The following is a 56,308-nucleotide window of genomic DNA, read 5'->3' as shown; positions in this document are numbered from 1 at the left end:
TACGACCCCCGCCAAGGGTACGACCAATGATGGCAGGTCTTCGTTGCCAAACATGGTGATGTTGACATAGGGACGGATGCCAAAGTAAAGCAGCAGTGACAGCGCGGAGAGTCTGCCCAGCCCCTGGCTGTGCTCCAGAGAACTCAGCTTTCGTCCACTCTCAGGCACGGGCAGCGACATGTCCGCAGCTCAATAGACACAGATTGCGCCTGCGGTCACCACCGCAAAGTCTGCGAAACTCCAGTCGGCAATGCCGCGCAACCCCCAGCCAACCCACCAGAGTTGCAGGGGGTAGCTTAGTACACATCCCGCCTACACCGCGGTGGCCCAATGGAGCGTCACCTCTCTGTGCGCGCGAAACAGCATGCCCATGGTATGCAGCAGACGGGTAATGACCAGGCCGAGAATAATGGATATGGCGACGAACACATATTCGTGTTGGGTCATGCCAGGCGTACCTCGGTCTTGAAGGGACTGACAGGCTCGTTGCACTCTGAGCAGTGCAGTGTGGCGTATAGGGGGCCATTAGCACCGGCGGCGTTTTTGCCAACGAACTGACGAATCCGCGCAACCGCGATCGGTTCGCGGGGACAGCCTTTCACAAATTTGTGCCGGCGCGTATTTGTCCGGCCTAGCGCTGGGGTGGCTGACTAGTGCTGCGGGTCGGCCTTGGTTTCCCTGATCTGGTAGATGGCCTTCTCAGAGTCCATGGCATGAAGGAAAATCAAGTATTCACCCCGGAAGGTGCCGATACTCATTTTGTCGGTATCAAACGCTACCCGCAGGCGCAGTTAGGCGACTTCTCCAGGCTCCAGATTCAAGGTATAACCCCGGCCCCTGGGCTCCCAATTGGCGGCTTCAGTCAGCCCGGTCGCAACAAATTCGTGCTGCCCCGCTGGTAGCTCCAATCTGATATGGCGATTGTAGCGGAGCAATCCCGCCCCTTCGCCATCGACCAGAATTTCTGGATAATTGGTGCGCAGCGGCTTTTTTCCGAGGTTGGAAGCGGCCGCTCGATAGATGTAGACCACAGAGGTGTCCTGCGCCTTGGGCGGTTCGGGGCTGAAGTAGTCGCCCCGGGCTGGTGTGGCCAGCAGACTCAGTGAGAGGGCGAGGCCAAGCAGTACTCTGATCACGAATGACTTCCTGTTTATTTTTCTGTGCATATCCTACACGATACGCACCCTGGGGCGGTCCAATAGCGCCCTGAATCGGAGAGTGCAACGTGAAAGTATCCTGGAAATCATCTATCGCCGTCTGCCTGTTGGCCGCTGCGGCTGCCATGCCCGCTGTGGCGGAGCTCAACCAGCTGACGGATGAAGAGCAGCAGCAAGGTTGGGAGCTGCTGTTTAACGGCAGTGATATGAGCCAGTGGCGCAACTTCAAGCGCGATGACCTCAACCCTAAGTGGGTGGCAGAAGATGGTGTGATGAAGCTGACCGAGAAGGGCGGCGGCGACATCATGACCCGCAAGTCCTACCGCAATTTTGATTTGCGCCTTGAGTGGAAGATATCCGAGGGCGGCAATAGCGGCATTTTCATTCTGGTGGATGAAGCGGGCCGGAATATTTATTCCCGCGCGCCGGAAATTCAGATTCTCGACAACGAGCGTCACTCCGACAACAAAATCGATTCCCATCGCTCAGGTTCGCTGTACGACATGATTCCCTCTCACCCGTCCTCGCATAAGCCGGCCGGTGAGTGGAACCAGGTGCGCATCCTGTTCGTCGATGGGTTCCTTCAGGTCTGGCAGAACGACGTGCAGACAGTCACCATCACCCTCGGTGACAGCGCCTGGAACACGCTGTTGGCGGCGAGCAAGTTTAGCAGTAGCCTGATGAGCTTTGTCAGCGATTTCGAAGGTTTTGGTGAGGGGCGGGAGGGCCATATCGGCCTGCAGGATCACAGTGATCCGGTAGCGTTCCGCAATCTCAAGATTCTCGCGCTCGATTGAGCGTAGTCAGGTAGCGACCAGGAGGTAAAGCATGGCCGGTTCACTACAGGATCAACTGCTCAAGGCAGGACTCACAGACGCCAAGAAAGCCAAACAAATGGCCAAGGAAAAGCGCAAGCAGACCCGGGTTGCCAAGAGCAGTGGTATCGACATTGTCGACGAAAACAAAGAGGCCGCGCGTCAGGCGCTGGCGGAGAAGGCCCAGCGTGATCGGGAGCTCAATGCGGCGCTGAATGAAAAGGCCCAGCGCAAGGCCATCAACGCCCAGATCAAGCAGCTGATCGAAACCAGCAAGCTGGAAAAGGGCAAGGGCGACATCGGCTATAACTTCACCGATGGTAAGAAGGTTAAAAAGCTCTACGTCTCCGCCCTGGAGCAGAAGCAGCTGTCAGGCGGTGTGCTCGCCATTGCCAAGCAGGGCGACCAGTACGAAATCGTACCGCGCCCGGTGGCCGACAAAATCGCCGAACGCGATGCCGGCCGGGTGATTTTCAGTACCGAAGAGGCAGCGGCAGATCTCACCGAGGAAGAGAAGGACTGGTACAAGGACTACGAAGTCCCCGACGATCTTATGTGGTAGTCGCCTGTTCCTCGCTGAGCTTTTCACGCACATTCATCAACACTTTCCCGTACATATTCTCACCGCGCCGGTCGCGGCCGCAGCCCCAGAAATAGTCGTAGTTGCTGCTTTCGATCAGGGTTTTGTCCCCGGTGGCCAACAGTGCCTCGGCGATATGGGGGTAAGTGCGACACTTGGTGTAAACGGCCCGGGTCATATACGTCACTTTGAGGTTGCGCCAGTCGCTGCGTCTTTTCTGCCAGCGGCTACGGCCTAATTTCCGCGCTCGTTTCGGATGGGCAGCCTGGCGAATTTTGTCCTGATAGTCCGGGTCGGCAAACTTCATGGCCTGGTAGTAGTGCTCTACCGAAGGCCACTCGCATTCTTCCAGCGTAAAGCTGTGGTGGGAAAACGTGCCGAAATCGTTGGTCACATCGACGCGCGACAGGTAGGTGGCATCGACGATGTCGGGTGGAAAAAGCGCGGCCATGGGGCTCTCACATATTCTGCTGGGCTTGTGTGAAGGTATGCCACGCGAGGCGCAGCATATCAACGTCACCCTAGTGTATCAGAGCGCGGTCGCCCGCTGGCTTACTCGGCAGTTGCCGCGCCGGCTTCTGCCGCCTGGCGCAATGCCTGCAATGTGGCGATCTCTGCTTCGCTGAGCGCCGGGTTATCTTCACAGCGAGGGTCTGTCTTCTGCAGCAGTACAATCATGTCACGGGTCAGGGGTATGGGATCACAGCCGTGGCCCTGCTCGCAGATCATGTCCCACTCGGGCTTGGCCTGGGCGTGGCAGGCCAGGCAGTTGCCACCAAAACGATTGACCACGTCGGCGTAGCCTCGCTTGCGAATCGATGTGCCTTCACTGGAGGTATCCAGTTCAAAGAATTCCCAGTCCTTGGTGGCGGGGCTGGTCCCTGGGCTGTGCTTGACCATGGCTTCGCCAGGCACCAGCTGCACCACTGAGCCCGGAGGGTATGCGGCGCCTTCGGGGGCATTGGCCGCGGCGAGGGTGGCATCGAGGTCGCCGCCCAGATTAGCCACGTAAAAGCCCCGCACCGGTGTCATCTCGCGAATGCAGTCGAAGCTGGCCTCGCTGACATCCAGTGCGGCTGCGTCGTCGGCGTGGCTATGAATGGCCCCGAATAATGGCAGAAACAGTAGCAGTGAGAGCAGGCGTGTGGTGATGTTCATAGCGATCTCCAGGGATGTCACGGTTTGCCGCTGATGGGTCTGGCCGTGATTGTGCAGTTTTTATTAAAAATAAAATTTTACGCGTGCTAAAATTGCGATGTCAAGCTGAGCATTGGAAGCACTATGGAAAACAGCCAAACCGCCCCCGGTCACGCCACGCGTCAGGCCAATAAGGCGCTTCGACGCGAGCGCATTCTAGCTAACGCCCGGGAGTTGATCGCAGGCAAGGGGTTTGATGCGTTTACGATTAACGAGCTGGCCAGTATCTCCGGCGTTTCGATCCCCACTGTGCACAACCTGTTTGGCAAAAAGAATGACATTGTTCTGGAGTTGTTTCGGGAGCTCGTCAATCGGATTGACGAGGCCCTGGCCCAGCCGGACCTGGTGGATCCGATTGAATCTCTGGAAGCGTTTATCGATAAACTGCTGGCCCTTTATCGCGAGGACGAAACGTTTTATCGCGCCGCCTTTCTGGGTGGCGAAAGGTTGGGCTTGTTTGAGCACGAGATGACCGATGGCATCTTCAACAAGTCATTGCGGGTCGCAGAGCGCCTGTGTGAGCGTGCGCGCGATCGTGGCCACTTGCTGGGGAGTATCGATAGTCACTGGCTGGCGCAGCAGGTGTTCGGTGCCCAGCGTCTGGCCCGTCAGGACTGGGTTAACGGCTACATTAACCTGGTCCAGTATCGCCGCCAGGCGCTGGTGGGCATGTTGCTGGCCTTTGCAGCAGACGCTTCACCGCAGCTGCACGGGCAGATCTGCGCGCGCTTGCAGCACCTGACCGGTTAACCTAGCGTTTGCAGCCAACAATTCTGGCTTCAGGGGACAGTGAATCACGGGCCCCGTTTGCTTATAGTGCAGTTTCCATCTCGCAAACAGGACGCTGTTATGAGTACCAATAAGTGGATTGCGCTGGCGGTGTACGCTGGCCTGGCTATTTATGGCATTGGCTTCGCCTCGCCTGAGGCGGCGAAAATCGTCATGTATATTTTCATTGCCCTACCGATTATTCATGTTCTGGAGTTTCTGTTAGTACTCAAGGTCCTGAAATCAGCGGGCGGGTCTATGGGTGGGCACTTTCTGCAGACACTGATTTTTGGCTACGTGCATTGGCTGCCCATCTGGAAGACAACTCGCCAGTGAGTCAGGGCACCAGTTCAGCATTCACGGCGTAGCAGGTACCGTCGCTGGCGGGTAAACCGCGGTGGTTACCGGTGCCAATACGGGCCTTGGTTTTGAAGCAGCAAAAGTTCCGGCGCAGCGGTGCATGTGGCCTCGCTAAACGGCGCGGATCAGATGTGTCAGGAGATGGCTTCCGCGCAGTTGCAAAGCCTCGCTCTTCCACAGCACCGAGTCAGCCAAGCCATTGAGTTGCTTCACACGCAGCGACGCTCCTAACCTTAGCCCGGACGGTGCGCGTCGCCTAAGCGACCTTGCGTTAACCAATGAGGATCTTCTGTTAGCGATCCAATGGCTGAATTCGAGAGGCTGTTCACTTTCTGAACCGTGTTTTTCATCGAATGTGGACCGGGACCCGACTTGCCGGGCGTACGGCTTCTGAGCCTCTCTTTCAGCAATAACGGTTCGGGCTGGCCTCCCGCCCGACCCACCACCTCAGGCGAGCGGTGAGTTTTGCATGCTTCGCCTGGTCGCATGTGTCATCGCTTGTGTGGCAAAGCGGGGGTGTTCTGCCCCTTGCTCTCAAGATGAGCCAGGATCCGGTTGATGAAGTCCTGATCCTCGACACAACGGTTCGACGCCTCGACGATGACTTTGACGGATCCACCGCAGCGACTGCAGGCTTCGATGTCGATATTGAATACGCGCTTGAATCGCTGGGCCCAGGTCATAGCCGCATGATGCTCGACCGGTGTCCTTACTTCCGCATTTGCGCCCGTCTTAAGTGCCTTGCCACGTCCGGCCGGAGTGACTTCTCCGCGCCATCGGTGGTTCGGTGCGAGGACGCCGTGATAGCGGGTGAGATTGATTCTTGGTTTAGGCGCAAGAGCAGCCAAACGCGTGATGAATGCTACCTGCGTGGCGCCATCTCGTTAGAACGTCTGCATTGACCATCGCCCTGCCCGGGAGCTGCCGCGTTATCGCGCCAATCCTCGCAGCCTATACGACCTGATCCTCTACTTGACGGCCTGACTGGCGACTCAACTACTGCGCTGGCAGCAGGGCCTCAATCGCACTGAGGAGTTCGTCCCCGTCGGGTGAGGTGTTGCTGCCAAACTTCTGCACCACATTGCCATCGGCATCGACCAGGTACTTGTTAAAATTCCAGCTCGGCTCGTCCGATTGGCTGGCCAGGGCCTTGAATACCGGGTTGGCCTCATCGCCCTTAACATGGCTGGGCGCAATCATCGTGAAGGTGACGCCGTAGTTGACGTAGCAGACTTCCGCCGCCTTTTCTTCATCCTTGGCTTCCTGCCGGAAATCGTTGCTGGCAAAACCCACCACCGCAAGGCCGCGGTCCCTGTATTTCTGGTTCAGTGCCTCCAGCCCCTTGAACTGCTTCGTATAGCCACAGTGGCTGGCGGTATTGATCACCAACATGGGACCACCGGCCTGCACCTCACAGAGGTTCACGGTGTCCTGGGAATGGAGCTTGCGCAAATCCTGGTCCAGGTAGTCAGGGCAGGTGGCGAAAGTCACGGAAGGCAACATACTGAAAGCCATGGCGGCGAGAACAGGTTTCATAAGCACTCCATCAGCTGGGTTTGAGGTCGTTAGCGCATGATACAGAAGTACGCCCCGGCCGGAGTTTTGGTTTACCCTGTTTGCCGACTCAGCATGTAGACATGGATAAAGATGCAAGCTCGGGAAGTTTCCGTTGAACAGGCTATCGATGATGCCCCGGACGCCAGCAAGCGGCTGTGCTCGCTGGCGGCGCAGCACCGCCAGAACCACCGTGAGGTGAATTGCCACGATACCCGGCGGCACTGGCAGGCCTCGGCCGGCACGTACTGCTACCAGACTCACATAGCCATCGAAGGGCAGCCGCACACACGCCTGGATTGGCTCGCCGGGGTTTTCTACAACCATGCGTCACTGCCGGCACACGCCTGGTATCCCCAGTTTCTCGGCGGCAAGGTACAAGCGCTTGCGGCGCCACCGGCAACCGGTATCGAGCAGCATCAACTGGCCTGGGGACGCTTTGATCTCGGGCTGCCGACGCCGCGCTACTACCGGCAACTTCTGTCACTGGCCCAACCGCAGGACAATACCTGGGTCATTGTGGCCCGCTCGGTTACGACGGGCCCTGAACTGCCACAGGCTGCAAAGCTGGCCTACACGCCAGATCCGAATGGCGAAGTACTGCACTTTGAAAACGGCAGGCTGCACTGGCACCACATTTGCTGTGCGCCCGGCGCGGGAATGCTGCCGGGTCGTCTGGATCGCTGGTTGATTAATGCTATGCGCCGCACCGGGCTCGATGGCGCCGAACGCAAGACCTACCGCGACGAAGCGCTTAAGTTACGCGATTGGCTGGACACCCAGCCGGTGGAACTACCGGGCTGATCAGGCCGGGGGCGTTGCGGCGGGACCGGCGATGGACATGGCCTTCTTGTAGGCCGGCCGCGCGCAGATTCGCTCTACGTAGGCTTTGGTATTGGGCAGTGACTCGTCGACTGGCCTGGCCCCCAGCATCTCCAGCGAGGTGAGATTGAACATGGCCATGATATCCGCACAGCTGAAACGCGCAGCCCCCAAGTACTCGGACTCGCCAAGACGCTGCTCCAGGTAGTCGTACAGGCCCTGTTCGCGACGCAGCATCACATCCACCATCTGCCCTCCGGCCACCAGGTCGCCACCGCCGGCCTGGTAGGCCATCTTCATGAACAAGACAGACTGGAAATTGTTGTTGAAGTTCATCCAGTACAGGTAATTGGGATAGTCCTGATCTTCTATAGCAACCGATAGCTTGCCCTCACCGTAACGCTGTGAAATGTACTCAACAATCGCCGTGGACTCTGCCATCACCAGGTCGCCGTCAGTAATAATCGGGGCGGTTCCCAGGGGATGCAGGGCGCGAAATTCTGCCGGTGCCAGAAAATCCTCGCCACGGTTATACCACTTCAGCTCGTAGTGCAGGCCCAGTTCTTCCATGAGCCAGACCACACGGTCCGATTGGGATACCCCTAGGTGATGAATGGTTAGCATGCTGTTCTCCCTATGGTTATTGCTGTAAGCCAGTCAGACATGATGCCTTTACGCAGGGTTCGTCCGTTCAGCCCACACTCAGGCGCCAAGCCACACCCACGGTGCAGTGGCCATGAGCCCAAGGCCTATCATCTTACCCAGTAAAGGACCGGCAGCAAGCACCGAACTACCCGCGATGAGGCATGGCATCCGTGACGTCTGCAGGCTCCAGTCCCAGCCAGGCGCTCTCGGTGTCCTGTTCCAGCAAGCCCTGACGCTCCAGACAGCGACTTATCCGTTGGCTGATAAGCTGAACCAGGTCCTCGAGTTCGCTTTTATCCGGCGCTTTGAGTGATTGAAATCGGGGTGATCGATCGCCGCGATACACATAGACGCCATCGATTGGCATGTGCAGTGGCGCTCGATGCGAGGAGTGCAAAGTCTCGGTGAGGCGCTGGGCTATTGTTTTGGTCCGCCGGACTGGCAGCCTGCGCGGCTGCGCGAGGCGCCACCTGCGACGCCCGAGAGAGCCTAGTCTTCGTCTGGCTCGGCAGGGTACTGAAAGAGCGAGTCGTTGATCGAGTGCCAGGGCGCCTTCGAATCAACGAAGATATGGTAGCCCTCCGGAAGCGCGGGATCTCCCTCAATTGTGCCCATGGCGAGATACAGTTCGTCTGGCTCTGCCTGTAATTCCACCAGAATGTTTGAGCCACAATGGCCGCAAAACACTCTGCCGTGGGTGGGTGAAGAGGCATAACATTTCAGGTCCGACTCGCCGCTGTCGTAAGAGAAGTCAGCACGGCGGACACCAGCAAAACTGGCGAACGCGGCGCCGTGCAGACGGCGACACTGGCTGCAATGACAGTGACTGAAATCGCGGATATCGCCATCGATTCGGTATTGCACCCGCTTGCATTCACACCTACCTTTAATCATGGCTAGTGGCTCTCTGTTCAGGTTCAGGTTCAGGTTCAGGTTCAGGTTCAGGTTCAGGTTCAGGTTCAGGTTCAGGTTCAGGTTCAGGTTGCTGCCGCTGCAGTTCTCGGCTGTGCTGCTTTGTGAGTGAGGATGGCTGTGCCAAGGCCCATAAGCAGCAGCGACAGGTAAGGTTCCAGGGGCCAGAACGGCAGCCACAATTCGAGCTGTGCTGACCACGCGGGTGTTGTGAACGCGGTGGTGACAGCGTCCTGCCACGCCCGCCCGGTAGCTGCCATCACGAGGCCACCCAGTATGAGCAACCAGCCCGCGGTTCTGGCGAGGGCTGAGCTGGCCGCGTCACTTGTCTTGAGGCGTTTCTTGCCCCACGCGGCAATGCGCAGAGCGAATGCGCTAAAGCCCGCCCAGTAGTAAACGGCATCCAGTGTTTGTGGGTCCGGGTAGTAGTACATGTTCCACCAGTACACACTGAAGGCATAACCCCAGAGCACGTAGGTGCCACCGGTATGAATGAACTTCCACTGACCGCGGCTGAGTCGTTTACGGGTGATCTGGAACGAAGTGGCGATCATGCCTGCGAGGAACAAGTAACCGAAGGTGCCCTCCAGTTCATCGCGGAAGTAATAGACTTCGCTGACATAGTAGTCGCGAAATACCGTCGACAGAATGAAGATAAACAGCCCTTGCCAAGCCATACCGACAGCAAAGCACAGGCCGATATAGCGACGATTACGCAACCACCAGCGGCCAAAGGGCCCTGGAAATAATACCTGGAACGCCGAGGCAGCCATTGCCAGAAAGATAAAGGGTACTGCGAGCCGCACCGAGAAGCCGATCATCTCTGAGACACCAGCGCCGCCGGATACGTCCGTCTGGGTCAGCTCCAGGATCACCACGGCAGACAATGGAAAGGCGATCAATGCAAACAGGCGCCAGCCGTTTATCCACTTGCTCTCTAGTATTCCTGTCATGCGGTGCTCCAGAAATGACGGCTGCGGTAGCCCAGTTCCATGAACCTCGATTCTGGCATTGCCCTCGGTACTGGGCTTCCGTGCCGATAGGGGACGAAAAGACGCCACAGGAAACGTGCTACGGTTCTTTCACAAGACGAGCAAAAACGGAGAAGTGTGAGGCTATGTCGGGCCTTGTGACGCGAATTCTAAAGCGGGTAATTGCCATGGCGCCAACAGTGGTCGCGATGTGGGCGCTGTTCACGATGGAGCAGAATGGCACCTGGCCACCCGAAATGCCCTATCGGGATGTGCTGACTATCGCGGTGCTAGGGGCAGCACTCGCCTTGTCATTTGTACTGTATTCCTGGTTGCGGCCCTGGGAGTCTTGATCAAAGTGCGCTTATAGCACTGTCAACCTGATGTTTACCCCGTCAATCCAGAGGCCGGTCAACGGCCGGGAGGACATGACGGTCTGCGACAATACCGTGTCATTGGTTTTTGATGCTAGACCCGCCAATTATTTTTCTGCTACCGTGCAAGTGTTCAGTTTTCCCATAACTAAATAATCAAGGGTAAACCATATGCAACGTACGCCGTTTGATCGCAAGTTGGTGGTAGCCGCACTTCTTGGCACTGTCGCAACCACTCAAGCACTCGCCCAGTCCGTGGGCACTCTGGAAGAAATTATTGTTACCGCTGAAAAGCGCGCCACCACGGTGCAGGATACGCCGCTGGCAGTGACAGCGTTTAGTGGTGAAGAGCTTGACCGCGCGCTGATCAGCAAGCCGCTGGATCTTCAGTTCAGTGTGCCTAACATGTTGATGAGTAAAGATAATTTCACTACCGCTGCCATTTCCATCCGGGGTATTGGTAACCTTGCGATTGGCGCAGCCTCCGACAGTGGTACCGGTGTTCACTTCAACGGTGTCTACCTGAACGGCGGGCGAATATTCGAAACCGAGTTTTATGATGCGGAGCGGGTGGAAGTACTGCGTGGCCCCCAGGGTACGCTCTACGGCCGCAACACCACCGCGGGCGTGGTCAACATGATTACCAACAAACCCACGGACGAATTTGGCGGCAATATCAATCTGGAGGTGGGCAACTACAACCACGCCAAAGTGAAGGGCGCGCTGAATATTCCCCTGGGCGATAGCTGGGGCCAGCGCTTCGCCATGTTCTACAGCAAGCGCGATGGCTTTGTAGACAACGAGTTTGATGGCGGGGATGTGGATGATCGCGATATGTGGTCGCTGCGCTCATCGACTAGATGGGCAGGCGACAACGCTGATGCCACGTTGGTGATTAATTACTTCGAAGAAGATTCCAGCCGCATGCGCGGCAGCAACCAGCGATGCCTGAAAGACCAGGAGGCTATTCTGGGTTGTTTGCCCACGGGTCTTGCGGACCAGCCCACCAACAGTGGCGCCACCGTGACCGGCTTTCTGACCCAGATCGCCGCGGGCATTATTGGCCAGCCGTTCCCTGCGGATGACTTTGCCAATTCCCCCAAAGACGCTGATCCGCGCAAACAGTACCTGGACTTTACGCCGAAGTACGAAGTGGAAGATCTGATGGTTTCGTTCGAAGCCAACATGGACTTCTCGGACTACACCCTGACCACCGTCCTGGGTTACCACACCTCGGATTTCAACGCACGCAACGATTACGACTTCACGGTGGCGTCAGAGCCCTGGCCAGTGCCGGTTGATGTGAATCGCGGCCCCGACGGTGTGATTACCGTGGACCGCGCCTATTCAACCGACCGCTCCACCACCGAGCCTGAACAGTACAGCGCTGAACTGCGACTCGCTTCAGACTACGACGGCGACTGGAACTTTATGCTGGGCGGATTCTACCTGGATTATGAATCGGACGTTCACTACTACGTGTACTCGGCTGCTCTTGAATTGTTCGGCCAGACCACCGGGGTACCCCCTGAGCAGCGTCTGTTTGACAATGACACAACCGATTACCAGCTGGAGACATGGGCGGCATTCGGTGAGTTGTACTGGCAGGCGACGGACTCCATACTGATGACCGCCGGTTTGCGCTACAGCGAAGAGGAAAAGAGCTCGCAGCAGCGCACGATTTATCTGGGTTTCCTGACTGACCCCACCGTTCCCGGCGGCGGCTATGAGGATTTCGGCGGCTCCTGGGAAGAACCCACGGGTAGGTTCAATGTTACCTGGGATATGAGCGACGACATGATGTCCTATGTCACACTGTCGCGTAGCTATAAGTCGGGTGGCTTCAACCCGATCTCCGCGGACTCGCCGGTGCTTGCGGAAGACCCTTCGCTGGCCGAGTTTGATCCCGAATACATTAACGCCTTTGAAGTCGGCCTGAAGTCGCGCCTGTTTGACCAGACGCTGCAGGCCAATCTGACTTATTTCTACTACGACTACGAAGGGCTGCAGATCTCCACCATTAACAACCAGACATCGCTGAACCTGAACTATGACGCCGTGGTGCAGGGCTTTGAAGGTGAATTTGTCTGGGTTCCCACCGACAGTTTGCGCTTCAGTGCCGACATCGCCTGGCTGGACACCAAGATGGATGGCGGCTCCAGCCTGGATACCGCGGACATCAATACTCTCGGCACCACCGAGAATATTATCTCAAGCCCCAATAGCAATCTTTATATCGGTCCTGGGTGCCCTGAGGGGATCTTCCCCTGTTCGGGCCTGGAGAAACCCCTGGACGGCAACGAGCTGCCCAATGCGCCCAATTTCTCCGTCAACCTGGGCGTGTCCTATGGGTTTGACTTCAGCAATGGCATGGAACTGGTCGCGGCAACCAATTACTACTGGCAGGATGAGTTCTACACCCGTATCTTCAACACCGGTAACGACACCGTGGAAGAGTGGGATGTATGGAACGCCACTCTGACCCTGTATAGTGCCGACCGCACCTGGTTTGCCGAGCTGTGGGGTCGCAATCTCAATGATGACGACCATGTCACCGGTCAGTACCTGGGCGACCAGAATGTAGGCCTGGCGACAAACCAGTTCCTGCTGGAGCCGCGCACTTACGGCGTTACGCTGGCGTACCGTTTCTAGGAATCCGGCTGTGGCCGGGCTGAGTGAGGCCAGTAGGTATTATGCCCACGGAGCCCGGCTACGAGGCCCGGCGCAAACAGGAGTCTGAGCGCAAGCGCCTGCGAGTATTGCAGGCAGCGGGCGCGTGTTTCGCCGAGCGTGGTTTCAAGAAAACCACCATGGATGCGGTCGCAAGGCGTGCCGGTGTGTCCAAGGGGTTGGTATTTCACTTCTTCGGTAACAAACAGGCCATTTTCTCAGCGGTCATCGAAGATGGCTTGCGCCAGTGGTCGACACTCTCCGAATACCGTGCCTCATCGGTCGAGGATGATCCGCTCGGTGAATTGCGCGCCCTGTTCCTGGCTTCATTTGATTTTGTCGAGCAGCATCCGGTGTTGATTCTGTTCGCCCGCGACGACGAAGGCTTGGGCCAGCAGTATCGCAAGCAGGTCGTGTTGTGCAATAGGCGCTGGCGCGACCGGGCCCAGCGTATCTTCAAGCGTGGAATACGCGACGGCGTTATCCGGGATGTCGACGCAAGACAGGTTGCGACCATCTTTCATCGCACCCAGGTCGCCCTGCTGATTGCCGAGAGCCGCCATGGGGCGATCCCGCGCTACGACCGGGCCACCATTGAAACCACGCTGGATATATTTATACGCGGTATCCAGCGCGGCTGAACGAGTTAGTCCGCCGCGGCGAGAATCGGGTCGAGAATGTGGAACAGTGGGTTGTCCGGGTCAGGATTGGTGCCTGCAATAATCATCGACAAACGCAGCGAGCGGTGGTGCATGATCCGCACCAGCGCTTCGTCGTCATCGGAATCATTGTGGGCGATGAGGGCGACGATAGCCTTGTCCGCCGCCGTCAGATCGGTGTGACGTCCCCCCGTGAGTTCGTTAATGTCGCGAATGCTTTCGCCTTCGAACCAGTCGCGATAGCGGCTGTGGTTGAGCAGGAATTCCGGAATGGCGTGTAACAGGTCGCGTTCCCAATCCTGAAAGGCGCTCGAGGTGGGGAGCCGCGCAATATCAGCGAGCATTTTTTGCAGTGCCGATTCCTCCAGGCTTTTGAAGGCAGGTTCCGGCAGCGTGAGGTCGTAGTCCAGCTCAAAGCCTTGTAGCTCGGCAATGGCTTCGCAGGCCCGGCGGGTAATGCTCGCGTATTCAAGCATGCCCTCGATCCAGTTGCCGCCAATAGCTTTGGGGTCGCCGAAAAACTTAGTGGCAATACCGGCCAACTGTAAAAAGGCCACGGTGTGATAGGCCACCACCGGTAGATCGACGGGTTCGCCCGTGACTTCTTCGTAGCGTCGGTACAGTGCAGGAATATCACCCATGTTTTCATAGGGGTGTCTTCCCCGGAAGCAGGCCAGGTCCCAGTGAGTGTCACCGATATTGGCAATTTCGAAGTCCAGCAGGGCCAGAACTTCGGTACCGGCGGACATGAACTGGCCGGCATCGCCGGCTATGAAGCTCGCTTTGGTGCGGTGCTCGGGCACATTGCGGCGCAGCCAGTGCTGCAGGAACTCGAATACGGAATCGTTGTTGTTGGTGTAAACACCGGCCATATACATGCGCTCGGTGGCCCGCAGGGCGATATCGGCAGCGGTCTCGGGCGGCTCGGACAGCGACTTGATGTGGGTGAATTCGGAGACCGGTACAGCGTGCACCTGGGCGAGGTGATCCATGTAGCTGAGCATGGCCTGCCAGCGCTCGTCGCTCATGGTTGTGGGATTTTCAATCGCGGTGTGCAGCATGCCCGGGGCGCGGTCTTCGGTATCGATCCAGGTCATGACGAATGCCTTGGGGGTGTCCATCCAGCCATAGATATGCGGCACCCGAATGTCGTTGGCCTCCAGTGCCGCCATTACATCCATTTCAAAGCGCAAGTCGTGCTCGCCGGCATTCGGGCGATTGCCTCGCACCAGCACAGCGTGCTCTTGCCCGTCGACCGTATAGCTCACTTTCCACTGTGGCCGCCAACGCTCCAGACGCTTGGTAGAGACGACCGTGCCACCCAGATTCTCTGCGACCCAGTCCGTGATGCCCGCAATACACTCGGCTTTAAACTGGTCCTGGTCAAAGGTTTTGCTCGATGTTTCTGCTGTCATGGAATCGTCCTTGGCCGATGGCTGTGCTGCTGATAACAAGAGCATAGGGTAGGATCGTTGACTATATAATTACCTTCTGGTCAATGGCTGTCGTGATAGAAGCCAGTTCACCGAACTGGCAGCGCTCGCCGGTTAGGGCTTGAGGGTGGGTCGTGGAGGAGGGATCGCGCCGACCAACCAGAGCCGGCCGGCGCGAGTGTGAGGTAGTTCTTAGAACCTGAGGCGAATACCGGCTTCAACGGACTCGCCGGCCTCCGGCGCGTAGTTGCGCAGGAACGAGGTGCTCAGGCGGATCTCATCGTCGCCAATGTTCTTCCATTTCAAGAACACCAACAGGTCGCTGTTGTCTGAGAACGTCCAGCGATAGTCCGCGCCCATATCCCAGCGGGTGTAGCCGTCTGTTTCGGTTTCGAAGTCACCGGGGTTGTCCTGATCAGCGGCGTCGAGCACGCTCACCCAGGTGCTGAAGGCATCGCCGGTCCAGCTGAGGGAGGCGCCCAGACGCAGGGGTGGGAGTCGCGGAACATCACCGCTGGAGTCAAACTCGCCGCTGATCATGTCGCCGCGCAGACCCAGGGCCAGTGCGCCACCGCCAACTTCCGTCAGATGGAATTCGCTTTCCAGTTCGACACCGTAGAAATCCGCATCCTCTTGCTCGTAAAAGTAGATGGCGGTTTCGTCGACTTCCTCGGTGCTGTTGAGCAGGAAAATATAGTCGGAGAAGGTGTTGTAGAAGAACGCCAGCTCTGCCCAGGATTCACCCGCGTGCCACTGCAGGGCGAGGTCAGCATTGACTGACACTTCTTCATCCAGATCAGGGTCACCGACCTCAATGATGCCTGTGGCCGCGTGCGTCACGTATTCCTCTGGATCCATCGCGTCAACATTGGAAAACAGCTCTTCAGTGGCCGGAGCACGCGCAGAACGCGACAGTGAAACACCGGCCTGCCAGGTGTCACTGAACTGCCAGAGTGCGGAACCGGAGATCGAGTAGCTGGTGAAGTCTTCTTCGGAGGCGTTTGCCGCGTCCGGGTCGCGCTCCACCAGGTCAACGCGCAGGCCTGCCTCGTAGATCCAGTCACCACTGTGGAAGTCCTCCAGCAGGAACAGACCCAGCTCTGAACTGTCGGTCTTGGGTACGTAGGCCTCCTCGCCGGCGGCTTCAAACTCGTCGGCGCGATATTGCAGGCCGATCACACCGTTGTTGCCCAGGAACGCGTCGTGAACCATCTCCAGGCGGGTTTCCCAGGTCTCGCGGTTGTACATGGTGCCTACCTCTACGCCTTCGAGTTCGGCATGTTCGTAGTCGGTATAGGTCAGGAAACCACGCACGGCCTCAATACTGTCCGATGGGTTTTGCAGGTGCAGCATGGCGTCGTAGCGGGTCTGCTCCATATCGAGGCGGATGACTTCCTCTTCTTCTTCGCCATGCTCGTGCTCGTCATGTTCATCGCCGTGCTCGTCGTGCTCGTCGTGCTCATCATGCTCTTCGCCGTGCTCGTCGTGGTCATCGTGTTCCTCGCCATGTTCCTCGTGCTCTTCGTCGTGGCCATGGTCGTGGTCATGGGTGCCCGGTGGAATGCCATATTCACTTTCCAGGTGGCTGACGGATAGGCCGACAAAGCTGCCCTGGCCAAAGTGGAAGCTGAAGCCACCCGTGAGGACGTCGGTATCACTGTCGGTGTTGGCGATATAGCCGTCGGTGTTCTCGACCTCGTCTTCACCGTGTTCATCATGTTCGTTGTGTTCATCACCGTGTTCGTCATCGTGATGTTCGTCATGATGTCCAAGCAGTTCTTCCTGAGCTTCCAGCGCCGCCTCATCAATGGCCATGCCGGGAATATCGAGATCACTGGTCTCGCGCGTCGTGCCATCGAGGTGGAAGGCGAAATTCCCAAGACCGGCTTCCACCATGAAGACGCCCGCGTCCATGTCGGACGCGTCGTCATAGCGATACTCAACCGCTCCGTCGATGCCATCGACCGGCTGGCGTGGAATACGGTTGTCGATGACGTTGACGACGCCGCCAATAGCGCCACCGCCATACAACAGGGTGGAGGGGCCGCGCAAAACCTCGATGCTCTCGGCGGTCAGCGCTTCAACATTCACAGAATGATCCGGGCTCAGGCTGGAGACATCAGCAGACAGAATATTGTTCTGCAGGGTAATGGCGCGCGGGCCCTGCTGGCCGCGAATCACGGGTCGGCCGACGCCCGGTCCGTAGGTGGAATTGGCGATACCGGCACGGTTGCCGAGAGTTTCGCCAATGGTCGTGGCGGCCTGGCGGCGCAATTCGTCACCGCTGAGAATGGTGACGGGCAGGGCGGTGTCCGCCTCCTGTTTGTGAATGGGCACGGAAACGAGCACGTGCTCGAGGGTACGGTCTTCGGCTGCGACCGACGCGGACGCAGCAGCGACTGCGAGGCATATCAAACGCTTCATGGTTCTCTCCTGAAAAAATAGTAAAAAAGGGGCTATTTCAGGAAAAGTGAGGGGGTGCGCGGCCGTCGTAGTGGCGAGTCAGTGCCTGATAAGCAGCGAGCGTAGTGTCACTGCCAGTCGTCGCCGCTTGGAAAACAGAGAGGGGTGTGACCGCCGGTGTTGTGACCGCCAGCAGGGAACAGGTGTCGCAGACCAAACATTCGACCTCTTCACTAGGTTCGAAATGGCCATGTGCGACTTCAACCGATTGCATGCCCGCCACAAGCAGCAGCGCCAGCAGCGCAAAAATGCGCGCGGATTGAGCTTGTTTGAGGGCGGAAATCACAGGGTTGGGGTATTGGTCGGCTGATTAATTGATCAAGGGTACACGCATTCGTGTAACAAGTGGAAGAGCTCTGGTTGTGGCGGTTGTGCAGTGGTCAGTTTTGTCCGAGCTATGACCAGGCCGGAAGCAGCGTTCATCTGGGCTTAAATGTTGTCGGCCCTGCATCCTGCGGGGCTGCGTCGCTAGTGGCGCAGCGAAGGCAAATTCTGGCGTGGTCGCCAGGCTGGAGATGCACAGCGATCCTTGATATTTGCCATTGTTCTTTGTGGGCAGTCCTATTGCGCAAAGGTCATTCTAGGTCCATCCGCCCCGGCACAACTCATATTTACTAAGTGGTCACATAAGTCTTGCTTATGTTGATCACGCATTGATCACAGCGGGCCGCGTGAGATTCCAGAATCGCGATATCAGGCCAGGGTTTCTAGCTGGCTGGCATCGAGCCAGCAGCCATGGACACCGTAGGGGACGCGCTGGGGCAGTGGTAGCCGGGCCAGTTCTGTCATGTTGCGGGCGTCAAGCACCAGCACAGCCGCGTCCTCGTCCGCCATTAGCAGCTCGATCAGATAGCCGTCGTCTTCTTCCGTCGCTCCTTCGCGCGGTACAAACAAGGCTTCGCCACCGCGGTAGTCGCCGTAGCTGAACTCACCCACGGCTTGCTCGTCGATCATGTCGTACTTGAGCACGCCGCTGGCCATGACGCCGCCCGCGCCTTCTTCGTCGAGCAGGTAGGCGTAGCGGGTCTGCTTGCCTATCCAGGCGGTATTGAAGCTGGGGCGCTCATAGAAGTGTTCCAGCAGGCAGCGGCTGTCGCGGCGTTCACCGGTGGCCAGGTCAAAACGGAATTTATACAGGTGCGCATGCGGCTCTTGGGGCGAGTGAATGGGCACATTGCTCGGATAGGCGCGAAATACCGGCGCCACCAGGACCAGATCGGCGCCGCCATCAGCGCGGGCTTCCTCCCAGCCATTCACCGTGTGCCAGATATGGCCGTCCATGCCCGTATCGCACCAACGCACCTCCGCGTGCTCAGGGTCATTGCGATCAATGACGCCAAAGCGCATCTCATAGTCGGGGTCATAGTAAAACGGACTGGCGTGCTCCTTGAACATCTGGCCGCCATCAAAGCGTAGTGACAAGTCCGGGAACACGGCGGCATTAGGGGTGAGAAAGCCATCGTGGACGAAAGCCAGGGCGGGCTTGGCCTCGGTGATCTCGCGGTAAAACTTCAGTTGCCCTGCGGCGAGCACTGAATAGAAAATTTTGCCGCTTTGCAGGTGGGTGCTGAAGGAGTGCCAATCGCCACTGGCGGGATCTATCTTCGGGTGGGCGGTGAAGGGCCCGGTGAGCACGCCGTCGAGTTCGTCAAATGCCCCCTTGCCGCTAATGACCAGGTGGCCGTTCTCCATGCGCGTCTCCAGCGCAAAGGGATGGGCGGTTTCCTGCAGAGCGTAAAGTTTGCCGTGATGGTACTGAATCGCCGTGGTGGAGGAAGCGCTGGTCTCGTTACTCATCTTTGGCGCCAGACCAAAGCGCTGGGCCATGGCGCTGCTGATGATGCGCGCAAACCCCTTCTTGCCATTGCCTGCGATATCACCGAATTCGGGATAGAGTTCGTGTCCGGCGGCGCGCTCATGTTCGAACCTGGGTGTGCGAACAAAGGTGTTTGAGTACCACGCCTGACCGTCGCGGAACTGGATTTGATGCAGCATGCCGGCACCATTGAACATGTGCAGCCGCGAGCGACTGTCCTGTACCTGCCGGTTGGTGCCGTTGCGCAGGTATGCGCCTTGCAAGTCAGGCGGAAGCTCACCCTGAATGGGCAGAGCGACATGCGCGAGCTCGGTATGGACCGGGTCAAATCCCCTTTGGCTGTAAGCGCTGGCTGCGTTGTACTCGTCAATGGCAGGGTCAGCGCGCAACCGCGCTATCCAGCGGCCGACCAACACGGGGGCTAAAAATCTGCGCGCTATCAACAGGCCGAAAACAATAACAACAAGGGTAGTCAGGGTGGGGCTCATAGATATCGTCTCCGCGAATCTCGGGTTTGCGGCGCGCGGCTGCGTGGCGCATTTGGCCGGGCGAATCCCGCCGGACCTGTGCATGCTAGAGCAATCTTTTTGAAAATAAAACAGGATGAACGGATTGTTTAATTGTCATTGTGAGGCTATTCTGTTCAAAAATAATACAAATAAGATTCTGAGGTGTGTATGCAAGCTTGTCGTTTCGTTAGCCCTCGCCGCGTGCTTGGCGCGAGTGTCTCCCTGGCCCTGATGGCTGCAGTGATGCCATCGACTGCCCATTCCCAACAGCAGAGTCTCGCGCTAGAGGAGGTCATAGTGACGGCCCGCAAGCGCGCCGAATCGGTTCAGGATGTGCCAATCGCGGTGACCGCAATCACCTCTGAGCTTAAAGACCCCAGTATCCGCCGGCTCGAAGACATTCAGGGTATTACCCCGAATGTGATTATCCGCAATATCAATACCGTGCCAGGTGGCTCCTCCATCAGTATTCGCGGGGTCAGTTACCAGGAAATCGACAAGAGCTTTGATCCTGCCATTGGGGTCATGCTCGACGGGGTATACCTGGGGGTGAGTAGCGGTCAGTTGCTCAACAACTTTGATATCGAACGCATCGAGGTGCTGCGAGGGCCGCAGGGCACGCTGTTCGGCCGCAACACCATCGGCGGGGTCATCAATGTTATCCGCACCGATCCGACACTGGACTGGGGTGTTGACGCAAGCATCACGGTAGGCAGTGAGGGGCGGGAAGACTATAAAGCGGTGGTCAATGCGCCGATTATCGAAGACCGCCTTGGCATAAAGCTGTTTGCCAACTCGATTAACAGTGATGGCTGGATCCACAACACGACACTCGATAAGGATGTGGGCGGCGACGATTATCAAACCTATGGCTTTGCGCTGTTGGGGCAACCTACCGATGATTTGAGCGTCAAGTTCCACTACGAGAAGAACAAGGACGAGACAGATGTCGGTGCCTGGTCGAACTTCAACCAGCCGGAAGACCTGGTCTGCACCCTGTCGCCGATACCGTTCGTGCCCTGGGGACCTGAGCAGGGTTGTGAGGCCTTCGATGAAGGCAGCGACGAAGAACACAACTCCATGAATGGGCGCAATCCCAACGATACCGAGTATGACACCAGCATTCTGACGGTCGATTGGGATCTCGGTGGCGCGGTGCTGACCTCTATTACCGGCTATCGTGATCAGGAAGAAAACACTGTCTCGGAATATGACGCCAGTTCCGCCCCTTTCCTGTTCCTGAGCTTTGAGCAAACCTACGACCAGTTCAGCCAGGAATTCCGTCTCGCGACTGAAATTGGCGATAGCCTGGAAGTGATTGCAGGTGTGTACTACTGGGAATCTGAATACACCCAGGACTTCTCTACCCACCAGTTGTTCTATGTGCTAGACCAGATTGGCTCGATTGTGCCCGGTGTACCCGGGGGTGCGGGTTTCACACCAACGACTATCGGCTACGCGGAGCAGTCCCAGGACACCATGGCCTGGGCGGGCTTCCTCTCGGCCGACTGGTTCATCAGTGACAAGTGGACCATTACCGGTGGCCTGCGCTACACGTATGAAGAGAAAGACTTTACCGGCAGCAACTCCGTATTTTACGACCCACTGACCATGTCGCAGCCGGCGTTGACCCGGACCGACCTGAGTGACGACTGGAGCGAGTTGTCACCCAAGATCAGTGCCTCCTATGACTACAGCGAAGACATCATGTTCTTCGCATCCTATGCAGAGGGTTTCAAGAGCGGCGGCTACTTCGGTCGTAACACTGACTTCTCCACAGCTGAATCCTATGATCCTGAGTTCGTGGATACGTTTGAGTTAGGCATGAAAAGCACGCTGTTTGAGAGCCGCGTGATCTTCAATGCCTCGGTGTTCTACAGCGACTACTCTGATAAGCAGGAAGAAGTATTGATTGAAACGGCACCGGGTATTGTTGCCACGAACGTGGTCAATGCGGCGACCGTCGATATTTTCGGTGTCGACCTGGAGCTGCAGGCGCAGCTCACCGAGAGCCTGTCGTTGCGCGCAGCCTACGGCTATCTGGACGCGGAATACGATGACTTTGTCGCCGATTTGAACGGCGACGCTATCGCCACGGATAACTCCGGTCTGATCGTGCGCAATGCGCCCGAGAATACCTTTGGATTGTCCACTACGTACACGCGCACAATTGGCCCCGGTGATTTCTCCGCCTATCTGTCCTACCGCTATCAGGACCAGATTGAGACGATTCTCAATAACGACCCACTGGGCACCATCGATTCGATTGAGAACCTCGACCTGACCCTGAGCTACGCCTGGGCTAACTACCGTATTACCGCCTTCGGTCGCAATCTCACCGACGAGGTGTACGCACGTCGGGTGCGGATTGAGCCGTTGGTGACCTTCGGCCAGTACACCCAGGGAACAAACTACGGCGTGGAATTTTCGCTGAGCTTCTAGTCCCTGCGGGCGCGATTCACGCAGTGAATCGCGCCCGTTATTACAAGAGATGGTTCGATGACGCTAGATACGCTGTTTCTCATTTGTAATTACGCAGTCCTGCCGGCCTGGCTGTTGTTGTTCCTGTTGCCCCATCACCCACTAACCCAGCGTATAGTGCATGCTATTTGGGTACCTTTGCTGCTGGGGCCGGTTTATATTTATGCCTTGTTTTTCGGCCCTCCGGCGGCAGAAGGGGCGGGCTTTGGCAGCCTCGAGGCGGTGATTCTGTTGTTCCAAAGCCCCTCGGCCGCCTTGGCAGGCTGGGTGCACTATCTGGTGTTCGACTTATTCATTGGTGCGTGGATAGTCAGAGATGCGCGGCGCGAGAATATCAACCACTGGCTGACAACGCCGTTGCTGTTCGCGACTCTGATGGCAGGGCCCGCCGGGCTCATGGCTTATCTGCTGCTGCGTCTGGGTATGCGGCGCAGCTGGGCCCTGAGCGAGACTTAGCTGTCGTGAGGCAGGGGCTCTTGCCTGCCGATTTCTTGAGCTACAGTGAGTTCAGTTAGGTTTGAATTCGATCAGGGGGTGTGCATGACGGGCAACCGATGCGGCGGTTCCGTTTTGGTAAAACACTTGGCATTGGGATTGTTGTGCCTCTGTGTCAGCATGGGAGCGAATGCATTGCCCAATACCGTACTGGGTAACTTCAACCAACCCAGTTCGGGTGGCTATCAACCCATATCTTCCCTTGACTATATTGCTGTTCCCTTTGTCACGGATGATCGGTTTCTCAGGGTGGATGGCGTAGAGATCAATGCCGTTAATCTGCTGGCGCCCGGAAATTTCGTTGTCGAAATCTGGGATATGGACGCATTCGCTCAACCTGGGAATCCGGTGGGTGCTCTAAGTCGTCCCACCGACCCTGCTGGGCTTAGCCAATACACCGGCAGTATCGATTTACAGGCAGACACCTCGTATTTCCTCGTGATCGCGGCGGGCAATGGCGCCGGCAGCATCGGTACGGCGATTTACACTACCGACGGTAACCAGGTGGATTAACAGCCTGCCCCTATTTATTGTATTGGCACTGACTTCGACGGCAATGGCTCCATCGATTTCGTGAACAAGTGCCTGGGCTCCGGCATCGGGCCCAGCTGGCAGTGCGCTGGCCCCACATCTTCGTTGTTTTTTCCCGAATTTCAGATCCTGGCAAGTGATATGGCACCGCCGGCCCCTTTGAGCCTGACTGCAAACCCGCTGAGCCTCGATTTTGGCTTGGTGGCTCAGGGTGGTACCAGCGCCGCAATGACAGCGGAGATCATCAACGACGGCGCCGCGCCCCAGACGCTGGGAACGCTCACCGTCGGTGACGGGTTTGCGCTGGCAGTCGACGGTTGTTCCGGGCAGGTCCTCGCCGTCAATCAAGCTTGTTCTATCGACGTGACATTTACCCCCCAAGCATGGCGGCCACAGTGCGGGTACGGTAGTCATTCCTGCCCAGGCAGATCCTCGCTCACCCTATGGCCTGGTATTAGGCGGTGAGAGCGATGAACAGGGCATCGAGCTGCCGCCAAGCGGTACGGTCCCGCCGGAGTAGGGCTCTCCCCCAGTACCCGTGCCCTTGCAGATCACCCTGATCAGCATTCAGGCGCTGCTTGCAACTGCACTCCAATTCCAGCGACGCCGGCGCACTTGACGCGATTAATATCGCTGCCATAATAAATGATATGTTATATCATCTAAGTTGAGACATTCTCTTCACCTGCCGCGTTCAGCCTGATCGTGGCATAGCGCGTGTGTCGTTCCTCCGTTCTCTTAGCGGCAGTCGTCCTGATCGATTGCTGCTCCTTGAGAGCTTGGTGTGCCTGTGCGAGAGTCTGCCTGTTATGAATCTGTAGAGGAATGAGTAATGGCTCTAGTCGATCTGGATCACGTAAGACGTTTCTTTGGAGGTGGAGAAGATGCCCAGCCGTCCCGGGAAATTTACCGGGAACTTCTGCTTATGGTGCTTGCGCGTGCCACAGATGCGGACGCTTATACCCACCCGGTCGAGGTTGAGGTGGTTAAGAAAACGCTCGAGGAAATGCTGGAAGAGCCCGTTGCCAGTAGCGACATTCGGATTGCTGCGCGCTCAAAACTGTACGAAGCCGCGCCACTTGAGAAATACATAGCTCGCATGGCGCCACAACTACCAAAGTCTGAGCGCCTCGCGATACTGAACGCACTGATAACAGTATTGAAAGCTGACGAGCGGGTAGCCACCTCCGAGGTGCGCTACTTCAATATGGTCGCCTTGGCCATGGAATTAAGTTTTGCTGACGTCGCAGGATTGAGCGCCGATTAGCCGGGGATAGAACTGATGCAAACCCATGTCGAAAACACGCTGCCCGTGACAGTATTGTCGGGCTTCCTGGGGGCGGGTAAAACCACCGTGCTCAGCCATGTTCTAAATAACCGTGAAGGCAAGCGGGTGGCAGTCATTGTCAATGACATGAGCGAAATCAATATTGACTCTGAAATCATTCGCAACGAGGTCTCGTTAAACCGCAGCGAAGAAAAATTGGTCGAAATGAGCAATGGCTGTATCTGCTGTACATTGCGTGAAGATTTATTGGAAGAAGTGACGGCGTTGGCCCAGGACGGCAGATTCGACTATCTGCTGATCGAGTCGACGGGTATTTCCGAGCCATTACCTGTAGCGGAAACCTTCACCTTTGCTGACGAAAACGGCGTGTCGTTATCAGAGGTGGCAACTCTGGACACCATGGTGACGGTAGTCGACGCAGTCAACTTTCTGCGCGACTATGACGCAGCCAAGTCCCTGCAGGACACGGGCGAATCGTTGGGTGAAGACGACGAGCGTAATGTCACCGATTTGTTGGTCGACCAGGTGGAGTTTGCCGATGTGATTCTGGTGAGCAAGACGGACCTGGCCGAAGATGATGACATCAAACGCCTGACGGCCATCCTCAGAACCTTGAATACCGAAGCCAGGATCATCCCGATCGCCAATGGCAAAGTGGACATTAATGCGATTCTCAATACCGGCCGATTTGATTTTGCTCGGGCCCAGCAAGCGCCGGGGTGGCTGAAGGAAATGCGCGGTGAGCATGTGCCGGAGACAGAAGAATACGGGATTGGTAGCTTCAGCTACGGAGCTCGCCGGCCCTTCCATCCAGCCAAGTTTCACGCGCTTCTTCACAGCCTTGATGACATCGGCAGACCCATTAGATCCAAAGGCTATTTCTGGCTGGCCTCGCGACCGGAATTCGCGGGTCAGTGGAGCCAGGCTGGAGGCATTGCCCACTACGGCTTTGCGGGTATGTTCTGGAAAGCGATTGCGCCGGAAAAATGGCCCCGTGACCCTGAGCTGATCAAGACCATTCACAACAATTGGGTTGAGCCTTTTGGCGATATGCGTCAGGAGCTTGTCTTCATTGGTCAGGGCCTGGATGAAGCCAGAATCACCCGGTTGCTGGATGACTGCTTGCTCACTGAAGAGGAAATGCTGCGTGGCAAAGACTACTGGTATTCGCTGGAAGATCCATTCCCAGCCTGGGACTGAATGTCTTTTCTGGCAGAGGCTTGTTCTGATCCCATACTAACGCGCTGAGCGGTTGTAAGCTGGCATAAGATACCAGGGCTGCTATCGGTAATCCTGGCCTGAATGTGGCAAGATAATCAGCTCTGCATTCAGGAGGTCTGTAATGGCTGATTCCCAGCGCGTGTTGGTCGTCGGTGGTACACACGGCAATGAGGTGACTGGCGTACACCTTGTCCGGCGCCTGCAGCGCAATCCACAGGAGCTCACACGCGATAGCTTTACGGCACAAACCCTGCTCGCCAATTTGCCCGCTATGGCGGCCAATCGGCGCTATCTGGAGCAGGATCTGAATCGCTGCTTCACTGCGGCGCTGCTGAACAGCGAGCCCCAGAACGGCGAGCAGGTGCTGGCGCACGAGATTAACGAAAAGTATGGGCCTAAAGGGGCGGATAGCCCGACCGACTGGATTATCGACCTGCATACCACCACCGCTAATATGGGAGTCACCCTGGTGGTGCAGCAGCACGACCCTCAGGCGGTGGATATGGCGCTTTATGTGCAGCAAAAAATGCCCGATGTGGTGATTTTCGATGAGAACTGCACACGCGATGAAGACCCCTTCTTGTGTTCGATTGGCCAGCACAGCATGCTCATCGAGGTGGGGCCTGTACCGCAGGGCCTGCTGCGCTGGGACGTGTTCGAGCAAACCGCCCGTGCCCTCGCGCACGCCCTGGATTTCATTGACTTGCGTGCCCGAGGCGAAGATAGCTTACCCTCGCCGCGGCAGGCGGATATGTATCAGTTTATCGAGAAGCTGCATCTGCCCCGTGATGAACATGGCGCCATCTGCGGCATGATTCACCCCGAGTTACAGGATCGCGACTACCGTGAATTGTCGCCCGGGGATCCGATATTTATCAGCGTGGACGGGGAGACCATTCCCTTTGACTATCCCGAGAGTGTCCATGTTGCATTTGTGAATGAGGCGGCCTATTACGATCAGGCCCATGGCCTCTCGCTAATGCGCAAAAGAACCGTGAGCTGGGAAGGCGAGTAACGCGGGAGCGCATTGGCTCAGGGCTTTTCTGCTGTTCACATGGAGCGCTGCGCTGCTCGGCTGCAGCACGTCACAGCCCGTTGCGGAGCAGGCGACGCCCGCTGCGAAAACTCGCTGGCTGGTGCAGTGCGAAAGTTCTCTGAAGCCACGTGTAGAGCCCGGCGAGGACCCCGAATCGGCGGCTCCCAAGGGCTGGATTAATGCACGCACACCGAATGACGCTAAGATTTTCGTGCTCGGAAAGCTGGACGACGGCTTTGTGCAGGCGACCGCCGCCGCCGGGGGGATTGTATCGGCCGGGCCTGGTGCGCACCCTGAACCCGGATACTGACGTGTATACCTCGATTGTTTTTGATGACTGGTCGGAGCGGCCCGAGATCACTCGATGGGTGGTGTTTGGCGACAGCCTCAGTGACACGGGTAATCTGCGCGGCGGTTTAAGCTGGTCCCGCGCAAGCCCTACTGGGTGGGGCGTTTTGCCAATGGTCCTGTGTGGACCGACTACCTGGAAGTGTCTGCCAATCTTGCCCTGCAGAACCTCGCCCGCGGTGGTGCCATGGCTGCGACCAGCGAACCCATGAGCAGTGAGGAATTAATCCAGCGGATCTATACCAACGGACAGTTCTTCGTCAGTGGCCATATCGAAGACCAGATCGATAACTACGCCACGCGTTATCTCAAAGGCGGGGCTGTCCAGCATGATGCTCACACCGTTGCCGTGCTGTGGGCCGGGGCCAATGACTATATTTCCAAGGAGGCCTACGACAGCTCGATCAGTTCGCTGTTAGGTCAGTCTTTCTCCGAGGATGGATACCGTGAGCTTGTAGCCCGTGTGGTTGGCTCGCTGCGAGTGCACCTTGAACACCTGCGCAGTCTCGGACTGCAGCGCTTTCTGGTGATTAATCTACCGCATCTTGGCAAGACACCCATGGTGGTGCACAACGACCGTTTTCTGGTGTCCCGTGATTTCGCCAGGGGCGAAGAGCAGCTGCTGGAGTTCTCCAGTCGGCTGCATGAGCTGACTGTCTGGCACAATCGGGCGCTGGCTGAAATGGTGGCTGAATTTCGGGCCGAGTCGCCGAGGGCAGAAGTGGAAATCGCCGATGTCAGCGAATGGTTTACACGGATTTTTGACCTGCAGATCGGCGCGGCAGAACTGGGGTTCAATCTCGCCGCGAATGAGGTGTTGCTGGGTTCCGCAGGTGCTGAGGGGGCGCTCCAGGATTGCTGCTATAACGGCATGACTCTCGGCGTATTTGCCACTAACTCCACCGTGTGCAAAGACGCATCCCGCGCCGTGTTCTGGGACCTGGTGCATCCCTCGACGTATCTGCAATGTTGGATGGCGTACTGGCTCGGGGAACAAATGCACAGCCAGGGCTGGCTCCGGCCCATGCCCGAGGAAAAAGCCTATGGCGCATGGTGCGCCATGATAGCCGATGCCTATTAATCCTGGGGCGCTGGTTCTCAATCGGCAAAGCGCAGAGGGAGTTGTTCAAAGCGCCGCACAAAAATACTGTCCGCGTACACCGGCTTGGGTGTTGTCATCAGCTCTAGCCTTCGCGGATCAGTCAGCACCGTTTCCACAATGATCTTCGCTTCCAGTCGTGCCAGGCCGGCGCCGATACAGAAGTGCATTCCACGGCCAAAGCTGAGGTGCTGTCTGCTGTGCCTTCGATCTAGCCGTAGGGTGTCAGGATCAACAAACCTTGCTCCATCGCGATTCGCCGCCGCCCATAGCAACATCAGCCTGTCCCCGGGTACCAGGTCAAAACCTCCGAGTGTGCAGGCCCTGCGCACGGTCCGATAGTGGAAATTGAATGGCGGCTCCAGGCGAATCACTTCCTCGATGAACAGGGGTATAAGCGCTGGTTTGCGGCGAAGTTGCTCCGCCAGTTCTGTATTACCCGCCAGTCGGTAGAGGGCCGAGCCAATCAGTGCGCTGGTCGATTCGCCGCCCGCACCAAACAACACAATCGCGATGCCAACAGCCTCTTCCCGAGAGATGGTTTCCTGCGCTATGGCCTTGGCCAGCGAGTATAATATGGGGGAATGGGCACCAGCATCGATGTGATTTGGCACGGCGTCCAGTTGCGCTGCCAAATAAGTGGCCATTTGCGTTGTTTGCTCTGCCAGATATATCAGGCGCTCACTGGTGATTTTGCCCGCCAGGATATCACCGCCCATCATGGCCCACTGCCGGTGTAGTGGCATATCTTCCTGGGGTAGACCGAGCAGGTGTGCGACGGCTCTGGCGGGTACCTGTTCTGCCAAGGCCGTGAAGTCGCCACCGCCTTCACTCGTGAGCGGCGCCAGGGTGGCGCTAGCCCAACTGCGCAGGAGTGGCTCCATGGCTTTTATTTGCGCAGCGAGAAATGCGGGCTGTAGGAGGGTCCGGTGGACCGCGTGCCTCGGGTCATCTGCGGTGGCAATCACAGTGGCAGAGCCGCTCTGGGGAAGCTCAAAGCACGCTGGCTCGCCACTATCGCCCAGATACAGCACCCCGGTCAGATTCGCCGAGAAGTCATCTTCCCGGCCGAGCACTTCCTCAATGTGCGGCCAAGTCGCCACGGTATGGAACCCTGAGTCACCTATACGGGCGATCGGTGTGTGCTCACGTAGCTGCGCGTAGAGCGTGTGTGGATGGGTGATCGCTGCCCTCGAAAGGATTTCATCGGCGCGTTTTGAATATAAAGGTGCTCTGGGCATGGGGGTTACGGCTGCGCGCTCAGCGTCGCCGCGGTACACGACCTCATAGTACTGCTCCAATGCCCCCGAACAGGCTCCAGCCACCCAGGGCAGGGATGGTAACGGGCGGTATCGACATATGTCAGGAAACTGGGCGCGTTATCCGGGTCAAAGTCGAGGTCTACTGCGCTGTCCAGAGGGAGATCTTCCCGGCCCACACCGATATCCGGAAGAGGTTGCACTATGGTGTTGATCACTGCCCTGTCCGTTTGAATTAACACGCCGTTTCCATAGAGGTCGACACGCAGATCGATGATGTCCGCTGAGCTGCCACTGCCACTGCCACTGCCACTGCTTAAATCGGTGCTCCAGCTAATCACGGCGCGATCGCCGTAGGCAGCGTCGTCAGAATGATCCGGGAAGTTGGCCGTATCGGGCGTCCATGTGATCACGGTCTCATACGTGGCAGCGCTGGCGATACCTGTCCAGATGGCCAGTACGAGCCCGACAACGGCTTTGGATTGTGATATCTGCATGTCTTCTGAAATGCCTTTATTGGTCGTGCTCCCGTCCATTGTCCCACGGGCAGGAATCGTAGCGCCAGCAGAAGTTCGGTGGGCAGATGAGGCGTGTATTGTTGCCGTTTTCCGGCCAGGTAGCTGGCCATGACGTGGCCTGGTTGTGCCATCAGGCTCCAAAGCGTGCGTGCAATGCGGTCATTGATGTCGAGCGCCTCCCGCACCGTGTCCCTCAGGAGTAGGTAAATTGACCGCTACAGATTGACGTTGCGCTGGCCACACCGATAGCAGTAGCTACCCTGAAGCGGGACGTCGCAATTTTTGCGGTGAGGCGGCGTAGGCAATGTTCTGAGCCAGCCGAAGTGAGTTGGCCAACATTCCGCCATAGACCATGGGCTCGTGATAATATGTAGGCTTCGTCTATTCGATGTCTCAAGCGACCATGACGCAAAGTATGCGGCTACCCGGTTCAGGAGAAATCTATGCGTTCTCTGTATATTTTTCGGTTTCTCACATCTGCGAAAAAGCCCGCTGGGCGCTGTACTATCTGTATATTCCCTACGAACTGGTGAGCCTGGCGCCAGGCCTGCACAGTGTGTGGGCCTCACGTTGTGGCTTGACCAGCACGACCTTGCCCACCCTGGAGATTGATGGCATCTACACCCAGGGGGCAGGTGACATCATTGACTGGGTAGAGCAGCGCACGAGCACGCTCAGGCGGTTAACACCCGAGAATGATGCATCGGAGGTGCGTGCGCTGGAACAGCGCTTTGGCGAAAGCATCGGTTTCCATACCCGTCGCATGTTCTACTCTGAGGCCTTGCTCGAGTATCCCGCGACAGTAAAGCCGCGATTTCTGGCGGGCCTGTCCATCCTTTCCCGCCTGTTCACCCAGCTCATGTGGCCGGTGATTCGTAAGGGCATGATCCGAGGTATGGAGCTCGGGCCAAAACAGGGCTAGGAGTCTCGTGCCGTGTTGGAGCGCGAGTTGGACTGGCTCGATGCACAGTTGGCTGACGGGCGTCGATTTCTGGTAGGCGATAACTTCAGCCGAGCCGACATCTCTGTAAATGGAGGCGTAGTTCGCGTGGTTGGCAAGCAGGCCAGGATCGGTATGACATAGCCGCTGAATCCAGGTGAAGTTTTCCGGTTGTAGTGTTGCGAGACAGCGTTGAGTGCTCAGATTCAGTCCCCCCACAATAAAAAAGAAACAGGCGGCTCATTCTTTTGCGGATAAATCGCTGTAGCGCTTCCGTATCGCTCGCTCGCAAGGGCATAACGCCGCCGGGGTAGTCTCTTTCAGAGTAGATAAACCGCGCATCAGTTGCAGCTGCAATTCCGGCGATTTCGTCGGGGTTTTGCAGGAAATCGTCAACCACAATGCACTGCGTTGTGTCGTCGATAATGATGAGGTTTATTTCAGCGCTGTGGTTTAGCGCTAAAGTCATTCGGCGTCCCTTGGATTGTCACTAAGGAAAACACAAGGTTTGTCTGCTCAGGCAAAGATAGAACTTGTCAGCAGCTGGACCCGCTGCGGCTTTCCCGTTACCTTGCATGAGCAATCCATAACAACACAGGTCCAAGAAATATGCCCCAAATCGAACTCCATCCACTGGCCAGGATTGAGGCCAAGCTCGGTGAGCCAGTTAACGTCGGCCGCGGCCCTCTGGGGTCCAGAGTGGTCATCGACGTCACTTCGGTAAAGCTCACTGGCGAACGGATCAATGCAGAGCTGGCAACCAATGACGCTGCGGATTGGGCCACCTTTAGTGAAGACGGTACAGTTGCATCGCTGGATGTGCGCCTGACACTGAAAACCGATGATGGTGAATTCATCTTCGTCGAGTATACCGGCAGGATGGAGACAGCCACGGGGCTGATTGCAGTTGCGCCTACCTTCCAGACCGGCTCGGAGCGCTACGCCTGGCTCAACAGTATCCAGGCGGTGTCCGCTGGGCAGGTGGATCAGGAGACAGGTGTGCTCGTGTATGAAATGTACGAGGCGCGGCCTGTAGCCTAGGCCAATGGTGCTTTCGCTCGAGGCCCTTACGTCTCGAGAACAGGCGCCGATGCAAGCCGTCGAATGAAATAGATATAACCCTGGGGCTACGATGTCTGCCGAAATGCCCCTCTGTGAGCCTATCGATGATTGCCGCGCCTGGAGGGCCGCCGATTTCGCCGAGGAGGCGCTGTGGGTTCGGCACTTCACAACCTTGGAAATCGAGGAGCTCGAGGCAATGGGCAGGACTATTGCCGAAGGTAGTCTGGCAGCTGAATATGCCGTGGCCATTCAGGCTGCTATCCTCAGTGTGGTGCCGCTAGTGTTGGAGCTGGCTGAAACAATGGCGCAGGGCAAAGGGTTCCGTTTGTGCCGGGGCTGTCCGCGGAGCGCTAGGGTGTTGAGCTAAGCGATATTGTCTATCGGGCTTTTGCCGAACAGCTAGGGCCGCTGGCCTCGCAAAATGCCGCGGGAGATCTACTGGGACATGTGCGGGATACCGGTGAAAACCAGAGCGCCCCGTCGGTCTGACGGCGCCGATTTGATCGGTTTGCTCTGCCTGAACATCCCTCGCAATGGGGGCCAGAGCCGTGTTTGCAGCTCGGTGACGCTGTTAGATGAAGTTCTTGCTCGTAGACCCGACCTGACAGCGCGGCTGTTTCGGCCCTGGTACTACCGCCGGAATAATGAACAGGCAGAGGGCGAAGCCCCGGCGTTTCCTAAACCTATCTGTTTCTACGACGGCGAGCACTTGCGCACATTCTTCGTGGGCTGGTATGTGCGCGACGCCCAGCGCGATTCGAGCGTGCCGCGGCTCACCGAAGCTCAGAACGAGTTGCTCACTCTGATTGACGAAATCTGTCGTGATCCCGCTGTTTATCTCCCAATTGATTTTCGCACCGGCGATATCCAATTGCTTAAGAACTGCTATACCCTGCATTCACGCACGGCGTTTGAAGACTGGCTTGAACCGGAGCGGCGGCGTCATTTGCTCAGGGTCTGGATCAATGCACAAGCCCTGAACGCCTTTGTTCATGCGTTGCCTGACATGGCCGGTGCCAGAAGCGACGATAGCTTTCTGTAGAAGGCTTGCCAAAGAGCGGCCACCGCCCGCGGGTATTTGATTCGCTTGCTCTCACCTTGAATTGCAAGACGATTCGCAATTTGCACGCTGAGATGAGTCACCTGCCGCCCAAAGCAAAAAACCCGATTAAAAACAGTTGCTTGAGAATCGAAAGGCATCTGGTATAGCCATTGCAGAATCCTCCTTACGATATACGAACCGCCTTCACAGGCGCCGGAGGAATCGATGAATCAGATTATTGGTACAGTGGCGAAAGTGGAGGGCGTAGTTTTCGTCCGCGGATTGGATGGAAAAATTCGTGAGCTCAATGAGGGTGACAGCCTGATAGCCGGTGAGCAATTGCTCAAAAGTCCCGACGCCAACGTTGAGCTCAGCGCCTGGGATCTTCCCTTCTCAGCGAATCAAGACGCTGAAGTGTCTACCGCTATGACCGAACAGCATGTGCCTGAAGGGCCTCAGTCGTCGAGAGAGGATGCACCCGATGATTTAGAGGTATTGCTGAGCAACTACGACGGCGACCTTATGGATCTGTTGGAGGAACCCGCGGCGGGCGCTGTGACAGGTAACCTCGGGAGCTCTTTCGTGCGGGTCGATCGCATTGGATTCGAGCTGGACGAAATAGGTTTCGGGGTTGCGGCAAACTCGGAGGCCGAGACGCCGCTGAATAGTGTGGGTAATGCGGGCGAAGCTATCGAGTTGACACCTGATGACACGCCAGAACCGGAAAACTCGCCCGTTCTCGATCCGCCCCGGCAATCAGGTGACGAGCCAGAAACGCCGGCAGTGTCTGAAAACCCTCCCCTCGAGGTTGCTCCTGAAGATCCTGGCGCGTCAGCTCCCGAGCTGCCCTCGGTTCCAGGGACAGACCCATCGCCGGAGTCGCCTATACAGCATATTCCTGCGTCTCCTGAGACACCCTCGCAACCTGAGGCATCCGCACCGTCGTCGTTGTTACAGTCGGGCTCATTGTCCATAACAGCAGTCACTGTAGTGGAGGGCTCCGGCGATGCGACGCTGATAGCAACTCTCGATGTTACGCCCGCGCAGGTCTTTGAGGTGTCGCTCAATAATGGCGCGACCTTTCTGTTCGATACAGACTATGTGCCAGGTACGCCGGTAGTCTCCAGCGCATTCCCCGTGCAGGATGACGACGCTATCGTCGATGGTATGACATTGATACTGGAGGTTGTTGCATATACGTCGGGTGTATTCGAACAACTGCAGGTGCCGGCTTACGTTGCCTTCAACGTGGTGGACACTATTGACCCTACCCAGGTCGAACTATCGGCCGCTGATATTGGCAAAGGTGGCGATATCACCGTACAAGCGACGCTGGAATATGCGCCGGAAACCGACCTGAACCTGACCCTGACGAATGCCGAGACCATTCTGATCCGGGCCGGTGAAACGGTTGGTGAGGTAACTTTTCCGGGGCCGGCAGCGCTCGATATGGGGCCTGAGGGATTGACGCTGGAATTGGGTATTGCCTTTGCCATCGGGGGCAATTTTGAGCGGCTTAATCTTGATGCCGTGGTAAACGTACGGGTGCTTAATGAAAGCCCTACAGTGATTTTTCATCCGCTAGATGATCTTCCGGATATTGAAGGTGTTCAATCCGAGGTTTACGAAGCGGGACTGTCGCCCAACGGCAGTGCCGAGGGTAAGGATTCAACGACCACCGGCGGAACTATCACGATAGCGGACGGTGATGGTCTGGCAGACATCACGGGACTGCTGGTGAGCGATACCTCGGTAGAGGCGGGGCAGACGCATATTTCAATCGAAGTCCTGGCTTCACTTGATGTGACTGACAGCACTACCTGGGTAACGTTCGCAGGCCAGTATGGTGCGGTCACCTTGACGGGCTATGAGGCGGGTAGCATTTCCTATCAGTACGATTTGGACGGCCCTGCCAATCATACAAATCAGCCGGTGACCGATGCCTTCTGGGTGGCGGTGAGCGATGATGGCTCAACCTATTCAGAGCCCGCGTCCATCGTGATCAACATCGTCGATGATGTAGTTGTAGCCGCAGACGATGTGAACAGCCTGGTGCCGGGAGCTTATGGGCCCGTGTCGGGAAACGTGATCGCCGATAGCGATGTGGTAAGCGCTGATGGAGCCGCAATTTCCTATATCGCCGGTGTGTCGGTAGTCGGCTACTCAGGCGACTACGATTTCGCCATGTTGGGCAGATATGGCGTGCTTGAAATGAATGAGGACGGCAGCTACCAGTACACCCGCAATGAGAACACGCCTGGTGGTGTTACCGACCAGTTCACCTACACACTGACCGGCGATGCCGACTTCGATAATGCTGAGCTCACTATTACCATCGGCGACCGTGACGCGGTCATCAGTGCACCTGATCTTGGTGCCTCGGGTACCGAAGTATATGAGGCAGGCTTGCCCAGTGGACAGGGGGGAGAACCTGGCGGGTCGGGTGAAATCGCCGATGAAGACGGCAACAACAACTCAGACCCATCTGAGACGACCATGGGTAGCGTGGTGTTTTCAGGAGATGGCGGCCCGTTAATCGTGTCCATTGAAAGGGGCGGTGGACCTGTCGCGCTCACTGGTGTTGGCCAGACTTTTTAGGTGAGTTCGGTGTTTTGACGGTCACTGCCCTGGGCGGCACCGGACTCGAATATAGTTATACGCTCAGTGGCCCGACTTCAGGAACCGAGGTGGTCGAGAGTTTTCAATTACAGGTTGTGGACCTCGATGGCGATCAGGTAAACGATGTACTGACGATTAGCATTATCGACGATGAGCCAGTAGCGCTCGACGACAACCGTGCGTTGGCTGCACTGCCGGAGGCCTCGGAGAGCGGCAATGTGCTGACGGGTGCTGGCAATGGCGACGCACGGGATGTGGCCGGGGCGGACAGCGCCGGTTTTACGATAACGGCGCTGCGCACTGGTGAGGAAAGCGATAGTACTGGCACTACTCAGGGTGTTATCGGCGTGGGCTTACAGGGCATGTATGGCTTTCTCACGCTGGGCGCGGACGGTGCATATACTTACACGCTCACCGCAGACCTGGTCGGCCTCGACAGCGGAGAAACTGTCTACGACGTTTTTACTTATACCGTGAGTGATGGTGATGGATCCACTGACAGCGCTCAGCTCACGGTGACGATTAATCCTCTCAACGACCAGCCGACAATCACTGCCGAGTATGACCCCATTGAGATCACCACTGCGAATGTGAATAACACTGACGAAGACTTTCTGGTGTCAGCATTTGATTTGAGCGGTGATCCGGCTGCGATTTCCATCAATGGGCAGCCCGTGGGTTTCGGTGTTGCTGGAACAGCGTCTGGTGCGAATACGGAGCTTGGGCAGAGCGGGGGAGAGAGCGAGAGTCTGGTGGTATCCTTTGATACCCCTGTCTATGGTGCCGAGGTATCGTTCTCCTGGATGAATCCCCGTGAGGGAGCCTCCTTCACTTTCTTGAGAGACGGCGAGGTAGTGGGCACTGGCGAGCATCGTGGCGGTAGCGATCGCGTCGATCCGGCGATAACGCTGGCGCCGGACAATGGCGAGGCGTTTGATGAAATCGTGTTTACCGCCCCAGGGCGTGGCGACGACTACCTCATCTACTCGATTGTCGCCAGCACCGTTTATGAAGCGGGCCTCGAGTGCGGTTCAGGCGAAGGTCCTGTAACCACCCGGGCGTCGGGTACGTTTCAGGTAGGTGACCCCGATGGCCTGGACGACATTGAGTCAGTCGCCATCAATGGCGTGGTAGTCAGCGTGGCTGCGCTGACGGCCGGCACCGTGAGCATTGCTGGTGCCAGCGGCACCTTATTGGTGGAGACCTATGATCCGGCCAGCGGCAGTGCTACCTATGTCTACACACTGGAGCAGCCGCTCGAACACGGTGCAGGCCCGGCGGTGGAGGAATTCACCTTTACGGTGAGCGATGGTGATACGACAGCAACCTCAACCGTGCAGATTGACATTGTGGAAGACCCCGCAGCGCCGGCGGTGCAGATCGACGCCGCGGAGGATTGCGACGCACCTGTCGTTGTCGATCTCGATAACGACGGCATCGACTATCTTGCCCTGGATGCCGGTGTGAGGTTTGTGGATGAATCTACCAGCGTGGTCAAGCAGACGGCATGGGTGGCACCGGAAGATGCCCTGCTGGTGATCGACGCAGATGGCTCCGGAACAGTGAACACGGCTCAGGAGTATGTGTTCACCGAGTGGAGCGACACTGCCGAAACTGACCTGGCGGCAATTGCCGAGGTATTCGACTCCAATCAGGACGGGGTTCTGGATGCTGAGGACGAACGATTCGAAGAATTTGCCCTCTGGCAGGATGCCAACTCCAATGGCGTCACCGATGCAGGTGAACTGTTTGCTCTATCCGAGCTGGGGGTCGATGCTATTGCGCTGACTTACAGTGACGGTAGTGAAGCGGGCAGCGCCGCCGGGGGTGATGTGAGAATTTTCGGTGAGTCCGAGATTCGCTATACGGATGGATCCACCTCGACGTTGCACGACACCAGCTTTAGCATCGAGGTGCATGACATGCTCTCCGGCGATAATGAGCTTATATTGCCGATATTTGAGGAACACAGCGGCCTGCTGGAGCAGCCTGTGGATTCTGCGCAGCTATCTGGCGCTGAACATCAAGCCGCAATGATAGCGCTGGATATGCCAGTGGCGCTCAACCTTCAGGACGAGGCCGCGACCGACTTTAGCTATTAGCCTGACGACCGCATCGAGCGGTAGAAGCGCACTACACAGCCAAGCATGGCCAGACAGAGCGTGATAATGGCCGCAAATGAGAGTCCGGGTACTGGACCTATCTCATCGGAGCAGTCAAAGACGACAGGGGTGCTGGCGGAGGAAGCCAGGCTGCCACAACGACCAAAAACAGTGAGTAGGGCAAAGAAAACAGACTTGCTGAACTCTCAGGCGCTCTTTTCATAGGCTCATAGATTCGTTCTAGGTGGCACGTTATCAGGTCTAACCAACATAGCACGTCAGCTCTGACCGGATCGGGTGTCGCACTTCTATACTTTTGGCCGCATGATTATCGATGTCGGAGGTGGCGCTCAACACCCAGAATAGAGGTAAAAAATATCCGGTAATCTCTCTGATCACCGTCGCTCGTTTGGCGAGGCTTCGCCTAGCCTAGCCTAGCCATGGCCAACTTTGGTTCTGAGTGCCGATCGCCACGAACCGCCGAGGACAAGATCAGGGAGCAAGTGTTGGCGTTGTCTGCGCAGTATTGCGCAGTGGTCCGATATTTTTGGGACCGAAGTGCTTACTGCTGGCTGTATAGCCAGGCCAAGGTCGCAGTTCAGTGGCCCCATCCGCCGCTATGGTAACGAAACCAAACGGGCTCTTATGGTGGGTCCCCAGCCAGAGGCGCCGATTGCCGCCCAGCGCGGGAACACCAATATGCCTGACGCCTGCCGATGTAACACCGTCGAAAAACGCATGGTGATGGCCCGAAACCCAGATCTCGCCGGTGCCGGGCGAAGATGCTTCAAATGTTTCTGTCTCCCTGCCCTCAGCCAGTGGGTAGCGCGGTAAGTGGGTGATCACCACCAGTGTTTGTTGTTCATTTTGGGCCGCCACTCGCTGTTGTCGGAGAAACGTCTCCTGGGCCGCTGGCAATGGTCCCGGCGCGGTCACATCTAGCCCCACAAGCCGAAACGCGCCTGCATCGAGTGCGAAGTACCAGGGAAAGTTCGACTCCCCATGCAGCGCGCCTGGCTCATAGCGCTGCCAGTAAGATTCAAACTCATCGCGCTCGAGAGCGAAGCTCGGATAAATCGAGGCATCGTGATTACCGGGTACTGCGAGTACCGGGATGCCAGCATCCCGCAGTGGGCGGTGAACCGTCCGATCAAAGCTGGCCCACATTCTCTGCAGTTGTGCTGCTGTCAGCGGCGGGCGGGCTTGGCCGGCGATCATGTCGCCGGCAATAACGACCGCTGCAGGTCGCATCTCAATTGCTTTGCTGACCGCTTCTGTAATGCGAGGGTGATAGTCAACACTGCCATAACGACCATTGAGATCAGCCATAAACACCAGTGGCTCTGCATGTGCGGTTACGCTGAGCCACAGGAACAGCGGCACCACCCACTTAATCACAGGCAATCTCCGTTGCAGTGTTGCGCTGCTCAAGAACATTGCCCGGCGTCAGATCAAAGCGATACTTACCAGCTTTGCAATCTGCAGTGATGATGCGAGCAATTTCATCTGCGCGCGTGCTTATGTTGAGCACCTCACGTTTGGACAGGTGATAATTATCCAGTAAAGCCTGATACATCGGGCCCTGTGTTTCGAGCTCGCGCGCGAGTGCTTTCAGGCGCTGGTAGCGGACAGGATTGAAATGCCGGAGGTTCTTGAGCATATCTGTTGTGCGGGCGTAGTTGGCATAGCCAGCACGCACGCCGGCGTCATTGTCGTTTAGCCAAGTGGTGCGTAGGCGCACAGCATTGGAAACGGGAGGTGCCGAGCCATTGGCCGCTTCACTGTGCATGGTTTTGTCCTGCAGCCAAAGCCAGCGCCACTGGTAATCAATGTTGCCAACCCGGTCCTGTTGGCCCAGCAGGTAATCGAGGATGATGATATCGAGCAGCTCCAGCATCCACCAGGCGACCTGAGTGCGGCTGATGTCGCCGGCCACAGCCTCGGACATGACAGGATTGGCTCTAGCCTGTGCTATGCCTGCATCTACAGCAAGCATTAGCTTCTCAGGATGTCGCAATGCCAGAAACGGTGCGGTCTGCTGGAAATCTAAATTCTGCCCTTTGCCCCAGCCCGATTCCCGGGTGCCGTTGATTTCCGCACCGTAGCGGCTGCCAGTGAATAGTAGCGCTGTACCCCAGATGGCAGGTGGCTGGCGGAGAGTAAATTCGCTGACGTCATCTCTGGAAGTCACATCTTGCTGGAGGTGCTGCCAGGCAGCGAGCAACATTTGGCGTGACGGGTGCTTCTCGGCCAGCGCTAAGCCTGGGGCCACAACGCGTTGTGCATACCATGCTTTGTCAAAGCGAAGCTCGGCCGCTGCTGGCACCTGCACAACAGTGCCTAACCAGCGGCTGAAGTGATCGTAGAGCAGAATCGCCGGCGCATAAGTGCCGCTGGTGTCACGAAAGTTCATGCTGTGCTTGAACACAGCAAGCTCACGTTTTGCTCTGCCGCGAGCGTGTTTTCCCTCTGGGCAGATCTCTGCTTCAAAGGCAGTGTTGCGACCCTCCCAGGCCGTTCCAGAAAGATCGTACACCAGCATGGCTGCACTGGTGCTCCAGTTTTTAGGGCAGACCGCGACCGATGGTTGTGAGAAATCTATCTCGCAGTAAGAGCGGCTGGTCTGTGCTTTAGTCGGATCGTCGGGTGTACCGGGTAACAGCGGGACAACTCGGCAAACTGAGTTGTTGGCATGAACAGTATTCACGCCGATCATAACCTGCAGAACCAGCAGCAGGATGGCGCAGCTATTCCGGCTGACTTGGTAGCGAGCTGTCATCGCCCGGCGTCCTCCCAATCACTAAATGGTAATTTCCTTCTTAAGAGCGTGTAGGTAGGGAGCGGCATCCGTTAAGCCTTCGTAACCACAAAGTCATCAGCAGAGGGCCCGCGAGTTTGCTCCCACCACTGAAAATGTGTGCCCGGCCAGTTCTGCGATACCCTGCCAGTGGCGTTCTTATACCAGCTGCCGACAGACTGTGAACCCCAGGCCCGTTGCAAGTTGAGCTCATCCACCCACTGGTTGTATTGCTGGAAACGCTCCGGGCGGACTTCCAGGCTGGCCAGGCCCTGCTCAAACTGCATCTTCAGGCAGCCCATGATGTAGCGCATCTCGCATTCGCTGAAAAACACGATACTGGCGCCAACGACGATGTTGCTGTTGGGGCCATAGAGCAGATACAGATTGGGGAACTCGGGAATCGTGACACTTTTGTAGGCACGGGCATCGCCATTCCAGCGCTGGTGCAGGTCACATCCCTCTTTACCTTTGACGTCGAGTGTGGACAGGAAATCATGGGCATTGAAGCCGGTGCCGTAGATGATCACATCGCATGCATGCACAGTACCGTCGTTCGTTCTAATACCCTCGGGTGTGACAGCTTCGATGCCTTCGGTGACCAGCGTGACATCGTCTCTTTTCAGGGTGCTGATCCAGGTGCCGTCATCCAGAATCGGGCGCTTGCCGCCGGGTGGATAGTCGGGCACCAAGGCATCGGCCAGCGCAGTGTCATCACCGGCCTGTTCGCGAATATAGGCCTCCATGCCCTCCCGCAGCATGGCGTTAGCGCTGCCCACCGATTGCGGTTCCCCCGCCCAGCCGGGTTCGCTGTAAAGGAATGGCAGTGGGCCATCCATAGCTCGTGCACGGAACAGGAAAAACCGGTACCAGCGATCATAGAAAGGGATGTTGCGCAGGCACCACAGCAGCCCTGGTTCCATGGGCTCATGGTAGTTCTCCATCGGTAGCAGCCAGTTTGGGGTGCGCTGGAAAACCAGCAGCTCCCCGGTGGACTCTGCAATTTCCGGAATAAATTGGGTGGCGCTGCAACCGGTACCTATCACGGCCACATGCTTGCCGGTGAGATCGTGCTGATGCTCCCAGCGCGCGGAGTGGAAGCTGGTGCCCTGGAAGGAATCGATCCCCGGGATGTCCGGCATGGCCGGTTTGTTCAATTGGCCGACTGCGCTGATCACCGAGTTGAACTGTTCCTCGTGCTCGAGGCCGTCGTTGCCTACCAGTGTTGCTTTCCAGCCGTGACAGTGCTCGTCGTATGCGAGACTATCCACTCGCGTTGCCAGGCGCGCTCGCGCGCTGAGACCGAAGGTGCTGACAACGTTCTGAAAGTATTGGAGCAATGAGGCCTGGCTGGAAAAGTGCGCGGGCCACTCAGGGTTGGGCGCGAACAAGTAGTTGTAAAGATGATTCGCAGAATCGACCTGGCAACCCGGGTAGGTGTTCTCGTACCACGTGCCGCCAAACGCCGGATTTTTGTCCACGATGAGGTAGTCTATGCCTGCCTCCTGTAGGCGGATGGCGGCCAGTATTCCGGACATGCCGGCACCAATAATCAACACCCGATAGCCGTCGGGCACTGAGGTTGCAGGGATATGTACGCGACGCCGGTCCTCCCCGAACAAATTGAGTTCCTCGCGCATTAGCGGCAGTTGCTCATCGGGAATGGTATGGCCGGTGGTGTAGTGCATGGCCTTTTCAATTATTGCATCGCTTGGCGTGACAAGTTCCGGACAGCCCCTGTCGCGGTATGCCCTGAGTATGTCAAATGCCAGCAGGCGGGCGGTCTGGCGCGCTGCCTCTGTTAGTCCGTCCTCCTCTTCTGCCAATGGAATGACCAGCGGCTGTATATCACCGCGCAGGTGGCTGCAATCATTCGTGAGGTGCGTCATCGTGGCCATCAGCGCCGGAATATTGGCTACAGCAAGTGCCGCCTGCAGTTGTGCATCGCTGATCTTATTAAGGTCTACGTTCCAGTCCATGCCTATTCCCTAGTACTTGTGACTGAGTATAGACATTGCTGGCAAGGGTAGGGGCCAGCTTGGACTTATTCGCGATGCCTGCCTGAGCACCTCGACAAGCCGTAGCCGACTTCTATACTTACTTTGATTGTGACAGGCCGCTTTCGACACCCCGCGATGAAAAGTCATGTCCCGTTGTGGCGTAGGAGCAGGAGAAGCAGGTATGTGGAAGTACACAGGTAGTGAGCGGCCGTCATTCGCTGAGGAGCCCGGCCCCGGGCAAGAGTCGGTGTGGGATTACCCGCGTCCCCCTGAAGTGGTGGCCTGCGACAGCCTGGTGGAGGTCCAACTCGGCGCCGCGATGCTGGTCAGCACGCGCCAGTCACGGCGGGTTCTGGAAACCGCCAGTCCGCCCACTTACTACCTGCCGCCCGACGCTGTGGATTGGTCTCTGCTGGTAAAAACGGCAGATCGCTCGTTCTGCGAGTGGAAGGGGGCGGCCACTTATTGGGCGCTGGCCTACGATTCGAAGAAGGTGCCTGTGGCCTGGAGCTATGAAGGTCCGTCGGAACGCTTCGCCGCCATCGATGGCTTTCTGTCATGTTACCCCGGGCGGATTGCCTGCTTTGTGGACGGGGAGCGGGTGCAGCCTCAGCCGGGTGAGTTCTATGGCGGCTGGGTGACCAGCACTATTACCGGGCCGGTGAAAGGCGGGCCGGGCACCGGGCACTGGTAGAGAGGTCAGCGATAACGTGCTGCGGTAATAAACTGGCTGAAGGATTCGCACCAGATGATGACGGTGTTGTAGCGTTCCAGATCAATGTCTGCGCCGACCGGGACGATAAAGTTTTCGAAGGTGTCCACCGGGCCTACCTGCACCATGCTCGACCTGATGGCTTCAAACCCCGTCTCTGTTTCGACGAATTCGGGCGATAAATAGAGTTTGTATGCCGGCCCCGGCGCCAGTTGCCCCAGCAGGGTAATGGCATCGGGGCCGACTGAGATCACGCCTTCGCCCCAGTGCAGGAAGTCACTGTCTTTAAGGTCACGTCGAAATTCACCTGTATAGGTAGCGCCTACCTGGGCAGCGGCAACGGTCTCTGCCTGTGGTGCATCCGGGGCCATAAGAATCGGGAGTGCGAAAATCCCCGCCATAAAGCCGAAGATGGCCACTGCAATGTGGGAAGCAACAAGTAATAGTGCGCGCATGGGCGAGTCCTCCGTTTACCCCTACACTATATACCTGTCGCGGCCTCGGTGCGCGAAACAGGGCCCGGCGCGCTTGACCTTTGACGCGATGGCGCTAGGGTGTGCGAATGCCGACTCCCCCGCGGGGCTCAGGCGAACTCGCACACCGCTCTGCATTCGCCTCTGCAACCTATCGCCATTACTTTCCTTCCGCTGTCTTTTCGACGCTGGGGAGTTGGCTGCTGCGCTTCCTGTTGGGATGGAGTGCCTGGGAGCTGACGGAATCAGCGACCTGGGTGGGCGTTGTGGCGGGACTGACTCTGGCGCCGGCGCTGGTGTTATCACCGCTATTTGGCATCGTTACTGACCGTATCAATCCACGCAATGGCCTGCTGCTGACCATTGCGCTGCATGCGCTCTTTTCGGGTATCGCGGGGGTGCTTGTTGCCGCCGACCTGTTCAATCTCTCCGCGCTGCTGGTACTGGCCGCAGCCCTGGGCGTCACCACATCGGCGCATACACCGATACGCCTTGCCTTGGTGCCTCTGTTGGTGCCCCGGCAATCGCTGCCCAGCGCCATTGGCTATTCGGCAATGGTCTTCAATACCTCGCGTATTCTCGGGCCGGCGCTGGGCGCCTGGATTTTGACCCAGACGTCCTCCGCGTGGGCCTATGGCTGTGCCGCCGGCTTGATGCTGGTGGCAATGCCGTCGCTGTGGGACACCCGGGTCGCACCCCCGCTAAGACAGCGCCCGCAGGATATAGGTTTCCGGCAGCAGCTGCGCGCTGGTCTGCGTTACACCGCCGGTCACGAAATGATCAGGTTGGTGTTTGGTTTCACACTTATCAACGCACTGTTGGGCCGTACCGTGATCGAACTGCTGCCGGCGGTGTCCGGGGTATTGCTGCAGGGCGACTCTGCAACATTGGCTACCCTGACGGCGGCTGCAGGCGCAGGTTCCATCATCGGCGGCCTCGTGGTTAGTCGCCAGGGCGGAGGGCACAGGCGCTTGTTGCGCCTGCTGGCACTGAGCCTTGTTGTCAGTGCATTGTTGGTGCTGGCCTTGGCCGGAGCGGGTGACTTGCAAGTGGCCGCGGGGCTGGTCGGGTTGCTGAGCATGGCGGCAACCATGGCCGGCACGTCCAGCCAGGCGCTGGCGCAGCTTGTGGTCGACGACAGTTACCGGGGGCGGGTGCTCAGCTTGTGGACTATGGTTGCCATGGGTGCTCCTGCCGTGGGCGCAATGGCCATGGGCGGCCTCGTAGACTGGCTGTCATTCCCGGTGGTATTGCCGGGTTTTGCCCTGGTGTGCGCTGTCGCGACAGCGGTCTTATATTTGATCGGTCAGCCGGAGAGAGACAACCGCGGCAACCCTGCGTAACAAGCCCATCGCTATAAGGAGAATTATTGTGCGCGATTACGACATCATTCTATACGGCGCCAGCGGCTTCACGGGACGGCTGGTGGCGGAGTACCTGCAGGAGGTCTACGGCAATGGCGAAGACCTGGTGTGGGCCATAGCCGGCCGCAATGAAGACAAACTGCGTGAGATCGCTAACGCCATCGATGCCCCAGATACCCCGATTGTTGTTGCCGATAGCCGCGATTCCAATGCCCTGGCATCTATGGTCGCCTCGGCATCGGTAGTCTGTACCACGGTGGGCCCCTATGCGTTGTACGGCAGTGAGTTGGTGGCCGCCTGCGTCGCCGCGGGCACGCATTACTGTGATCTCACAGGGGAAGTGCCCTGGATGCGAGACATGATCCGGCGACACGAGTCTGACGCCCGGGACAGCGGTGCGCGCATCGTGCATACCTGCGGCTTCGACAGTATTCCCTCAGACCTGGGTACGCTGTTTCTACAGGAGGCCATGCTGGCGGAACATGGTGTGCCAGCCAAGCGAGTGAAACTCATGGTTGATCGCTTCAGTGGCGCGTTCAGTGGCGGCACGGTTGCCAGCATGATCAATATCATGGAGACCGCGGGAAAGGACCGGAAGGTGCGCGAAGTGGTAGCTGACCCCTATGCGTTGTTGCCCGAGGGGGCGCCGCGGGGGCCGGATGGCAATGATCAGACCAGCGCACTTTACGATGACGACTTTCAGCGCTGGACACTGCCTTTTGTTATGGCTGGTATTAATACCCGTGTCGTGCGGCGCAGCAATGCCCTGCTCGATTTCGCATGGGGCGAAGACTTTAGTTACTCCGAATCGATGCTCGCCCCTGCCCGACAGGGAGCGGTGACGTCAAAACTCGCCGGGCTGGCGATGACGGCGGGGACCGCATCGCTGGCCATTGCGCCTCTGCGGGCCATTGCCAGGCGCTTCCTGCCTGCCCCGGGAGAGGGGCCCAGCAAGGAGCAGCGCGAGAAGGGGTTCTTCGATATTTACTTGTACGGTGTCCACCCCACTGATCGCAGTGCCGACATGGTGGCTCGCGTCACCGGCGACCGGGATCCGGGCTACGGCTCCACGTCCAAGATGCTGGCGGAGGCCGCAATATGTTTGGCCCGTGACGACCTGGACTGCGAGGGTGGTTTCTGGACGCCGGCCTCAGCTATGGGAAGTGTACTTATTCAGCGCCTGCAGGAGAGCGCCGGCCTGACCTTCGAGCGGGTGGCAGACGTACCCTGATCTCTTGCCACTAGACCAGACTCTGTCGACCTCAATTGGGGGCGTTGTCTGGTCAGTGGCCAATACCTGGACGTATCTTCAGCAACTGTCTAATTATTGCGCCAGCGCAGGGAGAGGATCATGCCCGAGGGCCCGGAAATACGGCGCGCGGCCGACGCTATAGGCGACGTGCTTGTCGGCGAAGTGGTCGACACCGTGCGATTCGGCCTGCCACGCCTGCGGAAATACGCGCGCCAGCTACGCGGCCAAAAGGTGGTGGATGTAGAGACCCGGGGCAAGGCGATGCTCACACATTTCGATCACGGCTACAGCATTTATTCGCACAACCAGCTGTATGGCGTATGGCAGGTGGTCGAGGGCAAGAAACTCCCCAACACCACTCGTTCAATGCGCCTCCTGCTGCAGACTGCCGACCACAGCGCAATTCTCTACAGTGCATCTGATATCAGTGTTTGGCCAACGGAAGAGCTGTCCGAACATCCGTTTCTGCAAAAACTGGGACCCGATATTATGGACCGCCGTCTCACCTGGCGGGCCGTGGCGGCGCGGCTGGAGGATGCCAGATTCGCTGGTAAGTCGCTGTCAGTTCTCTACCTGGACCAGGTCTTTCTGGCGGGAAATGGCAATTACCTGCGCTCCGAAATTCTGTTCGATGCCGGCCTGGACCCGAAGCGCACCGCGGCAGACCTGACCCGCGGTGAACGCGGCAGGCTGGCCAGGAGCACCTTGGATATTAGCCGACGCAGCTACGACACCGGTGGAATCACACTGGCGCCGCAGCTGTCGAACTCGCTGCAGCGCCAGGGATTGACGCGTGAGTGGAGACGGTTTTACGTGTTCGGGCGCGCTGATTATCCCTGCTATCGCTGTGGCAGCGAGATTCGCCGCGAGGAAGTGGGCAGTCGGCGCCTCTACACCTGTCCCGGCTGTCAGCCGAGGGATGCTGGATGACGCTGGCGCAGTCGGCATGCAAGCCGCAGTACTCGCTGGGAGATGAATACGTGGAAGCGCCCCCGCGATGTCCCGGCGTATATCGATTTCTCGATGGTGAGGGCCAGGTGCTCTACGTGGGTAAGAGCATTGATATGCGCAGTCGCATTCGCTCCCACTACGCCAGCTCCAGCCAGACTGAGCGGCAGAAGCGAATGTTGCATGGCACCCGGCGCATCGACTTTCGCCCCACGGCCGGTGAGGCCGGGGCGTTGCTACTTGAGAATGCGGCCATTAAACGTGAAATACCCCTCTACAATCGGCGCCAGCGCTCCGTCCGCAGGCTCTGGTCGATCGTGCTAACTGCCAATGCCGCGGGGTTCCTGCAGCCTGAGCTTGAGAGCTTCAGTCTGGAAGGCCTGGACGTTCGTGCAGCCTACGGTTCGTACAGGAGCCGCTATCACGCCCGCCAGGCCATGGATAAGCTCGCCAGGTCAGAGCAGCTCTGTCCCGGAGTGCTTGGGCTCGAGCGCGGCAAGGGGCCGTGTTTCCAGCGCCAGATTGGACGCTGCCAGGGCGCCTGTGTGGGGGGCGAAGCGCCTGATGCTCACAACGCGCGGCTCCAGAGCGCTCTGGCATCCCGGCGCCTCAGTGCATGGCCAATCACGACCCCGGTGCTGCTGCGCGAGTTGGCCGAAAAACCGGATATGCACCAGCCTGCGCAGGAATACCATTTGCTGCACAACTGGATGTATCTCGGCACCTATGCGTCACCCGAAGCGGCGAGGGCAGTCGACGGAGCGGGAGGCACGATGTTCGACCGTGATACCCATCGTATTCTGCGGGCGACGCTTGGCCGGGGCGAATGTGACCTGCTGGATCTTGAGTCAATGAAAGCGGTGGATTGGCCAACAGGCGAGCTGATTCCATGAGTATTTCCGTGGTCTGGTTCAAGCGCGATTTGCGGTTGCGCGACCACGCGCCACTGACGAATGCGATTGCTGCAGGCCGGCCGGTCTTCCTGATGTATTGCTTTGAGCCCGAACTTGTCAATGACCCCCGCTACTCATCGCGGCACTGGCGGTTTGTCGGCGAGTCCCTGCGCGACATCAATGCGTCGTTACGATGTTTCGGTGCGCGAGTTCACGTGTTCAGCGCTAATCCTCTGTCGGTGTTTCGATTGCTGCACGAGCAATTTGGCGTGGCCGCCGTATACAGCCACGAAGAGACGGGCCTTGAGATAACCTTTCAACGAGACAAGGCCGTTGCCACTTACCTCAAAGCAGTAGGTGCTACATGGCAGGAAACGGCAACCAACGGTATCCAGCGGGGGCGCCGCGACCGGCGAGGCTGGAACAGGCGTTGGCGCGAACTGATGAACTCGCCCCAGATACAGCCGAACCTTGAACACTTGCAGCCCCAGCCCTGGCGTCGTGACGGGCCCTTGGTGGCACTCTTGCTACGCAGCCCCCCCGCGAGTTGGGTGACGGAAGATGCTGAGTTCCAGCCAGGCGGTCCCGATGCCGCAGATGCCTGCATGCAGTCTTTTTTCAGTGACCGTGGGCGCGACTATGAAGGCAATGTGTCCAGTCCAACAGCGAGCCGGGAACATTGTTCAAGGCTCTCTCCCTATCTTGCATGGGGCAATCTATCCATACGACAGGTTTACCAGAGCCTGGAAGCCAATCGACAGCGCTACGGATGGGACCGATCGATGGCGGCCTTCGAATCGCGCTTGCATTGGCATTGCCATTTCATTCAAAAGTTCGAGATGGAATGCCGTATGGAGTACGAAGACGTTAACCGGGGTTACCGGGATATGCTCCGGCCGCCCGATGCTGAGTTGCAAGCTGCGTGGCGTGAGGGGCGCACCGGCTTCCCCATAGTGGATGCCAACATGCGCTGCCTGCAGGCAACCGGCCACACCAACTTTCGCATGCGAGCCATGTTGGTCAGTTTTTTCTGCCATCACCTATGGCAGCCGTGGCAGGATGCTGCGGCTCACCTGGCGTCGCTGTTCCTCGATTTCGAACCCGGCATTCACTATGCCCAACTGCAGATGCAAGCCGGGGTCACAGGGACAAACACGATCCGAATCTACAATCCGGTAAAGCAGTCGCAGGAACATGATCCCAATGGGCGCTTTATTCGCCGCTGGTTGCCCGAGTTGCGTGACGTCCCGCTGCATCTGCTGCATGACCCCAGTGAGGCGACGCCAATGGAGCGCATGCTGGAACTGGCGGAATATCCAGAGCCCGTTGTTGACCACCGCCTGACGTACCGACAGGCCCGGGATCGACTGTGGGCTATGCGCGACAATCCACACGTCAGTTCAGAGGCAGCGCGTATCCTCGATCGCCACGTCGAGCGGCGACCGCTAACCGGTTAGCTGCGACGGCGCTGCCGGGACACCCACGCAAAGTGGCGAGCCAGCTCCGGGTCGGACAGCAGTGCCTCTGGCGTCGCCAGGCCTTTTGCCAACTCCATTTCCGAGTAGGCCCTGTGGATGCCGTCATGGCAGTCACGACAGACATAAATCCCCTTAGCGAGGGTCGCTTTGTCGTAGTGTCGCTGATAGTGCTTGCGCCGGTGGAGCTTGCGCGGGATCAGGTGATGAAATGTCAGTGGAAGCTCGCGCGCGCAACAGGGGCAGCGGCCCCGACGTCCGGCTCGCCGGAACTGCGTGACTGCGTTACCGTTCAAGGCTGACTCGGGGTCGACGCTAGCTGCTTGCGCAACTGCTCTACCCGGGCGTAATTGGCCCCCATATCGCCAATACCCAGGCGCGAGGAGGAGCGCACGTGAACAACGTTGCGGGCGGCATCGTACCTGAGCAGGACATCGTCGCGATAGCGCATGACGGGGGTGGTTGCTACTGCTTGAACAAGGTCGCCATCGTCTGCAGTAATGGTCCAGTTTTGCTGTGAGGCCAGCCATGCTTTTAACGCCTGCCACTGAGTGAAGCTGGCCTGAAGCGGCTCGATCGCCTGATCGCCTGCGCTGCTTTCTGTGTTTACGCAGTTCGGGAGCGGCCCACAGGGTGGCAGAGAGGTGCCCGGTGGCGGTTTTTCAGGAGGACTGGTGCAACCTGTAAGCAATAGCGCGGTCAAAGCCAGTGTTAAGTAAATGTTTCCCATACGGTTAATGTACCTGCGCTGCAGGAAAAGGTGTATCGAGGCCCTGTTATGTCCAAAATCTGTCTGAAGAAAATCGCCACGCGCCTCATCCTGGTGCTTTTCGTCTTGCCTTATTCCGCGTTGGCGCAGTTGGACGTGGGCAGTTGGAACGAGTTGCTGGGAGAGGCCGTCAACAATGGCTATGTGCGGTACAGTCAGTGGGACAACAATGCTCGTTTTGATGCGCTAGTAGAGGAGATTGCCGCTGCTGACGTCAGCGAGATGACGCGAGATGAGAAGCTCGTTTTCTACATCAATACCTACAACATTCTCGCCGCCAGGGGCATTCTTGATGGTCGTTCACCTGCCACGCTCTGGGGGCGCTACCTGTACTTCAAGCGCGACAAGTACACGGTTGCGGGCGAACCGTTGAGTCTTCACGCGCTAGAGCATGACAGGATTCTCCCACTCGGTGAGCCGCGGATTCATTTCGCTATCGTTTGCGCCAGCATGTCCTGTCCTATCCTGCAGTCAGAGGCCTACACCGTACAAGCGCTTGATCAGCAGCTCGACAGCGCGGCCCGACAATTTATCAACGACGAAGCACGCAACAAGTTCTGGCCCGATGAGGGCCGCGCTGAACTCAGTAGTATCTTCAAATGGTTCGAAGAGGACTTCGTCACAGCGGCGGGGTCAGTGCAGGCCTACGTTGCGCCTTATGTCGAAGGCGATTTCGCCCCGCTATTGCGCGAGAAAAAGTTGAAGGTTGAATACCTGGACTACGACTGGAGCCTCAATGGCGAGCTATAGAGCCCGACTTGCTGTACTGCAGGTCCGCTTGAATAGCGTCCACCTGCTCGCGGCTGAAGCTGATCTTGTAGGCGTAGAAAAGCGCAATCAAGAGCGTGGGAATCACGACCAATAGTACTGAAATCATCAGGCCCGCCAGCACTGGTTCGGCAACGTTGCCTGGCAGGTCCTGCTGGTTGAGGCCTATCACATCCAGCACGATACCACCGTAGAGGGGGCCCACCAGTGATGATACCTTGTTGGTGAAGGTGATGACCGAGAAAAAACCGCCCTCGCGTCTGCCGCCCTGTTCCAGTTCATGCTGGTCGGAAATGTCGGCGACGATCGACATGGCACTGGTGATACGCAGTAAAAAGAAGAACATGAGCACTGTGAGGTTGATGATGTTCAGTGCAAGAATGACGGGACTGTCGTTCTCTGGCAGGGCGCCCGCCAGTTTGAGTGGCAGTAGCCACAGGCTGTTGAATAGCAGGGCCCAGAGGGCATAACGCATGATCTCCGGCTTCTGCCAGCGCGCACTGATAGGCTTGATTGAAAGCCACACCAGCAACACGGCAATCAAACTTGGGACGGCGAGAATAATAGCCATGTCGTCGGAACTGAATTCAAACACGTAGGTGCCTACGAGGATGTTCAATGTGGCAGCACAACCCCAACCGATAGACGCTGCCACGTCGTAGGCAATCAGGGTGCGAAACGTCTTGTTGCGTAATGTCTGTAGAACGTCGGTGAGATAATCCTGCAGCCTCGGCAGGCCATAGTCCTCACCCTCTGTGTTGGGTTGACTCATGTGCTCCCGCGTACCCATGATCGTCACAGCCGCCAGCATAACCGCGACCGCTGCGGACATCAGGCCATACCAGGGATAACTCTGGGCGATAAATCGGCCATCAACTTCTGGTTCTGCCCCGAAGATAAACACAAAGCCAGCGGCTGGCAGAAACAGGGTGACAAGAAACATAAACCCAAGGCGCATACTCATCAATTGACTGCGCTCGTGGTAATCGTGGGTTAGCTCTGCGCTTAAGGCGAGGTGTGGAATCGAGAACGCGGTGATAAAGGTGCGAACCCACAGCGACCAGAACAGCAGCCAGCAGGCGAGTAAGCTGGATGATGCCACAACGGTTGCCGGAGGTGAGAACAGCCCGATAAATCCGATGGCAATCGGTACCGTGCTATACACCATGAATGGGTGGCGCCGGCCATAGCGGCTGCGCAGCCTGTCTGACCATCCGCCAATCAGCGGGTCTGAAATGCCATCCCACACCAGGCTGAGGGCGATGATGAACCCCGTGACGAACCCGGATAGACCGAGGACCTGGGTGTAAAACAACAGGATGAAAATGCCGTAGGCTGCTTCCTTGACCGCATAAATGCCGCCACCAACGCCATAGAGCAGCCTTGTCCGGGGAGTGAGCATTGGCAGTTGAAAGTATCCACTGTTATTTTTAGTTGCGCACTATAAAAACAGATCAGGGCTGCTAAGGCCAGTGCAGGATCGGCCTTGGTATTGGCCAGCTTCCGGTCATTAGCGGTGCTCGGAAAACGCTGTTCGCGTGGAGCCTGAGCGGGACTTTTGCCATACTCGAAGGCAACTCGCGCAAACGCAGCGCGTGTCGCAAAGCAAGAACAATTTTGAGGGTGGTTACACCATGACAGTACAAGGACGCCATATTGCCATCACCGGCCCCACAGCAGGCATTGGCAGAAGCTGTGCATTACAACTCGCCGCCAGAGGTGCATCGCTGGTTTTGTTCTGCCGCAATGCCGAAAAAGGTGATGAACTGGCCAGAGAAATCGTTGCTACCAGCGGCCTTAGGCCTGAGATTGTCATTATGAATATGGCGGATCTGGACAGTGTTCGCCGCGCCGCAGAGCAATGCCTGGCGCTGGAGCAGCCGCTGGATATTCTGCTCAATAATGCCGGTGTGGTGAACACCGAGCGTAGGGTTACTACCGACGATTATGAGGAGACGCTGGCGGTTAACCACCTGGCGCCGTTTCTGTTGACGGGCTTGCTATTGCCGCGAATGGCGCAAAGTCGCGCGGCCCGCATCGTGAACGTAGCCTCCGATGCACATCGTTTCGTTAGCGGTATGGGTTTCGATGATATGCAGGCCGAGCGAGGCTATAAAACCTTTCGCGAGTACGGTCGTTCGAAAGGCGCTAACGTTCTCTTTACCCGGAGCCTGGCGAAACGTCTGGCAGATACCACCATTACGGTGAATTGCCTGCATCCCGGCGCAGTGGCAACGTCTCTGGGTACCCAAAACGAAGGCTTCTTCTCACATTGGTTGCCCGCGCTGCTAAAGCCCTTCTTTCGCAGCCCTGATCGAGGCGCAGAGACGTCCATATACTTGTGCGAGAGTGATGCCGTCGTAGATGTCAGCGGCCGTTACTTTTCCAACTGCAAACAGGTGAAGCCCAAGTCATGGGTGCTTGATGACGCCACTGCAGAGCAGCTGTGGGCGTTTAGCGAGACGGCAACAGATTTTCGCTATCCCTAAGCAGTCTCGCGCTCTGCGCGTGGCGTGAAACCAAATTGTCACTGGATAGACACCTAAGCGTCACCGTAACGACATGTGCAGCTTCTACGCTGTTCTCTCGCTGTGATGACTGGCAGGCAATGACCGCGCCGGCGCCATGGCTCTGCTCACATTATCAATGAAAAGTAGGGAGAAACTTCATGAGCCACGATGAAGACAGTTGCAATTCTTCGGGTAACCGCACATTCGCTGAAGTCGTACAGGCGGCTTCATCTCGACGTTCATTTCTCACTGGTACGGTTGGGCTGGCGGCTGCGACCTTTATCGCGCCCAGTCTGGGTCAAACCCTGACACTGACCCAGAATAATGGGCTTGGATCGCGGAATGTGGGAGAGACGCGGCTGCGGAAAGGCAGAATCAACTTTTCGCCGGTGCCGGTGAGTGAAGGCTCGGGACCCATGCCTTCGATCAGCAGTGACTACGAGTATCAGGTGCTGATTCCCTGGGGTACGCCCCTGCAGTCCGGGATTGCAGAGTACACTGGAGACCCCAACACTCGCCCCAGCGCGGCAGACCAGGAGCGCATGGTGGGTGTGGGTCATGATGGCATGCACTTCTTCCCATTTGACGGCAAGAACAAGGAAGGGATTCTTGCCATTAACCATGAGTTTGGTCGCAATAGCCACGTACTGGGCAAGTCAGCGCCAGAAGACGATGAAGACATCCGCCTGTCACAAGCGGCCCACGGAGTGGCTATGGTGCATATCCGTCGCAGCATGCAGGGCTGGAAAGTGGTTGTGGATAGCCCTTACAACCGCCGGATTACGCCGAATACACCGGTACTATTCTCAGGCCCGGCGCGAGGCACGCCTTTGCTGGCTCCCGAATCTGGCGCAAAAGGCACAGTCAATAATTGCTCCAGTGGTTTCACGCCCTGGGGTACCTACCTGACCTGTGAAGAGAACTTCAACGGATACTTTGGCGACAGCCAGGGCAGTTGGACACCCACTGAAGAACAGGAACGTTACGGCTTTTCTCCCGAGGGCTTTGGCTACGGCTGGGAAACCCACACGACGGACCGACGCTTCGACCTGGGTAGCGCTGAACACCCCAATGAAGACAACCGCTTTGGTTGGGTCGTAGAGATTGATCCCATGGCGCCGGACCAGCCTCCGGTGAAACGTACTGCACTGGGTCGCTTCAAGCACGAAGGCGTAGCGATTGTTGAAGGCAAAGACGGACGTATTGTGGCGTACATGGGCGACGACCAGCGTTTTGACTACATCTATAAGTTTGTCTCCGCCCGCAACTGGCAGGAGATGCGGGCAGAAGGACTCAGCCCTCTCGATCAGGGTCGCCTGTATGTCGCCAGGTTCAACGAAGATGGCACTGGTGAATGGCTGTGGTTGACGATTAACGATCCGGTGCTGGCAGCGCGCTTCAACAGCCAAGCCGAAGTATTAACCTACGCGAGGGTGGCCGCCGACTTGTTAGGCGCCACACCTATGGATCGGCCCGAGTGGACCACCGTGGCACCGAATGGTGATGTCTATTGCACGCTTACCAACAACAGTCGCCGGGAAGAGCCCAATCCAGCTAACCCGCTAACGCCTAACGAAGATGGTCATATCATTCGCTGGCGTGACAAAGGCCAGCATGTGGGTAAGCGCTTCACCTGGGATATCTTCTCCATTGCCCAGGACACCCATGCCGAGGGCGACGAGCGCACCTTCAGCGATCCCGATGGCCTGTGGGTGGATCCGGGCGGCCGCATGTTCATCCAGACTGATGGCGGGCAGATGAAGGGCCTGAACAACCAGATGCTGGTGTGCAGTGTGTACGACGAGGGCGGTTCTCAGAATCTCGATATCAAGCGCCTGTTCACCGGTGTTACAGGTGATGAAATTACCGGGCTGACGACTACGCCGGATCGTCGCACCATGTTTATCAATACTCAGCATCCTGGCAATGGTGATCCATTGGCCAGTAATTTCCCCGCAGAGCCGGATGGGGTGACCATTCCACGGGATAGCACGATTGTGATCACACGTAAGGGTGGCGGTGTGGTTGGCAGTTGAGCCGGTAAGTGAAGGATGTGGGCGCCGTTGGTGGTGCCCTTTTTTTCAACCAAAAAAGAGATAGCTTCATGGGTATAAGTGGTATCGGAGTCTGGCAACTTCTTATCGTCTTGATGATTGTGATCATGCTGTTCGGCAGCAAGCGCCTTGGTTCGCTGGGTAGCGATCTAGGTAGCGCTATTCGGGGCTTTAGAAAAAGTGTCGGGGATGAGGAGCCCGAGGAAAGGGTGGGGTAATCCGCAATCAAGATCGCCCGCTGTTCTGTCCGTTCCTAGGATAACTCGCAAGCGCTATACTCAAGGGGCGCAGGACGGTTAGCCGTTTTCAGCCACGGTCACTGTGAGTCCGTCGAGCGCATCACTGATATCAATCTGACATGACAGTCTACTATTCTCACGGCGCTCACTGGCAGCTGAATCGAGCATCACGTTTTCGATAGCATTGACTTCGCCCACGAGGCTCATGCCGTCGCCTTCGATATAGCAGTGGCATGTGGCGCAGGCACAGCCGCCGCCACAATCGGCGAGCATGCCATCGACACCCGCTTCCAGGAGAGCATTCATGA

At 57.5% G+C, this 56,308-nt stretch carries 56 protein-coding genes and 2 pseudogenes (1 of these 58 cut by a window edge); 32 read left to right on the top strand and 26 right to left on the bottom strand.

The window, feature by feature from the left end; genetic code table 11:
* Positions 1-312 precede the first annotated feature (312 nt).
* Both BST95_RS20820 and BST95_RS01910 read right to left on the bottom strand, forming a co-directional pair.
* Complete coding sequence (locus tag BST95_RS20820; protein ID WP_268245007.1) at positions 313-447, bottom strand: hypothetical protein; 135 nt, start codon at positions 445-447, stop codon at positions 313-315.
* Positions 448-791: 344 nt separating this feature from the next.
* Positions 792-1,136: a hypothetical protein gene (locus BST95_RS01910; RefSeq protein ID WP_084197930.1), complete on the bottom strand. Its 345-nt coding sequence runs from the start codon at positions 1,134-1,136 to the stop codon at positions 792-794.
* Between the two features lie 89 nt (positions 1,137-1,225).
* Between BST95_RS01910 and BST95_RS01905 the strand changes: the two genes are divergently transcribed.
* Both BST95_RS01905 and BST95_RS01900 read left to right on the top strand, forming a co-directional pair.
* A complete protein-coding gene (locus tag BST95_RS01905) occupies positions 1,226-1,954 on the top strand; it encodes a 3-keto-disaccharide hydrolase (RefSeq protein ID WP_229801830.1) in 729 nt (242 codons plus the stop codon).
* A gap of 31 nt (positions 1,955-1,985) precedes the next feature.
* Entirely contained in the window at positions 1,986-2,534 is a 549-nt protein-coding gene (locus tag BST95_RS01900; protein WP_084197929.1) for a DUF2058 domain-containing protein, read from the top strand.
* On the opposite strand, the gene BST95_RS01895 is transcribed toward BST95_RS01900, so the two are convergent.
* Together BST95_RS01895 and BST95_RS01890 are read right to left on the bottom strand one after the other, a co-directional pair.
* Positions 2,524-3,003 carry an NADAR family protein gene (locus BST95_RS01895; RefSeq protein WP_084197928.1) on the bottom strand — a complete coding sequence of 160 codons (480 nt, stop codon included), beginning with the start codon at positions 3,001-3,003 and terminating at the stop codon, positions 2,524-2,526. The genes BST95_RS01900 and BST95_RS01895 overlap by 11 nt on opposite strands.
* Positions 3,004-3,104: 101 nt before the next feature.
* Positions 3,105-3,710: a hypothetical protein gene (locus BST95_RS01890; protein ID WP_084197927.1), complete on the bottom strand. Its 606-nt coding sequence runs from the start codon at positions 3,708-3,710 to the stop codon at positions 3,105-3,107.
* A 123-nt stretch (positions 3,711-3,833) separates the two neighbouring features.
* On the opposite strand from BST95_RS01890, the gene BST95_RS01885 reads away from it, so the two are divergent.
* Positions 3,834-4,499, top strand: a complete 666-nt coding sequence (locus tag BST95_RS01885) for a TetR/AcrR family transcriptional regulator (RefSeq protein WP_084197926.1) — start codon at positions 3,834-3,836, stop codon at positions 4,497-4,499.
* Positions 4,500-4,598: 99 nt separating this feature from the next.
* The gene (locus BST95_RS01880; RefSeq protein ID WP_084197925.1) at positions 4,599-4,853 is read left to right on the top strand and encodes a hypothetical protein; all 255 of its coding nucleotides are present in this window, start codon (positions 4,599-4,601) and stop codon (positions 4,851-4,853) included.
* A gap of 515 nt (positions 4,854-5,368) precedes the next feature.
* On the opposite strand, the pseudogene BST95_RS21255 reads toward BST95_RS01880, so the two are convergent.
* Together BST95_RS21255 and BST95_RS01870 are read right to left on the bottom strand one after the other, a co-directional pair.
* Positions 5,369-5,761, bottom strand: a pseudogene (locus tag BST95_RS21255) (hypothetical protein); the annotation flags it as partial.
* Positions 5,762-5,873: 112 nt separating this feature from the next.
* Positions 5,874-6,413, bottom strand: a complete 540-nt coding sequence (locus tag BST95_RS01870) for a glutathione peroxidase (RefSeq protein ID WP_084197923.1) — start codon at positions 6,411-6,413, stop codon at positions 5,874-5,876.
* A 111-nt stretch (positions 6,414-6,524) separates the two neighbouring features.
* On the opposite strand from BST95_RS01870, the gene BST95_RS01865 reads away from it, so the two are divergent.
* On the top strand, positions 6,525-7,235 hold the full coding sequence (locus BST95_RS01865) for a hypothetical protein (protein ID WP_084197922.1): 711 nt from the start codon (positions 6,525-6,527) through the stop codon (positions 7,233-7,235).
* Here the strand turns inward: BST95_RS01865 and BST95_RS01860 are convergent, their stop codons facing one another.
* The 4 genes from BST95_RS01860 to BST95_RS01845 form a co-directional block, all read right to left on the bottom strand.
* A complete protein-coding gene (locus BST95_RS01860) occupies positions 7,236-7,877 on the bottom strand; it encodes a glutathione S-transferase family protein (RefSeq protein ID WP_084197921.1) in 642 nt (213 codons plus the stop codon). It lies immediately after the preceding gene.
* Between the two features lie 166 nt (positions 7,878-8,043).
* The gene (locus BST95_RS01855; protein WP_084197920.1) at positions 8,044-8,265 is read right to left on the bottom strand and encodes a hypothetical protein; all 222 of its coding nucleotides are present in this window, start codon (positions 8,263-8,265) and stop codon (positions 8,044-8,046) included.
* Between the two features lie 122 nt (positions 8,266-8,387).
* On the bottom strand, positions 8,388-8,792 hold the full coding sequence (locus BST95_RS01850; RefSeq protein WP_066053433.1) for a GFA family protein: 405 nt from the start codon (positions 8,790-8,792) through the stop codon (positions 8,388-8,390).
* 83 nt (positions 8,793-8,875) lie between these two features.
* A complete protein-coding gene (locus BST95_RS01845) occupies positions 8,876-9,763 on the bottom strand; it encodes a hypothetical protein (protein WP_084197919.1) in 888 nt (295 codons plus the stop codon).
* A gap of 164 nt (positions 9,764-9,927) precedes the next feature.
* Between BST95_RS01845 and BST95_RS01840 the strand changes: the two genes are divergently transcribed.
* The 3 genes from BST95_RS01840 to BST95_RS01830 all read left to right on the top strand — a co-directional run bounded on the left by BST95_RS01840 (position 9,928) and on the right by BST95_RS01830 (position 13,466).
* Positions 9,928-10,134: a hypothetical protein gene (locus BST95_RS01840; protein ID WP_084197918.1), complete on the top strand. Its 207-nt coding sequence runs from the start codon at positions 9,928-9,930 to the stop codon at positions 10,132-10,134.
* 192 nt (positions 10,135-10,326) lie between these two features.
* Entirely contained in the window at positions 10,327-12,807 is a 2,481-nt protein-coding gene (locus BST95_RS01835; RefSeq protein ID WP_084197917.1) for a TonB-dependent receptor, read from the top strand.
* A gap of 41 nt (positions 12,808-12,848) precedes the next feature.
* Positions 12,849-13,466 carry a TetR/AcrR family transcriptional regulator gene (locus BST95_RS01830; RefSeq protein WP_084197916.1) on the top strand — a complete coding sequence of 206 codons (618 nt, stop codon included), beginning with the start codon at positions 12,849-12,851 and terminating at the stop codon, positions 13,464-13,466.
* A gap of 5 nt (positions 13,467-13,471) precedes the next feature.
* Here the strand turns inward: BST95_RS01830 and BST95_RS01825 are convergent, their stop codons facing one another.
* The 4 genes from BST95_RS01825 to BST95_RS01810 form a co-directional block, all read right to left on the bottom strand.
* Positions 13,472-14,899 carry a phosphotransferase gene (locus BST95_RS01825; RefSeq protein ID WP_102106415.1) on the bottom strand — a complete coding sequence of 476 codons (1,428 nt, stop codon included), beginning with the start codon at positions 14,897-14,899 and terminating at the stop codon, positions 13,472-13,474.
* Between the two features lie 210 nt (positions 14,900-15,109).
* Positions 15,110-17,341, bottom strand: a complete 2,232-nt coding sequence (locus tag BST95_RS01820; protein ID WP_084197914.1) for a TonB-dependent receptor — start codon at positions 17,339-17,341, stop codon at positions 15,110-15,112.
* A gap of 37 nt (positions 17,342-17,378) precedes the next feature.
* Positions 17,379-17,666, bottom strand: coding sequence for a hypothetical protein (locus BST95_RS01815; RefSeq protein WP_084197913.1), 288 nt, complete (start codon positions 17,664-17,666; stop codon positions 17,379-17,381).
* Between the two features lie 407 nt (positions 17,667-18,073).
* Positions 18,074-19,684, bottom strand: coding sequence for a carotenoid oxygenase family protein (locus BST95_RS01810; protein ID WP_169843825.1), 1,611 nt, complete (start codon positions 19,682-19,684; stop codon positions 18,074-18,076).
* Between the two features lie 318 nt (positions 19,685-20,002).
* On the opposite strand from BST95_RS01810, the gene BST95_RS01805 reads away from it, so the two are divergent.
* The 7 genes from BST95_RS01805 to BST95_RS01760 all read left to right on the top strand — a co-directional run bounded on the left by BST95_RS01805 (position 20,003) and on the right by BST95_RS01760 (position 28,186).
* Positions 20,003-22,147 (top strand): TonB-dependent receptor, encoded by a 2,145-nt coding sequence (locus tag BST95_RS01805; RefSeq protein ID WP_180962049.1) that lies wholly within the window; start codon positions 20,003-20,005, stop codon positions 22,145-22,147.
* Between the two features lie 57 nt (positions 22,148-22,204).
* Entirely contained in the window at positions 22,205-22,642 is a 438-nt protein-coding gene (locus tag BST95_RS01800; protein ID WP_084197910.1) for an ABA4-like family protein, read from the top strand.
* 174 nt (positions 22,643-22,816) lie between these two features.
* Positions 22,817-23,194, top strand: a complete 378-nt coding sequence (locus BST95_RS01795; RefSeq protein WP_084197909.1) for a choice-of-anchor R domain-containing protein — start codon at positions 22,817-22,819, stop codon at positions 23,192-23,194.
* An 850-nt stretch (positions 23,195-24,044) separates the two neighbouring features.
* A complete protein-coding gene (locus tag BST95_RS01780; RefSeq protein ID WP_084197906.1) occupies positions 24,045-24,479 on the top strand; it encodes a TerB family tellurite resistance protein in 435 nt (144 codons plus the stop codon).
* A gap of 15 nt (positions 24,480-24,494) precedes the next feature.
* Positions 24,495-25,700: a zinc metallochaperone GTPase ZigA gene (gene zigA, locus BST95_RS01775; RefSeq protein ID WP_084197905.1), complete on the top strand. Its 1,206-nt coding sequence runs from the start codon at positions 24,495-24,497 to the stop codon at positions 25,698-25,700.
* A gap of 142 nt (positions 25,701-25,842) precedes the next feature.
* On the top strand, positions 25,843-26,736 hold the full coding sequence (locus tag BST95_RS01770; RefSeq protein WP_084197904.1) for an aspartoacylase: 894 nt from the start codon (positions 25,843-25,845) through the stop codon (positions 26,734-26,736).
* A gap of 466 nt (positions 26,737-27,202) precedes the next feature.
* Complete coding sequence (locus tag BST95_RS01760) at positions 27,203-28,186, top strand: SGNH/GDSL hydrolase family protein (protein WP_084197902.1); 984 nt, start codon at positions 27,203-27,205, stop codon at positions 28,184-28,186.
* 17 nt (positions 28,187-28,203) lie between these two features.
* Here the strand turns inward: BST95_RS01760 and BST95_RS01755 are convergent, their stop codons facing one another.
* The 3 genes from BST95_RS01755 to BST95_RS21250 are packed head-to-tail and all read right to left on the bottom strand — an operon-like array spanning position 28,204 to position 30,166.
* Positions 28,204-29,505 carry a cytochrome P450 gene (locus BST95_RS01755; RefSeq protein WP_146004243.1) on the bottom strand — a complete coding sequence of 434 codons (1,302 nt, stop codon included), beginning with the start codon at positions 29,503-29,505 and terminating at the stop codon, positions 28,204-28,206.
* Positions 29,451-29,960 (bottom strand): hypothetical protein, encoded by a 510-nt coding sequence (locus BST95_RS01750; protein ID WP_146004242.1) that lies wholly within the window; start codon positions 29,958-29,960, stop codon positions 29,451-29,453. The genes BST95_RS01755 and BST95_RS01750 overlap by 55 nt, the downstream gene beginning before the upstream one ends.
* Complete coding sequence (locus BST95_RS21250; protein WP_084197899.1) at positions 29,873-30,166, bottom strand: DUF3667 domain-containing protein; 294 nt, start codon at positions 30,164-30,166, stop codon at positions 29,873-29,875. Before BST95_RS21250 ends, BST95_RS01750 begins: the two co-directional genes overlap by 88 nt.
* A 203-nt stretch (positions 30,167-30,369) precedes the next feature.
* On the opposite strand from BST95_RS21250, the gene BST95_RS01740 reads away from it, so the two are divergent.
* Together BST95_RS01740 and BST95_RS01735 are read left to right on the top strand one after the other, a co-directional pair.
* The gene (locus tag BST95_RS01740; RefSeq protein ID WP_084197898.1) at positions 30,370-30,903 is read left to right on the top strand and encodes a glutathione S-transferase N-terminal domain-containing protein; all 534 of its coding nucleotides are present in this window, start codon (positions 30,370-30,372) and stop codon (positions 30,901-30,903) included.
* Between the two features lie 12 nt (positions 30,904-30,915).
* Positions 30,916-31,065 carry a glutathione binding-like protein gene (locus BST95_RS01735; RefSeq protein ID WP_084197897.1) on the top strand — a complete coding sequence of 50 codons (150 nt, stop codon included), beginning with the start codon at positions 30,916-30,918 and terminating at the stop codon, positions 31,063-31,065.
* 37 nt (positions 31,066-31,102) lie between these two features.
* Here BST95_RS01735 and BST95_RS21245 read toward each other — a convergent pair.
* Positions 31,103-31,390: pseudogene (locus BST95_RS21245) on the bottom strand (DUF6445 family protein); the annotation flags it as partial.
* A gap of 140 nt (positions 31,391-31,530) precedes the next feature.
* Here BST95_RS21245 and BST95_RS01730 point away from each other — a divergent pair.
* The 5 genes from BST95_RS01730 (at position 31,531) to BST95_RS01710 (ending at position 37,746) form a co-directional block, all read left to right on the top strand.
* Positions 31,531-31,962 (top strand): DUF3237 domain-containing protein, encoded by a 432-nt coding sequence (locus tag BST95_RS01730; protein WP_066053482.1) that lies wholly within the window; start codon positions 31,531-31,533, stop codon positions 31,960-31,962.
* Between the two features lie 91 nt (positions 31,963-32,053).
* The gene (locus tag BST95_RS01725) at positions 32,054-32,350 is read left to right on the top strand and encodes a hypothetical protein (protein WP_084197896.1); all 297 of its coding nucleotides are present in this window, start codon (positions 32,054-32,056) and stop codon (positions 32,348-32,350) included.
* A 93-nt stretch (positions 32,351-32,443) separates the two neighbouring features.
* Positions 32,444-33,025, top strand: coding sequence for a TauD/TfdA family dioxygenase (locus BST95_RS01720; protein ID WP_169843824.1), 582 nt, complete (start codon positions 32,444-32,446; stop codon positions 33,023-33,025).
* Between the two features lie 225 nt (positions 33,026-33,250).
* Positions 33,251-35,623: a retention module-containing protein gene (locus tag BST95_RS01715; protein ID WP_084197894.1), complete on the top strand. Its 2,373-nt coding sequence runs from the start codon at positions 33,251-33,253 to the stop codon at positions 35,621-35,623.
* An 89-nt stretch (positions 35,624-35,712) separates the two neighbouring features.
* Entirely contained in the window at positions 35,713-37,746 is a 2,034-nt protein-coding gene (locus tag BST95_RS01710; RefSeq protein WP_157114440.1) for a VCBS domain-containing protein, read from the top strand.
* 492 nt (positions 37,747-38,238) lie between these two features.
* Here BST95_RS01710 and BST95_RS01705 read toward each other — a convergent pair whose 3' ends face one another.
* From BST95_RS01705 to BST95_RS01695, 3 genes are all read right to left on the bottom strand, one after another.
* A complete protein-coding gene (locus BST95_RS01705) occupies positions 38,239-39,144 on the bottom strand; it encodes a metallophosphoesterase family protein (protein WP_169843823.1) in 906 nt (301 codons plus the stop codon).
* Positions 39,137-40,525, bottom strand: a complete 1,389-nt coding sequence (locus BST95_RS01700) for a hypothetical protein (protein ID WP_084197891.1) — start codon at positions 40,523-40,525, stop codon at positions 39,137-39,139. The genes BST95_RS01705 and BST95_RS01700 overlap by 8 nt, the downstream gene beginning before the upstream one ends.
* 71 nt (positions 40,526-40,596) lie before the next feature.
* A complete protein-coding gene (locus BST95_RS01695) occupies positions 40,597-42,522 on the bottom strand; it encodes a flavin-containing monooxygenase (protein WP_084197889.1) in 1,926 nt (641 codons plus the stop codon).
* A 202-nt stretch (positions 42,523-42,724) separates the two neighbouring features.
* Here BST95_RS01695 and BST95_RS01690 point away from each other — a divergent pair, with 202 nt between their 5' ends.
* Positions 42,725-43,237 (top strand): DUF427 domain-containing protein, encoded by a 513-nt coding sequence (locus BST95_RS01690; RefSeq protein WP_084197888.1) that lies wholly within the window; start codon positions 42,725-42,727, stop codon positions 43,235-43,237.
* A gap of 5 nt (positions 43,238-43,242) precedes the next feature.
* On the opposite strand, the gene BST95_RS01685 is transcribed toward BST95_RS01690, so the two are convergent.
* Positions 43,243-43,710, bottom strand: a complete 468-nt coding sequence (locus BST95_RS01685; protein ID WP_084197887.1) for a DM13 domain-containing protein — start codon at positions 43,708-43,710, stop codon at positions 43,243-43,245.
* A gap of 107 nt (positions 43,711-43,817) precedes the next feature.
* Between BST95_RS01685 and BST95_RS01680 the strand changes: the two genes are divergently transcribed.
* The 5 genes from BST95_RS01680 (at position 43,818) to BST95_RS01660 (ending at position 49,642) form a co-directional block, all read left to right on the top strand.
* Entirely contained in the window at positions 43,818-45,071 is a 1,254-nt protein-coding gene (locus BST95_RS01680) for an MFS transporter (protein WP_084197886.1), read from the top strand.
* A gap of 28 nt (positions 45,072-45,099) precedes the next feature.
* Positions 45,100-46,323 (top strand): saccharopine dehydrogenase family protein, encoded by a 1,224-nt coding sequence (locus BST95_RS01675; RefSeq protein ID WP_308428325.1) that lies wholly within the window; start codon positions 45,100-45,102, stop codon positions 46,321-46,323.
* Between the two features lie 120 nt (positions 46,324-46,443).
* On the top strand, positions 46,444-47,274 hold the full coding sequence (nei, locus tag BST95_RS01670; protein WP_084197884.1) for an endonuclease VIII: 831 nt from the start codon (positions 46,444-46,446) through the stop codon (positions 47,272-47,274).
* Positions 47,271-48,185 carry a GIY-YIG nuclease family protein gene (locus BST95_RS01665; RefSeq protein ID WP_084197883.1) on the top strand — a complete coding sequence of 305 codons (915 nt, stop codon included), beginning with the start codon at positions 47,271-47,273 and terminating at the stop codon, positions 48,183-48,185. Before nei ends, BST95_RS01665 begins: the two co-directional genes overlap by 4 nt.
* A complete protein-coding gene (locus tag BST95_RS01660) occupies positions 48,182-49,642 on the top strand; it encodes an FAD-binding domain-containing protein (RefSeq protein ID WP_084197882.1) in 1,461 nt (486 codons plus the stop codon). The genes BST95_RS01665 and BST95_RS01660 overlap by 4 nt, the downstream gene beginning before the upstream one ends.
* Here BST95_RS01660 and BST95_RS01655 read toward each other — a convergent pair.
* A complete protein-coding gene (locus BST95_RS01655) occupies positions 49,639-49,956 on the bottom strand; it encodes a hypothetical protein (RefSeq protein WP_084197881.1) in 318 nt (105 codons plus the stop codon). The genes BST95_RS01660 and BST95_RS01655 overlap by 4 nt on opposite strands.
* Complete coding sequence (locus BST95_RS01650; protein ID WP_084197880.1) at positions 49,953-50,390, bottom strand: DUF1499 domain-containing protein; 438 nt, start codon at positions 50,388-50,390, stop codon at positions 49,953-49,955. Before BST95_RS01650 ends, BST95_RS01655 begins: the two co-directional genes overlap by 4 nt.
* A gap of 48 nt (positions 50,391-50,438) precedes the next feature.
* Between BST95_RS01650 and BST95_RS01645 the strand changes: the two genes are divergently transcribed.
* Positions 50,439-51,179, top strand: a complete 741-nt coding sequence (locus BST95_RS01645; protein ID WP_084197879.1) for a DUF547 domain-containing protein — start codon at positions 50,439-50,441, stop codon at positions 51,177-51,179.
* Here the strand turns inward: BST95_RS01645 and BST95_RS01640 are convergent.
* Positions 51,163-52,599: an MFS transporter gene (locus tag BST95_RS01640; protein ID WP_082850021.1), complete on the bottom strand. Its 1,437-nt coding sequence runs from the start codon at positions 52,597-52,599 to the stop codon at positions 51,163-51,165. The two genes, BST95_RS01645 and BST95_RS01640, sit on opposite strands and share 17 nt — an antisense overlap.
* Before the next feature lie 232 nt (positions 52,600-52,831).
* Here BST95_RS01640 and BST95_RS01635 point away from each other — a divergent pair, with 232 nt between their 5' ends.
* From BST95_RS01635 to tatA, 3 genes are all read left to right on the top strand, one after another.
* Positions 52,832-53,686 carry an SDR family oxidoreductase gene (locus BST95_RS01635; protein WP_084201020.1) on the top strand — a complete coding sequence of 285 codons (855 nt, stop codon included), beginning with the start codon at positions 52,832-52,834 and terminating at the stop codon, positions 53,684-53,686.
* A 179-nt stretch (positions 53,687-53,865) separates the two neighbouring features.
* The gene (locus BST95_RS01630) at positions 53,866-55,743 is read left to right on the top strand and encodes a PhoX family protein (protein ID WP_084197878.1); all 1,878 of its coding nucleotides are present in this window, start codon (positions 53,866-53,868) and stop codon (positions 55,741-55,743) included.
* An 8-nt stretch (positions 55,744-55,751) separates the two neighbouring features.
* Positions 55,752-55,979, top strand: coding sequence for a twin-arginine translocase TatA/TatE family subunit (gene tatA / locus BST95_RS01625; protein ID WP_066053537.1), 228 nt, complete (start codon positions 55,752-55,754; stop codon positions 55,977-55,979).
* Between the two features lie 78 nt (positions 55,980-56,057).
* On the opposite strand, the gene BST95_RS01620 is transcribed toward tatA, so the two are convergent.
* On the bottom strand, positions 56,058-56,308 hold the 3' portion of the coding sequence (locus BST95_RS01620; protein WP_066053540.1) for a 2Fe-2S iron-sulfur cluster-binding protein. The gene runs 70 nt beyond the window's last position; only the last 251 of its 321 coding nucleotides appear in the window; its start codon lies beyond the right edge, outside the window; it ends in the stop codon at positions 56,058-56,060.

The sequence above is a fragment of the Halioglobus japonicus genome (assembly GCF_001983995.1).
Taxonomy (GTDB): domain Bacteria; phylum Pseudomonadota; class Gammaproteobacteria; order Pseudomonadales; family Halieaceae; genus Halioglobus; species Halioglobus japonicus.
Note: the sequence above shows the minus strand (reverse complement) of the source record. Positions and strands in the feature narration are given on the sequence as shown.

Excerpts from the sequence above, each read along its gene's own strand:
- BST95_RS20820 (WP_268245007.1), bottom strand. The coding sequence starts at position 447 with ATGACCCAACACGAATATGTGTTCGTCGCCATATCCATTATTCTCGGC.
- BST95_RS01900 (WP_084197929.1), top strand. The coding sequence starts at position 1,986 with ATGGCCGGTTCACTACAGGATCAACTGCTCAAGGCAGGACTCACAGAC.
- BST95_RS01895 (WP_084197928.1), bottom strand. The coding sequence starts at position 3,003 with ATGGCCGCGCTTTTTCCACCCGACATCGTCGATGCCACCTACCTGTCG.
- BST95_RS01890 (WP_084197927.1), bottom strand. The coding sequence starts at position 3,710 with ATGAACATCACCACACGCCTGCTCTCACTGCTACTGTTTCTGCCATTA.
- BST95_RS01885 (WP_084197926.1), top strand. The coding sequence starts at position 3,834 with ATGGAAAACAGCCAAACCGCCCCCGGTCACGCCACGCGTCAGGCCAAT.
- BST95_RS01880 (WP_084197925.1), top strand. The coding sequence starts at position 4,599 with ATGAGTACCAATAAGTGGATTGCGCTGGCGGTGTACGCTGGCCTGGCT.
- BST95_RS01870 (WP_084197923.1), bottom strand. The coding sequence starts at position 6,413 with ATGAAACCTGTTCTCGCCGCCATGGCTTTCAGTATGTTGCCTTCCGTG.
- BST95_RS01865 (WP_084197922.1), top strand. The coding sequence starts at position 6,525 with ATGCAAGCTCGGGAAGTTTCCGTTGAACAGGCTATCGATGATGCCCCG.
- BST95_RS01860 (WP_084197921.1), bottom strand. The coding sequence starts at position 7,877 with ATGCTAACCATTCATCACCTAGGGGTATCCCAATCGGACCGTGTGGTC.
- BST95_RS01855 (WP_084197920.1), bottom strand. The coding sequence starts at position 8,265 with ATGCCAATCGATGGCGTCTATGTGTATCGCGGCGATCGATCACCCCGA.
- BST95_RS01850 (WP_066053433.1), bottom strand. The coding sequence starts at position 8,792 with ATGATTAAAGGTAGGTGTGAATGCAAGCGGGTGCAATACCGAATCGAT.
- BST95_RS01845 (WP_084197919.1), bottom strand. The coding sequence starts at position 9,763 with ATGACAGGAATACTAGAGAGCAAGTGGATAAACGGCTGGCGCCTGTTT.
- BST95_RS01840 (WP_084197918.1), top strand. The coding sequence starts at position 9,928 with ATGTCGGGCCTTGTGACGCGAATTCTAAAGCGGGTAATTGCCATGGCG.
- BST95_RS01835 (WP_084197917.1), top strand. The coding sequence starts at position 10,327 with ATGCAACGTACGCCGTTTGATCGCAAGTTGGTGGTAGCCGCACTTCTT.
- BST95_RS01830 (WP_084197916.1), top strand. The coding sequence starts at position 12,849 with ATGCCCACGGAGCCCGGCTACGAGGCCCGGCGCAAACAGGAGTCTGAG.
- BST95_RS01825 (WP_102106415.1), bottom strand. The coding sequence starts at position 14,899 with ATGACAGCAGAAACATCGAGCAAAACCTTTGACCAGGACCAGTTTAAA.
- BST95_RS01820 (WP_084197914.1), bottom strand. The coding sequence starts at position 17,341 with ATGAAGCGTTTGATATGCCTCGCAGTCGCTGCTGCGTCCGCGTCGGTC.
- BST95_RS01810 (WP_169843825.1), bottom strand. The coding sequence starts at position 19,684 with ATGAGCCCCACCCTGACTACCCTTGTTGTTATTGTTTTCGGCCTGTTG.
- BST95_RS01800 (WP_084197910.1), top strand. The coding sequence starts at position 22,205 with ATGACGCTAGATACGCTGTTTCTCATTTGTAATTACGCAGTCCTGCCG.
- BST95_RS01780 (WP_084197906.1), top strand. The coding sequence starts at position 24,045 with ATGGCTCTAGTCGATCTGGATCACGTAAGACGTTTCTTTGGAGGTGGA.
- zigA (WP_084197905.1), top strand. The coding sequence starts at position 24,495 with ATGCAAACCCATGTCGAAAACACGCTGCCCGTGACAGTATTGTCGGGC.
- BST95_RS01770 (WP_084197904.1), top strand. The coding sequence starts at position 25,843 with ATGGCTGATTCCCAGCGCGTGTTGGTCGTCGGTGGTACACACGGCAAT.
- BST95_RS01750 (WP_146004242.1), bottom strand. The coding sequence starts at position 29,960 with ATGCAGATATCACAATCCAAAGCCGTTGTCGGGCTCGTACTGGCCATC.
- BST95_RS01740 (WP_084197898.1), top strand. The coding sequence starts at position 30,370 with ATGTCTCAAGCGACCATGACGCAAAGTATGCGGCTACCCGGTTCAGGA.
- BST95_RS01730 (WP_066053482.1), top strand. The coding sequence starts at position 31,531 with ATGCCCCAAATCGAACTCCATCCACTGGCCAGGATTGAGGCCAAGCTC.
- BST95_RS01725 (WP_084197896.1), top strand. The coding sequence starts at position 32,054 with ATGTCTGCCGAAATGCCCCTCTGTGAGCCTATCGATGATTGCCGCGCC.
- BST95_RS01715 (WP_084197894.1), top strand. The coding sequence starts at position 33,251 with ATGAATCAGATTATTGGTACAGTGGCGAAAGTGGAGGGCGTAGTTTTC.
- BST95_RS01700 (WP_084197891.1), bottom strand. The coding sequence starts at position 40,525 with ATGACAGCTCGCTACCAAGTCAGCCGGAATAGCTGCGCCATCCTGCTG.
- BST95_RS01695 (WP_084197889.1), bottom strand. The coding sequence starts at position 42,522 with ATGGACTGGAACGTAGACCTTAATAAGATCAGCGATGCACAACTGCAG.
- BST95_RS01690 (WP_084197888.1), top strand. The coding sequence starts at position 42,725 with ATGTGGAAGTACACAGGTAGTGAGCGGCCGTCATTCGCTGAGGAGCCC.
- BST95_RS01685 (WP_084197887.1), bottom strand. The coding sequence starts at position 43,710 with ATGCGCGCACTATTACTTGTTGCTTCCCACATTGCAGTGGCCATCTTC.
- BST95_RS01680 (WP_084197886.1), top strand. The coding sequence starts at position 43,818 with ATGCCGACTCCCCCGCGGGGCTCAGGCGAACTCGCACACCGCTCTGCA.
- nei (WP_084197884.1), top strand. The coding sequence starts at position 46,444 with ATGCCCGAGGGCCCGGAAATACGGCGCGCGGCCGACGCTATAGGCGAC.
- BST95_RS01665 (WP_084197883.1), top strand. The coding sequence starts at position 47,271 with ATGACGCTGGCGCAGTCGGCATGCAAGCCGCAGTACTCGCTGGGAGAT.
- BST95_RS01660 (WP_084197882.1), top strand. The coding sequence starts at position 48,182 with ATGAGTATTTCCGTGGTCTGGTTCAAGCGCGATTTGCGGTTGCGCGAC.
- BST95_RS01650 (WP_084197880.1), bottom strand. The coding sequence starts at position 50,390 with ATGGGAAACATTTACTTAACACTGGCTTTGACCGCGCTATTGCTTACA.
- BST95_RS01645 (WP_084197879.1), top strand. The coding sequence starts at position 50,439 with ATGTCCAAAATCTGTCTGAAGAAAATCGCCACGCGCCTCATCCTGGTG.
- BST95_RS01640 (WP_082850021.1), bottom strand. The coding sequence starts at position 52,599 with ATGCTCACTCCCCGGACAAGGCTGCTCTATGGCGTTGGTGGCGGCATT.
- BST95_RS01635 (WP_084201020.1), top strand. The coding sequence starts at position 52,832 with ATGACAGTACAAGGACGCCATATTGCCATCACCGGCCCCACAGCAGGC.
- BST95_RS01630 (WP_084197878.1), top strand. The coding sequence starts at position 53,866 with ATGAGCCACGATGAAGACAGTTGCAATTCTTCGGGTAACCGCACATTC.